This is a genomic window from Myxococcus sp. AB036A, from assembly GCF_006547355.1.
Lineage (GTDB): Bacteria > Myxococcota > Myxococcia > Myxococcales > Myxococcaceae > Myxococcus > Myxococcus virescens.
On record NZ_VHLC01000003.1, the window covers coordinates 1 to 57,671 of the forward strand.

Below are 57,671 nucleotides of genomic sequence, written 5' to 3' on the forward strand. Positions count from 1 at the left end.
GCGGCGCTTCGCCCGTCATGTGGTTATGGATGGCGACGACGTCGATGTTCGCCGCCCGCAGGGCCTTGAGCACGGGCTGCAGTTCGCTCTCCAGCATGGCGAAATCCCCATCCACGACGGCCTGCTGGGAGGTGCCAGCGAACGCCGCCCAGGTGTTGACGCCCATCGCCTTGCCCATTTCATGCCCATGAATGCGCACGGTGCGGCCCACGGTGACCTTATAGACGCCGTCCTTGTAGGCGCCCTTCTGGCCCAGCAGCGCATCGAGTTGCGCGGCATCGAGCTTCGAGCGGGCGGGGTCGATGGACGCGCGTGGCGCCCGGCCCTTGCCGCCCCGCGTTTCGCGCAGCCGGGCGAACACCTTGCCCACCGCGTCGGCGAGCTGGCCGGCCTCACCCATACCGCCCACGTGCATGAACATCACCTTGGGGCTCTCCCAGAAGAAGTGGTTGTGCAGGGCCGTGACCTCCAGGCCGCTCTTGAGCGCCACATCCATCACTGGAGTCACCTGGTCCTCGAGCAGGACGATGTCGCCCATCACCATGTTGGCGGCCCCCACGCGCTTGAAGGCGGCCCAGGCGGTCAGGCCGAGAGGCGGGGTGAGCTTCACGCCGGCCGCGCGCACCTTGAGGTCGGTGCGGGGCAGATTCACCTTGAAGACGCCCTCGTCGGCGCTCAGCTCGCCCTTGGCGCCGGTTCTCCGCTCGATGTCGGCGGTGTCAATACCCACGTCTTTGAGTGGGCCTCCCTTGCGCGGCTGGGCATGAGCCGCGCCGGTGAATAACAGGGCCACGACGAGCGCCAGGCACCTCCAGCGTTCGCTTCTCTGCATCATCATGAGTCCTCCAACTTCGGGCAGTGCTGGCCATTCGCACATGTCAGCGCACGGGCTTCTTGGTGAAGACGGCGTACAGGTCGAGCACGGTCGAGGCGCGTGCCAGCCGCTTCTCGTTGGCGCGGGAGTTGAGAGTGATGCCAGCCAACAGGCGCTCGATGCCGGCAGGCTTGATGCGACCAAGCTTCGAGTCCTTCAGGTCGACGTACGTGCACATGCCCCCCCCAATGCGACGAGCGCGCCATCGTCGAGGCCAAAGCACTGAAGGAGTATCTTGAAGGTGCACCGATACCACTCGTGTGGCTGCTCGCGGATGATGCGCGCAGCAGAACTGTTGGCCCCCGGATGCCCCCCGAGGCATTAGGTCCACGGTACCACTACAGCACCATGGACAACGTCATGGAGGCACCGATGTCACCTGCCCCTGGCGACGCGGGAGGGTAAGGCCACCGAGTTCATCGCTGTCGCCCCCTTGTGCCTCTCCCAAATTCGGTCGCTGCGTCATGGGGGGCGCCGCAGCGATGTTCGACAGGGCGCCAGAGGCTTACCTTGCGACCGGGCGCGATTCAGCCGGGCATAGGGGCAACGGCCGACAAGGTCGTCTCTGCGCTGGAAGCACGACTGCGCGACACGTGGACCAAGCCCCTGCTCAACAACATTGATGCAACTACGTTGCAAATGACTCGCTTGTGCGATACCTCAAGCACCTCTCTTGCCGTGGACTTCACATGCTGGAAAGTGCCCTGAGCCTCGGGTTGGTACTCGGGCTTCGCCACGCCTCGGACGCCGACCACGTCTGCGCCATCGCCTCATTACTGAGGACGGAGCAAGGCTTACGAGCGGCCGCTCGCACTGCCATCCTCTGGAGCCTGGGGCACTCGCTCACTTTCTTCGCCGTCGGGGCGGTGCTCGTTAGCGGAAGACTGACGGTGCCGGAGGCATGGAATCCGGTGATGGAGCTGCTGGTGGCGAGCCTGCTGGTGACGCTGGGGGCCGTGCAGTGGCGCCATGCGGATTGTCCGCTGCCCGAGAGCCCCGGGCCCGTGCGGCCCCAGTCGTTGCGCGTGATGCTGGTGGGAATCGTCCACGGCTTGGCGGGCTCTGCGGGCATCGCGCTCCTCGCGCTGGCCACCGTCAAGGAGCGGATGTCCGCCCTCCTGTTCCTCTTGCTGTTCGGACTGGGCGTCTCCGGGGGCATGGTGCTGCTCACCCTCCTGCTGTCTCTGCCCCTGAGCTTCGTCGTCCGGAACTCGGAGCGCTGGCGCTCTCGAATCCTCAAGGGGACGAGCGCGCTCAGCATCGCGCTCGGCACGTGGATGGGGCTGTCTGCGCTGCGGGAGTTCGTTGGATGAGCACAACGGGGGCACACATGAGTTCGAAGAAGGCGACCAGGTCATCCACGCAAGGAAAGCGATATGGAGTCCGCGGGCCTGTGCCGCTCTTCGACCGCGAGCTGCCGGAAGGACTGAGCGCGGTGGCCTTCTCCCCGGAGGGGAACCGTATCGCTGCGGCCACCTTCGGCGGCACGGTAGCGCTGGTCGACGCGAAGTCCGGCGCGCTGCTCCGGGAGCTTCCCGGGCACGCGGGGGGAACCCTCTCGGTGAGCTTCTCCCCTGACGGCGAGCATCTCGCCACTGGAGGACAGGACGGACACGTCCGCGTCTACGCGCTGGCCTCTGGAGAGGAGCTTCACGCGTGGGAGGCGGGCGGCGCCTGGGTGGAGCACGTCCTGTGGTCGCCCTCGGGCGGCCACCTTGCCGCGGCGGCGGGGCGCTCAGTGCGCATCTGGTCCCACCGGGGCACACCGAAGGGCGGCTACGAGCAGCACGCCGGCACCGTCACCTCCATCCAGTGGAGCGCGAGCGGCACCGGCATCATCTCCTCGTGCAATGGCGGGATTCACCGGTTGGAGGCGGGTCGGAAGCGGCCGCTAGAGACGCTGGACGCGGAGGGAGCAGTCCTCGCCGTGGCCATCAGCCCGGACCGGAAGTTCATCGCCGCGGGAAGGCAGGACTCCAGTATCCGGCTCTGGGCCGTGCGCGGCTCCAAGGCCGTCTCCTACGACATTCCCGGCTATCGCTCCAAGGTCCGCGCGCTGGCGTGGAACGCGGCCAGCAACCTCCTCGCCACCGGGGACGGTGCGGAGGTCGCCGTCTGGGAGCTGGGGACGCGGATGAGCGAGCGGCAACGCGCACAGGGCCTGACGGCCCACTCGGAGCGAGTAACGGGGCTCGCCGTCCGTCAGGACGGCCCGAACTCCGAGACGCTGCTGTCCACCGGGCACGACGGGCAACTCTGTGGCTGGAACCCCACCCAGGGGCGGCGCCCACTGTGGGCACTCCAGGCAGGTGTGGCGCTCGAAGGACTGACGCTCTCCCCGGACAAGTCCCTGCTGGCGGCAATTGGCGCCGGTGGGCACCTGCTGGCGTGGAGCTTCGCGCCGCCCGCGCAGCACTGAGCAGTCCCCATGATTCAAGGAGGCAACGCCTTGGCAACTTCAGAGAAGAAGATTCCCGTCACTGTCCTGACCGGCTTTCTGGGCTCGGGAAAGACGACACTCCTCAACCGCATCCTGACGGAGCATCACGGCAAGCGCATCGCCGTCATCGAGAACGAGTTCGGGGAAATCGGCATCGACCAGGCGCTCGTCATCAACGCGGACGAAGAAGTCTTCGAGATGAACAACGGCTGCATCTGCTGCACGGTGCGCGGCGACCTCATCCGCATCCTTGGCAGCCTCGTGCGCCGCAAGGACAAGTTCGACCATATTCTCGTGGAGACCACGGGCATGGCGGACCCGAGCCCGGTAGCCCAGACGTTCTTCGTCGACGACGAGATTGGCTCTCAGTTCCAGCTCGACGGCATCGTCACCATGGTGGACGCCAAGCACGTCGCCCTGCACATCGATGAGAGTGACGAGTGCAAGGAGCAGATTGCCTTCGGCGATGTCATCATCATCAACAAGACGGACCTGGTGGCGCCGGAGGAGGTCGAGCGCGTGGAGCGCCGCATCCGGAGCATGAACGCCCTGGCCCGCGTCCACCGCGCCGTAAAGGGTCAGGTTCCTGTTGAAAGCGTGCTCGACGTGGGCGGCTTCGACCTCGGACGGGCGCTGAAGCAGAAGCCGACATTCCTTGAGCCCGAATACCCCTTCGAGTGGGGCGGCGTGTACGCGCTCCAGCCCGGCCAGGCGAGCCTCGTGCTGGGGGAAGGCCCGGACGCGTCGATGGACGTCGCCCTGGTGCCGGTGGACTCCGTCGACGAGGCGGGGCTGAAGGATGGCGCGGAGAAGGCCGTGCGTTTCTGGTCGCGCTCACCCACGCGCCGCGTCTCCAGTCAGGCCCTCACTGCGGGCAACACCCACTTCCAGCTCGACTTCTCCCAGGAGAAGGGCCGCAAGGTATACCCGCTGACGGTGCCTCGTGAGGGGCTCTACGCCCTCTTCACGGAGCATGGTCCCGACGAATACGCGCTGCGCGTGGAAGATGCTGGGGGGAGCCCCATGGCGCATCGGGCGGAGCGGGCCTTCGGTGCCGGCCACACACACGACGAGACGGTATCGTCCGTTGGCATCCACCTGGAGGGCGAGGTCGACCAGCACCGCCTGAATGCGTGGCTGTCCAAGGTGCTGCAGGAGCAGGGGACGGACATCTTCCGGATGAAGGGAATCCTTGCCATCGCGGGCCAGAAGAATCGCTACGTCTTCCAGGGCGTGCACATGCTCTTCGACGGGCAGCCCGACAAGCCCTGGGGGAAGGCGCCGCGCGCGAACGACCTCGTCTTCATCGGCCGGAACCTGGACCGAGAGGCGCTCACGGAGGGGTTCCGCAAGTGCCTCAAGTGAAGAAGACGAAGAAGAGCGCCGGGCCTCGCCTCCACCTCGTAGATGTGTGGGCGCTCGAGGCCGCCGAATACCCTCGGGCGCTGGACTGGTCCGCCGATGGCGAGCGCCTCGCGCTGGGCACCGCGGACGGCACGCTGCGCGTCTTGGACGCCGCCAGCGGGACGCTCCTCCATACGAAGTCCTCCGGCGGCGCGCTCACCCGCGTGTGCTGGAGCCCACGCCAGCGGATGCTCGCAGCGGCCTCGGAGGACGGCACCTGCCGGGTGTGGCGAGACACGGGGGAGTTGGTGGCGGAGCTGCCGGGCAAAGGGGCGGGCTGGGTGGACCACGTCGCCTGGGCACCGGAGGGCGAGCGGCTCGCCATCGCCTCCGGCCGCATCGCCCGCGTCTTCACTGTCCGCGGAGAGCCCGTGCTGGAGACGGACGCGCATCCCAGCACAGTCACCGGCATGGAGTGGAGCCCCCAGGGCGACGCGCTGGCCACCATCTGCTACGGCGGCGTCCACCTGTGGTCCCTCCATAAGGGGAGCCCTGCGCGACACCTGCCCTGGAAGGGCTCGCTCATCGCACTGGCGTGGAGCCCGGATGGCGAGGTCATCGCCTGCGGCAGCCAGGACTGCTCGGTGCACTTCTGGCGGCTGCGCAGCGGCAAGGACTCGGAGATGACGGGCTACCCGGCGAAGCCGCGAGAGCTGGCGTGGTCAAGTGACTCCCGGCTGCTGGCGACGAGTGGCGAGGCGACCATCTGCGTGTGGCGATTCGAGGGGGATGGCCCCGAAGGAACGAAGCCCCTGTTGCTGAAGGGGCACGAGGACCTCCTCACAGCCCTCGATTTCAGCGGGGAGGACCACACGCTGGCTTCCGGTAGCAAGGATTCCGACGTGTTGCTCTGGCGGCCCGAGGTGACACCAAAGCCCGTAGGGCTGGCGCGAATGAAGGACGCCGTCGTCCTGCTTCGGTTCAGCCCGGATGGCCAGCGACTCGCCGCCGCGGATGAGACGGGGCACGTCGAGGTGTGGCGTGTCTCCGAGACGCGCGTGGAGTAAGCCGTGCCTTGTGCCCACCCGAAATCCGGGTGCTGCGTCATGCGTACATCAAGGCGAATGCGCGCGGCACGCACGGGACCGGCGAGTTCCTGTGGCGGCGAAGAGGGAGTGGAGCAATGGGGTGGCGGCCTCGGGGCGTACCAAGCTGGCGCTGCGCGCGGCCGGCTCGGCGCCCCCCGAAGCGGGGACGCAGACCGGACCCGCCGAGATGGGCCGCGGGGCCACCTGGGCAGTGCTTCGCCCCTGAGCCCGCGCGCGCATCGAAACCATGCGACCTTCACCTACCCCCTACTTCGCCAGCGAGCCCACGCCCGCCGCCACCACGCACTCTTTGTGAAGAGGGTGCCGAGAGGATCTGGACCATGGACGAGAGGTCACCCACGGTGTAGTTTGCGGACATTCATTCGGCCCCCGATTGAAGGGCTCGCCCAGCCCCCTCTTTGAAACCGCTGGATATTACTCGCCTTTCGGCCCTCAGAGAGTTTGAGTCCTCTCAGAGAAACGCCGAGAACGAGTTCGCCTAGGGCTTCATTCGGGGAGCTGAACGAAGGGCCCTACCAACCGGTAGGGCCCTTTTTGTTTAACACGGGCCTCGCGATGACATCGCGGGGCCTTCGTGCTTAAGCTGCTGAATCCCAAGGGATTTTGGCTCGCGGTGCTGACGAGAGCCTTCTCGGCTCTCCACCCCGCAGAGCGAGATGCCCCCTCTCCTCCACCGCCGACGGGCTCTCCGGACCGCTCTTTCGCCCGTTCTGGGGAGAGACAGGCCGAGAGCGGTTAACAGGTGCTGTTAACTTTTGGGGCGGCGGTTAACAACATTCCCCAGGAGACCCGCTCTTCCCGCTCTGAGGTTTCTGGGAGGGCGTCTCTCTCTGGTTTTTGGTCGCGTCTCTTACCTGCTTTGCTGGTTCCCGAAGGGGAAACGCAAGGCCTGCGGGGCCCCTCCAAACCCACACTCAGGGTGATGGCGCTTTCAGGGGTCTCTGATCCAGGCGCATCCGCCGCCGTTTCACGGGGGGCACTCGCCCTTCTCGCGAGGCGGCCGGCTCACCCGTCCAGAGCCTCCCGAGAGACTCCGAGAGCCCCAAGACTCCGCAGAGCACACGCCCCTCGCGCTGTAGTTGGTCGGCCGGCAGGGACGGTGGCGCATGCAACGACATGTCATCGAGAAGGTGGCCTCCGCAGCGCGAAATTCTCTCCCTTGGAGAGCCCGTCGAATTCCAAGTTGCCGCAGGTGGTGCACTGTTCGCCGCACGCCGCAGCCCTGATGTAGGCGCCGACTGTGTCTCGCTCGAAAACGTCCTCGGCGACATTCGCCGCCAGGTGCTGAAGGGCCACACGGAACCGTCCCAACGTGTGGACGCATCGAAATCAGATGAGTGCCACCACGTAGTCTTCCCTACTCATCATGGCCCCCTTTCCTAAAAACTGCGGCAGCACGTCCTGTCCCAAACGCCTCCCAGTGCAGACATGTACGTCTGGATAGCAGCCCCCCGCCGCGGCTCACCGACACCCCAGGTACAAAATTGACATTCTGCGGGAGCGGCTGGTTGATCCCTGGATGGACCTTGACTCGAAAAGTTCCAGCCTCCCGCTGACTGCCCAGCATCGTGGGGCGGTTATCCCACCCGACGGTAGCTGGGAGGTCAATTACGCAATAGGCGATTCTATCGGGCGAGGAGGTTATGGCGAGGTTTTCAAGGCCCGCGACAAGCGTGATGACTCAACAGTTGCGCTGAAGATTTCTCACGAATCGAGCGAGCAACTTCGACGGTTCCGCCGCGAGATTGAGGCATTACAAAGGCTCCGTCATAGGAACGTCATCGAGATTCTCGAATTCGGTGATGGCTGGTACACGATGCCCTTCGCAGAGGGCAGTTTAACGGACCTCGCGCCTGAACTAGGCGACGAAGAACTGATTGAAGTAGTCACTCACGCCGCGCAGGGCTTGGCTGCGGTCCATGCTGCCTATCCGGCTCATCGAGACGTAACGCCGAACAACATCCTTCGCATCGGCGACCGTTGGCTCATAAGCGACTTCGGATTAGTGCGGAAGCCGCAGGGGATGTCGAGCGATCCAAAGACCGAGGGCCACTTCGGCACTCGCGGTTACATTGCACCTGAGATCATGTCCGTGGGCGCTCACGAAGCCGATTCTCGGGCCGACGTGTATAGCTTGGGCCAAGTAGCCCGCTTCATCACAACAGCTAAGCCTCCTCAGGATCGGGCTCCAACTTCGGTGTCGCCGGTCTGGGGTGCATTCATAACGAAGATGACTATGACGGCAAGGAACGAGCGCTTCCAGACGATGGAGGAAGTTGTCGCAGCGCTCGATGACGTACGCCGTCGTCTCAAGGCACAGCGGAGGGCGGCCTGGGAAGTTGCCCAGAAGATGGAAATGGAAGTGGGAGTACCGCCGGACGAAGTCATGGTGCTCAAATTGATCCTCGAGGAATTCGACGAAGAATTCAGCGAGCAGAGCCTCATCCGCATAGCGCCACAGGGCAAGCGCGCCTTCTTTCGCCTTTCTCTCCGTGGCCTTCAGGGCCGCAGGTTTCTTGAAGCCGTCGTTGGTAATAATGGGGAACCCTGGGGATTGCGCCTGACACAAACCGCCTTCGACTGGTGCGTGGCAAACCGAGCACTGCTTGATGCCTGCCCCCTTCCTACGAACCCAATGCCGCAGGGCGTTAGCGACGACGATATTCCCTTCTGAGCGCGCCCGCCGTAGGCGCTCATGGCCCATCGTCCTGCTCCGCCGGCATTGATGCCCGGGTTCGTCCACCAGCGACTCGAATCTGACCAAGGGGCCGGCTGAGCTGAAGAAGCCGTCGGGTCGATTTCCAAGCCAGGGTTTAGGACGACTCGGTCACTTCCCCATGGGCGCTGCGGATCTCCGAGGAGAAATCCTCCTCGGAAGGCGCCCGAAGCGACCGAATGGCACTAGCGGCCCTTGTCCTCCTCGTCCGATTCGTCTCGCTCGTACTCCCCCTCGTCCGATTCGTCTCGCTCGTACTCCCCCTCGTCCGATTCGTCTCGCTCGTACTCCCCCTCGTCCGATTCGTCTCGCTCGTACTCCTCCTCGTCCGATTCGTCTCGCTCGTACTCCCCCTCGTCCGATTCGTCTCGCTCGTACTCCCCCTCGTCCGATTCGTCTCGCTCGTACTCCTCCTCGTCCGATTCGTCTCGCTCGTACTCCTCCTCGTCCGATTCGTCTCGCTCGTACTCCTCCTCGTCCGATTCGTCTCGCTCGTACTCCTCCTCGTCCGATTCGTCCCGCTCGTCCTCCTCCTCCTCGTCCGATTCGTCCTGCTCGTCCTCCTCCTGCTCATCCGATTCGTCCTTCTCGTCCTCCGAGCCAGTGCTGTAGCTCTGTGCAGGCCGCTTCTTTAGACGCTTGAGTGCATCAGCGCTGAGCGGGGCGCCTGTCACGGGCGAGTAGAAGCTCACTCCTGCTGAATTTAGGGCATGGAAAAATTGATTCTCCTTGATGTGCTGATGAGGTCCGCGCCCGCCCAACCATCCTCGACGTGGTGCCTCGTACGCGAGAAGCCAGCGCTCGCCATGCAGCTCGTCTGCTGCAAGAACCGATTCCCACGCGCTCACTTCCAGCCCGCCATCCACCAAGCCTTGGTGATTGGCGTCCAGAGCGAGTAGTGCAACAAAGACATCTTGGGAGCGCTCCAACGCCCGAGCTGCCTCGCCGTCGATCTTCAATCTCAAGGAGAGAAGGCCCCACAGCGCCCAGGTGGTTTCGCTCGCGTAACCCGACGGAGCACTTTCAGTGATGACGTAATTGAGGGTTCGCTGGATGGCCTGATTGTCGAGTTCGTACTCGCGCTGCTTTGCCTCAATCAAGACGGTGACGAACTGCTGAGCAGCACTCATCTCAACAGTCACCGCTTGCATCAGCAGGTCTTGCACTGTCGGCCAGTGTGCTGTTCCGCGCCAATCCGCGCCTGCAACACGGGAAATCGCATATGGCAGCACATATGAATCGCGATGCTCAGCATGGAGTTCAAATGCCCGGTCGAAGAATCGGATTATGCGCTGCAGCGAATAATGTGTTTTAGGGGCAAACCTGAAGTCTCGAAACTCGGTGAGCCAGGAACTCTCCAATCGCTGCGGCAGTTCGACTACGCGCGTCTTGAGGGGGTTCAGATGCAGGCTGTAGTCAGCAAGCACCTCCTGAAAGTGCTGCAGCGCCGCTTCCGCTTCGCCTCGGCGAGCGAACGAGAATTCGTAATCGTCGTAGTATCGAAATCCCCGGGCATCAGCCCCTAACCGCGCCCGCAGCTCGACATCGACAGCCGAAAGCAACAACTCGCCAATGACCAAGGACGCGTCCGGCCCGACGGGAATGCCGTTTGTCTGCCCATCCTGGCCAGCCATGATGGCATTGTCCAGACGGTTACCTAGAAGAGTTAAATCGCGGCGTCGTTGCTTGCCCACCTCCTTCGAATGGAGAGCCCACGGCACGCTGTGTGTGTATACACTGCGATAAAACTCCGCAACATCTCCGACGAGCACGTAACGCGCGTGACGGCGGTGCTTAATTCGCACAGCAGACAGGTCACCAAGCGGCAACTTTGGAAGGAAGGCCCGACCCTGTTCATTTCCTAGCACGGGAGAACTTTGACTGAGGTCACTCCTATCAAGCAGCGCTCCAATCTCCTTCCACCCACTGCCAATCTCTTTACACAGACGCAGGTACGGCTCCGGATGGGGAACAGAAAGCGTTCTGCGAACACCGCCCGCACGAGCAAGGCTATGAGTGACCGAGCGATAGCTCTGCTCTCCTGAACTTGGTACGATCCTCCGCGGCTTTGCCCAACTGGCGAAGCTTTCTGCGGAGAAGCACGGCGGGAGCTCCTTCGGAAAATAGCCCTTCGCCAACAGCATCTCTGTGATTAACTCCATATCACCACACGCCCTTGAGTACGCAAGCTCTCGACACCTTACTTCAACTCACTATTAAACCAGCAATAGTGCGCCCCCTAAATTCGGTCATCGTCAATGGGTGCGCTACGACACCGCCTGCAGTACCACGCCAATGCCGGAGAGCGCGGCGCGCACGGTCATCATTCTAATTGTGGCGGTACTGCAGGAGGTGGACTGAACCGCACTCGATAGGTTTTAACCCACGCGACAGCACACAACTGCGCACACGTGATTCTGATGCACCTAGAGCTGCCAACGCGGCCTGCACAGCTGACTGCAGCGCAGCTCCCCACGCCTTGTCCGGCAAAACCGCTACCGGTGTCGGTCCCCCGCTCCCGACACTCGCCCTGATCTTCCGCGAGTCCAGATTCAGAGCTTCGCGGACATGCCGAACGAGGTATGCTTCTCCGCTTACGGATAGACCATGCCAACATCCCCACCGGCTTTGAGGAAGGTTGTCGCTGCAGATGGCAGGGAGATGGATGCAACCTTCCATCTCGAGCCTGGGCCCACCGCTGAGTCTGTATCGCTCGTGTTCGAGTGCCGCGGAGCAAGCACGCGCAATACCGAGTACAAGGATGGGCTGATGGCGCTCCTCACGCGACTTCGCACAATGGGAGCGACTCTTGAGGATGCAGCCATCGACACTCGCGTCACCGCTTCGCTCTCACACTCAGAACGGCGACTCCGCCCCCGAGGGCGCAGCTACCCCATCTCGCTTGATGCCGAACGTGATGTTTCCCAACTACGCATCGCTCTTATGAACGCTCAAGCAGGCGTCGGTCGGGCGCCAGGCGCCAAAGGAGGCGGCAACCCGAACAAACGGATGCGGCTTACCCTCAGCCTTCCCGATTCCACGTATCCCTCCCTCGAGGTGCTCGAGGACGCACTCGCTCTGGGGCACAACCTCGAACAGCCTCAAGTCTTCCTCGCCCGGATCTGCTGGAACTCCGCTCAGTGGGTGCACCCAACAGGGGAGTCACGAACTCTTGAGACCGGAACGTATGTGACCGAATACGGCTTCGGACATGAGGAATGGCTCTTTAATTTGGGGTGGGTGCTCGACGACGGATTCCACTATGCCTACTTGCAGCCCCTTCGCTCGGCGTGGGAACGGCTCCGCGGGCAGACTATTCGCATACGACTCTTCACAATTGCTCCAGGCGGCGAGCGTCTCTACGTGGGCGAGTTGCGCTCGTGTCAGGTGCTGACCGAAGAACAGGCGGAGGCTGCAGCGGAGGAATATGAGGAGCGGGGTTGGAATGATGAGATGCGTGAGCAGGTGGAGGCTGCTGGCGGTAAGCCGAAAGGACTACTCGGCGACGCGATCAACCGCTTTAACCTCCGCTTTCGCCCATCTGATGCGACATACTTTGCTCCCCATCGGCGGGCCACGTCGTCTCTTTTGAAGGACGCCTACCTACGGTACCGACTCTACAAATGGACAAACGAACTCTCTGCCGACCTCCAAGATTCGTCCACGCCGCGCTTGGTGCCGCCGCCAAAGGGGATCAAAACTAAGTCGACGACCAAGGTCCACCGCCCTGGTACCGACCCTTCGTCCTATGACCCAGTCCACAACATCCTCCAGCAGGAACTGCGCGTTCTCCTGATTAAGCAATATGGCGCTGACGCTGTGACGATGGAGGAGAACCGCGTTGACATGAAGGTCCACCTCCCGAGGAAGACAGTCTTCCTCGAGCTGAAAACGGCGCCGAGTGCCCGCCTTGCTGTTAGAGCTGCCCTCGGACAGTTGCTCGAGTACGCCCACTTTCGGCAGTCTTCTGCGGCAAACCCCGTGGAACTCATCGTCGTGGCGCCTGCCGTCGCAGACAACGATGAGCTGATGTACGTTGACTTCCTCAGAACAGCCTTCAACATCCCGATCAGCTATCGAACATTCCATCGCGAGATGAAGGAGTTCCGCCTGTAGTGGCTGAGCCGCACGGGGGCACATCTTTTGGTTTAGGCAGCCGCCAATACCGCTTCGTGTGTTCCTGCGCCTACGGCAAATTCGGTCGCCGCGTCATGGGTGCGTCAAGGCAAGAGAGGCGCCGGTACGGCCATCACCACGACAAGAGCTGCCGTCATACACAAGAGGCTTGGGCACAATTCGGCAGACGCTGGCTGACTGGCGCCTGTGGCCATGTCCCAGCGCCTCGCCTCTCATTGGACTGCACGCCAGCAAATACCGCCTGGCGCGCGACAAGCAGCAGCCCCAGTCAGGGCTGGTACCGCTCCGCCTCCTTGAAGAACTGCGTGAGCGAGTAGTCCAGCAGCGACTGGCAGGACTGCATGTACCGGCGGGCGCGGAGGAAGGGCAGCCAGACGCGCTTGCCGACACGCACCTGGGACTCTTCCATCTTCTGCCGCAGAACCCACGTCCCTCCCAACCGCCGCACCAGCACGTCCCCTAGATAGGCTCCGAGCGCCGGTGCGGTGTGTCCATCGATGAGTTGCCGCTCGTACCTCTCGGGGAAGTCTTCCCTCCAGAAGAAGAAGTCGAGGTCCGTGAGCGACTCGACCGTCTCGTCCATGATGGACGGCACCTTCGTATGCAGCGCTCCCACGAGACCTTCGGACAGGTCTCCGTAGGATTCGAGGACGCGCTCCGGATCCGTCACGTCCGACGGAAGGGCGACCGGCAGCCACTCTTCCGGCACAGGAGGCCGGAAGGCGTTGAACTCGGCAATCTTCCGTTGACGCTCGCTGATGGCGAACTCGTCCGGCAGCCGAGAGAGAAACGGCGCCACGTCGGGGTGGAAGCGCGGCTCGACAGGTACGAGCGCGGCGCTGCGCTGCTTCAGCGTGCGTAGCACCGTGTCGAAGTCGAGGTCCGGCCGAAGGTGGACATGGGCGCGGGCTTGCGCCTCGCGCGCTTCCTCGCTGGAGAACTCGGCGGCAGTGGGCCACAGAACAAGGAGGATTGAGCCGTTGGGAAGCTCCTCCACGAGATGTGCCGGAGTCGAGAGCATCCGTTCTCTTCCCACGGACTCGACCAGCTTGGGGCCAAAGACATTCAGCCAGAACAACTCATAGACCTTGTCGAACCCGTCCCGTTTCCATGTCGCATCGTCACGACCGAATACGGGAGCGTCCGCCAACTGCAAATCTGCCAAACCATGAGCTACCGAATGATGCGCAGGGTATCGAGAAGCCCAGGCACGCACGGCAGCCACAAAATCGCGACAGGTCTCCACCGCAGCAAAGAATGAGAGCGGCTGTATATTGAGACTGACGCTCAGCTCGGACGCCCGCTGAGTGAGTCCGAGATTGAGTGCCATCGAAACAGCAGGGCTCTCCGCGCGAGACAGCCCAATGATTGAGCCATACTCATCGCGTCGCTCCTCTAGCGCACGCAGCACAGCGTCTCGGGAGTATTTACGTTTCCGGCTGCCTTTGACAGTCGTCGGCATCCAACTGCCGGCATGCCGCTCAAGAGCATCAAGGAAGGGAGCCACTCCGCGCTCCAATCCATCCTTCGGCTCGAAGGCCCCATCGAAGGTGAAGCGAAAGCTATCCGCCTTGTTCAGCTCATCCAGCTTCATTGGAACAACACCTCCACACCCTCGATCCGCCTCTGCGTCCTGGTCACCGCATTGTTCAGCATCGTGGGGTCACGGGGCAGCAGTTTTCCTCCCTCGTAGACAAGGCGAACTCTCTGCACCTTCGCCTGCTGTCGCAGTCCGTCCCGGACAATCTTCAACGTTCCACCGTAGTATTTCATCGCATTGCTCGCATCCGCATTCAACTGCACGCCTAGGTCCTCGAACTCGAAAGGCTTGAGGTCTCGACTCTTGAAGCTGAACGTCTCCACCCGAGGTGGCTGCCCCGGAGTGGGCCTCTTTTCGATGACGAGCACGTCCGCATAACGAAGGTCCACCTTCGAGACTCCGACATGGGTCTCGATGCGCGGCTGCTCGAAGTCGCCGAGCCAGCGCCGGCGCGCGCGAGGCAACGCCGCGTCCTCCTTCAGGATGGCGATCATGGTCCTCTCGAAAGCCATGCCCCGAGCATAGTAGGCGCGCATCCCTTCGTAGCCCTCCCACTTCAGGGGGCCCTTGACGGCGTCACCGTCCTGAATCTCCTTCAGCCGCCTCTTGCGGTAGGCGACGTACTCCTGCCACAGCGGCGCCCCCTTCTCGACTCCAGGCGGCGGCTCCTCCAGCTTCGGGGCCATCTGCTTCAGCAGCTTCATGTCCTTCGGGAGACGGGGCCCCTGGGACTCCAGCTCCGCGAGGAACAGCTTCGCCTTCGCGGCCTCCGCAGCGCCCACCTTCGCGTCCTGCGCGAAGAGGTCCAGGTTGACGTACCGCTTCCCTGCTGCGCCCCGTGTCGCCGCGGGCTGGGCGGACTCGCGACTCGCGCCCCCTCTCGCCCCTGCAGCCCCGGAAGACTCGCGGCTGGCCGCCTGCGCCTCCGCAGCTGACACCTCGGCGTTCTGCTCGAAGAGGTCCAGGTTGACGGGCCGCTTCCCTGCCGAGCCTCTGGTCGCCACGGACTGGGCGGACTCGCGGCTCGCCGCCTCCATCAGCACCGCCTGCGCCTTCGTAGGGTTTCCGCGCGCCTCGTACAGCGCCAACAGGCCCGCCTCACCCCACTCGGCAGCCACCAGCGCGCCCTCGCGGCTCGCCTGGAGGTAGCGCAGCAAGTCGCGCGCGGCGGTGATGCCGAGCTGCTCCTCCAGGCGCGCCATCAGCACCTTCTTGGCGTCCACGTCGAGCGCCGGCATCTGGAGCCGCCGTAACCCTCCGCGCGACTCAGCCAGGGCCCGAGCGCCATTGCCTCCGGCGTACAGCGTCACCACCAGCGCGGCCGGCGCCAGTTCGCGCGTGGCCTGCTCGTACTTGCCTTGCGCCAGCGAGTACGCCCCATGCCCCGTCCCGGCCACCAGGTGGTAGAAGCCGACCGGCACACCGAAGGTCAGGTGGTCGAAGGCTCCCGCCGAGACACTTCCCGGCGAGTAGTGCCTCTCCATCAGGGCCTTCTCCACCTCGTCGATGGCTGCCTGGTAGGGCGGGGGCATCTGCCCACGCATCGCCATGAGCTCCGTGTACCGGGCCTCACCACTCACCAAGCTGCTGGAGAGCATGTCCCTGCCCGCTCGCCCCAGCCCGCGCAGCACGTCGCCGGCCTTCTCTCCCCGCTCTGGGAAACCTTCCAGCTCCACACCCCGCCGCTTCAACTCCTCGCGGACAGCGGCCATGGCTCCCAGCGTGTCCCCCAGTTGCTTGTCGCGGGCCAGCCGCTGCACCACTTCACGCAGTTCGTCGTCGAAGGCCGAGTGGAGGACGAAGAGGGCGAACACCTCCGCATACGGCACGCCGTACTTCTCCACGGACGTGACGATGAATTCCGCGCGCTGGCGACTGAGGGCTTCCGAGGCGTCTTCGTCCATCGGCCCCAGGGCGCCCAGGCGGACAGCGTCCCAGGGATAGAGGGACTGCACCAGCACGCCCATGTCCCCCACCCCGCGCTGCATGGCCACGAACTCCGCGGGAGAGGCACACGCAAGGAAGGGCTCCACCTTGTCCCGGCTTTGGGTCAGGCGGGGCCAGCCCGAGGGCACGGCCTTGCCGCCACAGGCGAACGCGCCGCCCTCCCCGTCCGAGCCTCGCGTTCCCTTCTCGTTGACGGCATTGCCGATAGGCCCTCGCCGATAGCCCATCGGCGCCGGCTCTGACGTCCCATCCGCGGCACCTGACTCCGCTCCCCGATACACACCCGCCGCCGCACTCCTCGCCGCATGGGAGGGCGCGGAGAAGGGACTGAAGGCCAGGGCCGCCCCACGGCCCACCTGGTCCGGCCTCGCCGGCAACGAGGCGCACCCGGAGGCCAGAAGGGCCACCACCAACGCGAGGCCAAGCCCGCCGCGCCAAGGCCGCTCAGCGCGCATTGTCCACCCCCAGTCCCACCGAAGCGAAGGCGCCTGGCCGCAGCGCCCCTTCCGCCGTCGGGAAGAGCAGCGTGCCCCCCTGCCCCACCGCGTACAGCTTCCCACCCAGGAAGCGCCATCGCGCCTCGGCTGAGGCGAGGTAGCGCGCTCCCGGCTGACCTGCGCCCACCGCCACGCCGCCTACCCCCACCGAGAGGTTCCGGTGGAAGAGCTGCGTCTCCAGCCGGCCGTCCACGTCCACCCGGCCCCAGTTGAAAACCTCGGTGCCCATTGTCAGCCGGAAGTGGCGCTGCCCCAGCACGCTCAGGCTCTCCGCATCCCAGCTCAGAATCACCTCGCCGTAGGCCGAGTACCCCTCCGGAAAGGGCGCGTCCGCCTGCGGCAGGGCGTCCGGGCCCGCCACCTGAAAGCGCGCCAGCTCGTAGTCCGGGCCGAAGGCGCCCTGCCGGAAGCCTCCGCGTTGGAGGCGGCCCTCCAGGCGCGCTCGCAGGTCCATCCTCGAGGTCAGGTACTCCGCGCCCAGCCCCGCCACTGCGCCCCACGCGCCACCCTCGCCGGGACGTCCGCCCCAGCCCGCATTCGCCTGCAGTTCGAAGCCCCCCTCGGGGTTGCGGCGCCGCACGAGCATGGCCGTCCCATCCACGTGGGCCAGCGTCATCGACTCGGATGTCCCTCCGGCCCTGCCCCAGTCATGCACCGCGGACAGCGCCAGCGTGTACTGCATGGGGTATGGAGGGCGTCCAAAGAGGACGTGCTGCATGTCCAGGACGACTTCTGCCCCCATCAGACGCGCGCCCAACACGTCCGAGGCGAAGGCCTCGACGTACAAGGGCCTCAGCATCCCAGTCACCACCGCGCCGGCCGGGTGGTAGTCCGGGTTGCCCCTGTTGTTGTAGCGGCGCACCAGGTGCCCGGACAGCAGCGTGTAGGACTCCAATGCGCCCACCCACACGAAGTTCGGCGCGTCGCCTCCCACCATCAGGTTCTGCACCACCTGCCCCCAGTCGGAGAGCTCGTCCCAGTCCTCCTTCCGCACCAGACTGGCGCCCTCTTCCGCGCCCCACATGCGCAGGCGCACCGGAGCGCCCAGTTCGAGCTGGAGCAGGCCTGGTTTGACGACCTCCAGCCGCGGATGCACCTGCAGGAAGCCTTCGTCCCTTCCAGCTCCTCTGCGCGGCAGCAGAGCCCACGTCGTGGTCTCCAAGCTCAGCCGGTTCGCCCAGCCAGAGCCCGAGCCGGGCGTGGCCGGCTCCTCCTCGACCAGGGCATCCCCCTCGTCAACGGATGGCTCGAGCAGCGCATCCCCGTCCGCCTCAACGGGGTCAACTTCCTCCTCGGCCACGTAGTCTTCAGGATAGGCAATCTCCTCCGCCAACCCCGCTCCGGGTAACACCAACAGCAACACGACGGCCCAGCGAGTGAACATCGACGTCTCCTGTGAAGGCCCCAACGAAGGGGCAATGGACAGAGGCTTCCCGTTCAGTCCGGCGGGGCGCCGGTCCGTGGGGTAAATGCATTGCATTGCGGGAGTCGCCGACAGGCCGACTGCGCCAAGCAATAGGCAGACGTGTCACACCACGGCGCCAGGAATCCTGGCCCCGCCTGGAGCGGCAGGCAGACGTGTCACGTCGCGGCGCCCGGACAGTCCGGCACCGCTCACGACTCCAAACGTGCGAGTGGGGGGATTGAGGAAGGGCTCCTCAGCGCCCGTCAGGCATGCGGCCCAACGAAGCGCAGACGGCTTCTCGGCGCACGATGACCGTCCGCACGTGCCTCACATGGCAGTGCGGGAGGTCCTCTGCGCAGCGCGAGAGCCCAACGCCTACTTCGATGCGGAGCTAGGAAGGTGGATCAAGCGCGTCGCCCTCCGGGCGCTCTCCGCAGCCACCAAGGAAGCGCGCAGTCACGCGCATGCACTCCAGCACAGTGGGGAACACATCGCCCTCCAGGGCACGCCAGAATGAACTAGACCAATAGGTATAGTCCATTGGACCCCAGATTGACATTCGGCACAAGCCCCCAATGCCGGAAACCCACGAACGGGTTTGGAGGTAGTCCTCGCAGGGCTAAGGAAAGGTGACGTTGCCCAGGGTGACAGTGCGGCGCCCGTCCACATCCCAGAGCTTCAGCGTGAAGGATCCTTGAGGAGACTCGGATGCTGCCTCAGCCTCTACCACTACGCGCTGGGTATCCGCTCCCGGTGCGATGGGGCCCGACTGCCATACTTGAAGCACCTTCAGCTCCTCGTTGGCCTTGCCCCTGAGCATCGCCCCCACTGCTGTCCATGGTTGAGCATCCCCCCCATATTTGAGGGTGACCTCAACAGCTACCCTGCGAGCTGTGCGGTATGCGTAGACAACGCTTTTGCCTGCCGCTCCTCCTGGAGCGAGGGTTACCCCTTTGGACACGTCGCGGAATTCAATCCCGCGGCCGTTCAGGACTGATGTCGCGATGAGTCCCGTCACTCCATCGGGCGCACTTCGCTCCTCGCGCAGACGCTCATTCTCCTCTTTGCACAGCTCAGCCGCGAGGCGAGCCTGGCGGACTTCTTCCTGGTATGTCTCGACGCTCCTCTTGCGCCGATAGACTTCGACATGCGCTTCCGACCGTGCCGGGTGCGCGACCAGGACAAACGTTGCACTTGCCGGGGCCGCCCCATCCTGGAAACGCACCGTCAACTTGAGCCGCTCTCCCGCGGAGATCTTCTCGGACGGGACCAGGCGCAAGGTGGTGAGACCAGCGTCCACCACCGCGAAGCGCTCGCGTGCCTCAACCGTCAGCCCGTCTCGACCCACCTCCGAGTCGAAGATGAACACCGTCGAGAGCCCCGGGCTCACCGCCACTTCAACTGCTGGCTGAGCATCATCAGAGACCAGCTCGATTCGGCGAATACTCAGCCCCACGGAGGAGGATGAAGGCGACTGAGCCAGAGCCGGCCCCCCGCCTGAGAGCAGGAGGAAAAGAAGACCGGCCGACACTGAATGATGCACGCGACGTTTCTCCTGGACCAAGCCAGCGGAGACACCGCTGGCGACTCACGGGCGGCTGCCAAACAGCGACTTGTCATTCAAACTCGCTCACGGCCTTGACCCAAACGCCAGAGTACACGCGCGCCTTACCGGTATCCCCTCCGCCGCCCTCTATCTCCAGTCCGCGGTTGCGAGAGGTATCCAGCACCTCCAGGCACACGGGGAAGCTCTCTCCGCGAAATCGCGCTCGAGTCAGCCGGACATAGACGCGGTCGGCAATAATGAGCCGGCCAGACAAGGTGGCCTTGTCCGAGCCCAGGATGAGCTGCGCAGTGCCTTCCCTCACCGTTATGTACTTATCGTCCCCCCGGATGAAGCTCGCCCCCGCATCGTCCCCAATCTCCATGCCGAGCTTCTTCATGCCCTTGGTGGCGCCTGCCGGGCACGACTCAGGATCCGGAGCAGGTCGCACCTGAGGGCCCGAGCAGGCCAGCGCGCCGCACAAGGCTGTCGTCGCCAGGGCGGTGCGGACGCTCCTCGCGGCCTTCTTCGCAGGCGCTGGCGGGGAGGAAGCGGTGTCATTCTGGGGGGTCGTCACGGTTGCAGTCACCTCGGGAAGCGTCGCAGGGGGCGCGACGGCCGCAGGTGTTGCCTCCGGCCCGATGGGAGCTGCGGCCGGGGCAGCTTGAGGTTTCTTGGCATATGCCGCTACTTCTTGGCTGGGGACGGCCTGCGGCTGCGGTGAGGCCGTCCGCAGTGAGAAGTACGCCCCAGACGTGAGGGCCATAGCCAGCAGCCCCGCCCCCAGCACACGCCCCAACCTCAGTCGCGAGAGGAACGAGCGCCGCCCCACCTCGACGAAGGGGGCCACAGGCAGCGCAAGCGGCGCGGCGTCCGCCTCCATTGCGGCTTCCGCCCCCATCCCTGCCTCATGCGCCAAGCCTGGCAGCTCCGCCTCCAGGGGCCGCGTAGCAGCAGCTACCGGAGCGGCTTGGGACGGCAATGCCGCGGGCGGGCCCGCTCCCGGCAGCTCTGGCCCAGGCGCCTTGCCACGACGCATCTGGCGCAGGGGCCTCTTCGCCCACCGCTCCAACTTGTTCACCTTGCCCTCGTTCTCGGTGGTGGCCGAGTTCGGGCCATAGGCGTCAAACAGGGGCGTGTCCCACGCCTCCCCTTCCGCCCCGGACAGGAGCTCCTCCAGGGCCGCACAGACAGTGCTCGCGTCGGGACGCGCAGCAGGGTCCTTCTCCAGCAGCCGCATGCACAACATGCCCAGCCGCTCCGGAACGAAGCGGTTGACGTGGTGAGGGGGCACAGGCGTCCTGCCAATGACAGCCTGGACGTACTCCGCTTCCGACCCCGCGTCGAAGGGCAGCCTCGCCGTGAGGAGGCGGTAGAGGACAGTGCCCAGGGCCCACATGTCATCCGAGGGGGCGGACACGTAGCGGGCGCCCGTCTTCTGGCCGAGGTACTTCTTCTGCAGGAAGAGCCAGGCCTCGGGGGGCCGGTACTCCATCGTCCCCGGCGGCAGCATGGACTGGGTGACGCCGGAGGGGGCTCCCGCGTAGTCCCCAATGCCGTAATCCACCAGCACCGCCAGGCCGTCCGCGTCGCGCACCATGACGTTGGCGTCCTTCACGTCCCGGTGCACCACTCCCGCCTCATGCGAGGCCTCCAGCGCCCTCGCCATGTCGAGCGTCACCTTCGCAATTCGCCGGGCACAGGGGTTCTCATCCTTCACCCACGCGCTCAGCTTCCGGCCCTCCACGTACTCCATGGCGATGAGGGCGAAGTCGCGCTCCTCGGCATGCCAGTAGGTGAAGCCGCGAATGCCCACCACGTTCGGGTGCGTCAAGCGCAAGAGGATGGAGATTTCCTTCTCCACCCGCCCCTCCACGCGTTGCCGCTCCACGAGCTTCAGCGCACAGGGCTGCCCGCCGTTCGTCGCGAGGTACACGGTGCCGAAGCCACCTCGGTCCAGTTGCCTCACCACCGTGTAGCCCATCACCGAGTCCCCCGGGGACAGGACGGCCGGGGGGCCGTTGTCCCTCATGGCGACTTCCTCCTGGAGACTCTGTAGGACAGCAGGACTGCGGCCACGCGCATGCGACTCCCTCCCCGGCGCCGGCCCACGCTACCAGAAGCCCGGGGAAATCGCGCGAAGTCTTACCCTACCTCCAGCCACCAGCCGCAGAGGGTTTCAAGCCTATCCCAAGGTGAATCCAACTAGACTACCAGGTACAGTTGATTGGGAATGTACATCCACCCAGACGCCCGTGGCTTCGCTCTTCCGAAGGAGCCCTCCCGTCCCTTGCCCAGCATCGTCGGCGGCCCCCTGCGCGCAGCCCGCCTTCGCGCTGGCCTGAAGCAGACAGAGGTTGCCCAACTCATCGACATCTCCCCTATCGTCTACAGCCGAATCGAGCGCGGCCGAATGCTTCCCAGCGTCCAGACGCTGTACCGTCTGTGCTCCGCGCTCCGCACCACCCCCAACGAGTTACTGGACTACCCCGCCTCACTGCCACCGGACGTCGTCTCTGCCGCCAAGGAGGCCCTGCTCCGCCGTGTGCGCCAGTTGGATGCGCACCAGGCGCTCGCCCTCATCCAACTCCTGCCGGACGTGCGCTGATGGAATCGTACTCCCTTGACAACTCGCAACTCAGATATACTCCCCTGTACCTATGAACGAACAGCTTGCAGCGCACCTGGGTGCCATTGCCCGTCTCGCTCGGGAGCAGATGAGTCTGACGCAGGTCCAAGTCGCGGAGCGCGTGGGGATGGCCTCTGCCGTCTACAGCCGGATTGAGCGCGGGCACATGATTCCCAGCGTCGAGACGCTGAAGAAGTTGTGCATCGAGTTGATGGTCTCCCCGGAGGACATGATGGGCCTCACCGAGGCCTCCGACAGAGGGGCACGGACTCGGCCGGAGGATGACGTCACCTTGCGCCGCCTTCTCTTCCTCGCGCGGAAGCTCGATGCGGCGAAGCTGGACGCCCTCGTCCGCATCACCACGGAGCTGGCCCGCTGAAGCTGCGCCCCGTGGGCGCCCGCCCTTGCAGCGCCAAGGCTGCTTGCGGCCGGCGCTCCGGCGTCTCCGAGCAGAGAGCAGGCCTGGCGGGCAGAGCCCCATACCTCGGGGCTCTGCACCGGAGCACGCGCGCCCCCAACCGAGCGGACTTCGGCGATGACGGAGTGCCTCCCCGTCCGAAGGAGGAGGCACCCCGCTACGCCGCGCCGCGCTCCCGCAACTCCGCATCCACTTCAGCGAGTAACTTCTCCAGGCGCGTCTTCTGCAACTGAAGGCGGGAAACGTCGTCCAGCCCCGCCTCTGGGTCGCTGCGGCGCTCCTTCGGTGGGTCGGCTTCCAAATCCTCACGCACCTCCACGATGAGGACATCGCCCGCGCGGATGTTCGCGTCACACCACGTCAGGTGCTCGCGGTACTCTCTACCTTCAGAGCCGCCCACGTGGAGTGTGAATTCAGGGATGGCGCTGGTCTCGTCGTCAGGGCGGCGCACCCACGACAGGATGGTGTGGAGGACTCCGAAGTCCGGCAGCCCCGCGGTGGTGAGGTGCTCGCCATTGCGAAGGACGCGAAAGCAGAGCATCGGCGGCCTACTCCTTCTTCGGGAGACCCAACTCGTGCTTCTCCAGCCCATCCGGGTAGATGCCGGCCTCGCCGAACTCCACCTGGTCACGCAGCACCCCGCCCTCGGACACGACACGGGCGGCCTCCTTGGCGGCTTCCGCTCGCCCATAGGGCTCGCGAAGCTGGGCGTGGGCGACACCACGCAGCGCATCCCTCATGTCCGCCGCCGTCGCGAAGCGCTCCTCGGGGTTGCGGCGCAGCGCGGTGTGCAACACCGCCTTGATGTCCTGGCTGAGGTGGCCCACCGCCTTCTCGACGACGTCCGGGTTGAACGCCTCCATGAGGGCCTGCATCTGCTGCAGCGGCAACGAGGGCTGCGACTCCGCGACAAACCGGCTCTCTTTGGCCACCACTGGGACGTCGCGCACCTCGAAGAGGTGTTTGCTCGTCAAGGCTTCCACGAGCAACACCCCCAGGCTGAAGACGTCGGAGCGCGGCGTCAGCCCTTCCTTGCGCAGGTACTCCGGAGAGGCGTAGGCCACGTCCCCTCGCAGCAGATTCTCGGGCGACTCCTCCCGCCCCACCAGCAGCGAGAATGCCGAGCCGAAGTCCAGCACCTTCACCTCTCCATGGAGGCCCAAGGCGATGTGCCGGGGACTCACGTCACGGTGGACGATGCCCAGGGGCACGCCCTTCTCTGACGTCAGCGTGTGCGCGTAGTGCAGCGCGTCCGCCACCTCCGCCCCCACATACAAGCCAAAGCCCTCCGAGAGGGGCTGCCCTCGAACCAACGCCGCACACACCAGCGTCTCCAGCGAGGGCCCACCCACGTACTCCATGATGGCGTAGGGGGCGCCCTCCTCCTCATCCACCTGCATATGGAAGACGTGCGCAATGTTGGGGTGGTTGAGGCGAAAGGCCAGCTGCACCTCTTCAATCATCCGCTTGCGCATCATGTACGTGGATGGGCTGGCAATTCGGCGAACCAGGGAGAGGCCAGCCAAGACTCCATCCGCCACTCGCCGCTCCACCTTCAGGAGCTTCTCGCCATTCGACCGCACCTCGACCTCCCGCACCGCCTCGTAACGCACGCCCTCCACTTCGAAGAGGAAGCGCGGCGAGCTGGGGCTAGGCGGGGTGGAGAGTCTGGACGGAAACTCCTCCGTCGACACTTCATCTTCCGAACGCTTCGTCATGACTGTGAATCCTCCTGAAAGAGGGGGGCGCGGCCCCACGGACACCGAGACTCGCCGGCGCGGCGACTCTCCCGGGGCTTGCAAGGTCTAGTTGACTCGACCGTCGAATTAACATGACCTTTGGTAATCTGTGAAGCCCTCTACCACTCGTAGCGGACAGGCCACCCCAAGTGTGCCTATTCCTATCCAGGGTGAAAGAGACCCAGCCCCGGCCTCACGCGCTGGGCTGGGCAGCCCCGCTAAGGAAACATGCATCGTGAGTGAAGCCGTTGACTGGGGTCCGCTTCGCACACTGGAACGCCGCGTCTTCGCCAAAGGAGAGCGCCTGACCCTCACGACTGAGGTGAAGGCCCTGCTGAAGCGCACGGCCCCCGAGGTGGGCATCGGCGACGACGAAGCCCAGAGTACGCTCACCACGGAGGAGGCCGCGCTGGGCCTCTTGCGTGAGGAGTCTCGGCGCATCCGCGAGGGCTCCGACAGACTCATGGACGCGCTACACCGAATGTACCAGTACAAACGGGCAGGGGACTTCGACAGCGCCGGCCAGGAGGTGCGGAACGTGCTCGCCGTGGAAGTCGTGCCCCACCACCGCGCCATCGCCCAGGGGCAACTCGAGTGTCTGCTGGAGATGAATGGCTTCTGCGCCGGCCCGGAGTGCGGCTCATGAGCTACCCGTCAGCGTCCCTCACCTCCCACTCTGCCCCCGCCCGCTACGCCCAATAGGGCTCATGCTCCTCCCGCCCGCTACGCCCAATAGGGCTCCTGTCCTTCCTATGCTCTTCCAAGTCGAAGGCGGTGTGAGTCCCCGACGGTACGCCGAGCTCGGCGACATCTCCTCGTTCGCGGAGGTCACGCGAGGCTGGCGGGAGGATTCCGCCCTCGACCTCGTGCTAGGCGAGTGGACGGGGTGGCCTTCTCGATGAAGGTGCGCGGCAGGGCCTGGTTCGGTACTTCGAGCCAATTCCTCCCGAGGAGCCCGAGGGCCAGGATTGACGCGTCACGGCCGTGACGCTGACGCGTCAGCGAGGGCGCCTGACCGACGGCGGTGTCGATGCCTCCTCGCGGGGGCCACCCCTCTCCCGTGTTCGAGAGGGTGGCATACGAAGTGCAAAGGTTCCGGCCGTCCAACGACTCCACCGAGGATGGCCATCATGAGCGACACTTCAGACGGGCTGCGGTCGCAGCTCTGAGTCAAGGGGCACTCCAACACCCTGACCTTCCGTGGGATGATTGTTGTCCGGAAGATAGGTATTACATACTGTGCAGTGCCACGACTTCCCTCAGCCTCCTGGCTTTTTGATCAGATGGGTTGCGGAGAAAAAAGTCTCAGCGGGAGCCGCAGCAGATCAATATGGCACCGTGACCCGGTGAAGCCGGATTACAGTGCACACCGTTGTTGAGCGTGTAGCGGTGTCTCCATCGCAGAGTGAATTTGCGGAAAAGCCGGTGTAGTTGTCACCTGATAACGGGGGTTTCGATTGGCAGATGCCAGCCAGACTATCCAGGCATTTTAATTTGACAAAACAAAGCCCGTGCTAACAGTGAAGACTTCATAAAGGAATACTCTTTTTCCATCGACGCTTTGCCGGTTTTGACCGGCGTATATCAGGAGGCAAAATGAAATCACCCTTCAAGAAGAACGTCCTCAAAGTGGCGGTCATTGCTTTGACCACCATGGGCGCGAGCGCAACAGCCGTTGCTGAAGTGAGTGTGCCACCGTTTTATGCAGCCGTGATGCGCATGAAAGCGCAGGGCAAGCTCGGCCAGGTCATCAGCAAGGAGGAAATCTCTACGCCGATCAAAGGCGCTCGGGCATGGCGAATTGCCTATATTTCCTCGGACCTCAATGAGCTTAAAACGATTTCTACCGGCCTTCTGATCGCACCCACCGGTAAAGTGCCGAAGGAAGGTCGGCCGGTGGTTTCCTGGGCTCATGGCACGACGGGTACGGCGCAGAATTGCGGCCCGTCGCAAGTGAGCAATCCGGCGGTCCCGTTGAACCAGTATTTCGTCGTGGGGGGTAACTCATCGACGGATTATGGCATTCCTGCGGTTGAGGAGTTCATTAATGCGGGCTACGTCGTTGTTGCAACGGATTATCAGGGCCTGGGTGGCGGTGGTAAGCACCAATATGCTGTTTCAGCAACCAACGCCCGGGACGCCATCAACGCTATTCGTGCTGCTGGTTACATGAAGGAAGTTGGCGCTGGAAAGAAAGCCATTATATACGGCTGGTCGCAAGGGGGCGGAACGACCATTGCTGCGGCCAACTCTGGCGATTACATCAATAAAACAGGTACGGCTTTCGACGGCATTGAGTTGGTCGGATTTGTCGCTATGGCACCCCAGGATATGGCGGCACTGGCTCCTGAAGGCGAGACAACGGAGGCACAAAGCGAAGTCCTACTGAAGAACCTGGAGAGAACCTTCTCCGACAATGTGTTCAATTTCACGCACATGGCAGAGAACCTCTGGGCTACACAGGCGGCGTTTCCTGAAAAGCTTCAGCTCACAGATATCTTTACGTATGACGGTGCCCGGGTTGTCGATGACATCATGTCGAATAAATGTGTGCATGCGGCTTCAGATACGTTGAACTACACGTACGAAGATAAGTTTGGCTCTCTGATGAAAGCCAGGCCGACTAATGCCAAGGCATGGGTAGATGCCATAAAGGCGGGTAGCGTTCCGAATACCAGGCCGGTTGCCCCCGTTATCATTTACTGGGGCACGAAGGACACGGTCGTCCCCCCGGTCATGGGCGAACTCTACCGGGAGCAGATGTGCAAAAAGGGTGGTAACGTCGCGCGTGTGCAACTGGTGGGCAAGCAGGACCACTTCAGTACACCTGCCGCTTCACAGCCGCTGTATGTACCCTGGATTGCCAGTCGGTTTGCAGGTAAACCTGCTGCTAATGGCTGTGCCGCTGACGCATCCCGCTGACGCATCCCCTCATTTTGGGGATGCAAGTCCTTGATTGTGCTGGACTCCCGAGGGCAGGGGCCAGCACTTGAGGCCCTGCCTGGAGCGAGAAGGCCGCCGGCGCCCATGGCATGGGCTCTAAGTCGCTGAAATTACCTTGGTTTCCGGCTCAGGAATGAGGGGATGCGTCAGGGCCGGAGGGGCAGGCGCCCTTGAGCTGATTGCCGCAGGAGCGCCCTCCGGAGAGGCCGCTTCGCGGCGCAGACTCAGACGGGCGTCACCTTGTCGAAGGGGCGCACCACCTCTTTGCCATCGGAGACGCGTGTCACCACCACCGTCTTCGCCTTCGCGTCGACAGCCTTCACCTTCGCCGAGAAAGTGCCCCGCCCCTGCTTGTAGCGTACCTCCTGTCCCACCTCGTACGAGGTGGACATCTCGGAGCTCGGACTGGACCTGAGGGCTGCGTCCGTCGCGGTGCGCCCTGCTGCGCGCGGGCGCCCGCGGCTCTTCTTGGGCGCGGGCCCAGCCCGCGTCGGCTTCGCCTCGGCCTGCGGCCTCATCCACTTCCGCACAGGCACCGTGGGCGTGCGCTTCGGCGCGGGCGCAGGTGTGCGCTTCGGCGCGGACGCCGCCGGAGCCGGGCCAAGCTCAATACCCAGGAACCGAGCAATCCTCTCCAGCAGCTCCAACTGCCGGCCCATCACCTTCCCCACCTCCTCCGCCACCGCAGCCTGAATGGTGCTCTTCATGTCGTTCTGCATGTGCTCTCGCTCGCTTTCCTCGCGGGCTGGCTGGCCCGCGCAGTGTCCAACACGACAACAGTCAACGCTTCGCACTCACGCTACAACTAGGAATCCGAGTATTCCGACTACCTTCTCAGAATGACGCCTTCATCTCACTCCAGCGCTCGCGCTGCACCTCCCACGTCCCCGCTTGTGCAACCGCCCGAAGGTTTCGCTCGCTGAGGGGTTCCTTCCCGTCGACGGATTCGGGAAACAGCACCTCCTCCTGGATGTCAGGAGCCAGCAGTTGCAAGTCCAACAGGTGCGTCACGCGCGCCCAGGTGAAGCCCAGTTGGCGTGCGACGTCCGCTGCGCTCGCCACCAGCCCCCGCTCAATGGCGGCTTCCACATGGTTCGCCAGGGCCAGCATCCGCGCGACGTGCGCTGGCCGGCGCGACACCTCCCGCGGCGGGGGTGTCGCCCCCTCTCGGAAGCGCACCTCCGCCCGACGACGCACGCGGTGGAAGTGCGCACTAACGAGACTTGCCTCCGCTGCCTGGGACTCGGGGCTCGCGCTCACGCGGCCACCTCCTCGCGCCCGGGAGCCGCGACCTCACCGGCATGGGCAAGGTGCACGTCGACGCGGCCCGTCGCATCGTTCATCACCACCTGGCTGACGAGGGCCCGCAGCAGATAATTGATAGAGATGGTCGAGTAATTCAGGTACTTGGCTCAGATGCACGGCTAGATAGCGCTATCGCCCAGCTTCGCGCCTCAGAGTGGGGCGCGTCGCTATGGGGGGATCTTGAGAGGTCCCACGTCGTCTATCTGGTGTATCCAGACAAGCTCGGAATGAAGCGCGGCGAACCGCTACAGGGGCTATGTGGTGGCCCTGGATATGAGCAATGTTTCTCCGGAGCTTGTGCCATTCACATCCGTGTTGACTGGGACAATCAGGACTGGGCGACGCGAATTGCGGAGAGGCGTGGCGAGAAGCCGGATAGTGACCTATTCTTGATAGCAGATGAATTAGCCCACGGACTTGACTGGGTAACTGGCAAAGTCGAATATGGAGGTTTGGCCTTTGCTGACCATGTCGCAACACTGGTTGAGAGCTATCGGTAACACTCCTCGCCAACGTGCCGCAGTTCTCGCACTCACCTGCATATACGGATGCACGGCGCCCTCTGAGAGAGCCCCTGCCCCCATCGACATTCAGAACGAGGAGGACAGCATCGAATGCCAGAGGGCTCGCACCATCTTCAAAACCGATGCCGAGCGACATAACAACTGCGTAGAAGACGACGACTGCTACATAGAAGACCTCCGCGTGGTCCCCCAAGGATGTTGCTTTTCAACGTCATGGACTTGGCGCCAACGCAGGGAAACCCGTGCTCTTCTCAATACGACCTACATCCAATGCGGCGGTGTGGCGGACTATTACTGCCCCAGGTCATGTACTGCCGCATGCATCGAAGGGAGATGCGTTGGCAGGATTAAACCTCCAGTCGAAGCACCACCCGCCCCGTAGAGACTGCTCGCAGATCGTTTGTTCATGAGATGCGCCCACGAAAATTGACCATGTAATTTCTGGGCGCGCCTCCCGAAACAGCCACTTCCACCCAGTTCGGAAACCACATCTGGCGATTCACACGCCAGATGTGTTTTTTCTCCACCACAGGGCTCTATTGAGCACCTCTTTCACCGGCTGAAAAGTCCGGTTGCCCGCTACACCCACCCAAACCTGGTCGCCGCGTCACGCGCGTGGCAAGGCCAGCCCGCCAGTGCGTCAAGACGAGTGAGCGAGGCACACACTCACCCTCTTTCGCCCGGTCAAACCCAGTATTCTTCGGCCCCATCCGTAGGACTGTGCATGCAATGACGCGTTCGCCGACGCACGCTTCTCGCCGGCCTCGAATATCCCGTCGTCACAGCCAGGTCCTTCTTCCACAGCAGGCTGGAGAGGTGCTCGTTATACGTTGAAGTCAATCTGCAGGATGGGTGTGTCCGCTTCGATGTCGCGCCGGAACCGCCCCCACCGGTCGAGCGTGCTCTCGTCGAGTACGGCCGGATCGCGATACTGGTGGAACAGCGCGTAATTCATCGAGCGCTGGAGAGCGAGCAGGTCCGGCACGGCCGCGAGCCACTCGCGCTCCATCCGTCGGAGCTCCCGATACCCTTCGAGGAACGGCCCCAGGAACGAAGCGGCCGCTTCGTCGCGCGCCTCTCGAGCCTCGCCTCGCGCGATGTAGAAGAGGAGTACCGCGATGTCCTTGACGAACCACGAGTACTCGCAGTTGTCGAAGTCGAACGCGGTGATCTTCCCTTCGGCGAAGCAGAAATTGTGCATGTGGAGATCGGCGTGGATCAGCCCGTAGCTCTCCGGTGTTCGCGGTAGCCGGTTCAATCGCGCGATGATCGCCGCGGTGCGCTCGCGAACGAGCTTCTCCTCGGGGGGCGCGAACCGGTCGATGTCGACCACGTCGTACTCATGCCATTCCTGGCGCTTGAGCCTGGGGCTCGAAGGCGCGTAGGTCTCGGCGCGGTTGTGGAGCCGCGCGAACAGCCGGCCCAGCTCGCGGAACAGGGGGGGCTTCCAGTAGCGCTCCTTGAGCGGAGGCGCGTCGTCGAAGACGATGCCCGGCGCGCGCTCGAACGCGGTGGCGACGAAGTAGCTGCCGGGCTCGCGGTCTTCGATCCGCTCCACGAACTGCCCCGCCTCGGAGAGGAGCGGCGAGGCGATTGGAATGCGCGCGGCGGCCAGATAGCGAACGAACTCGACCTCACCCAGCGTGTAGTCGATCGTTCGCCGCGTACTGTGCGAGATGCGCAAGATAAGGCCTTCGCCGTCGTCGTTCTCCGCCTCGTAGACGAAGTTCTCGAAGGCCGTGAGCTCGGTGAGCTGCTCGGGCGACAGGCCATACCGGCGCGCAGCCTCATCGCGAATCGGCTCATGGAAGCGGCGGACAAGCTCTGGATGCATCGAACCCTCTAGTCCTTCAACGTGAGGCTGCTCTCACCGTAGCCCAGTACGGTCGAGGCAGAGTCGCTGGTGACCGAGACGCCCAGGCCGCGCGCGAGGGTCTCCGCCAACGGGGGGCCATTGCGCGGCCGCGTGAACACAGCCAGGTCTGTGCCGGTCAGGGGGTGATCCGGGCGCCGGAGCCGCTGGTTCAGCATCGCTTGCTCGCGCTCGACGACGCGCAGGCACCGGCGCTCGAGGGCGAACGCGCTGGCAGCGACGCCAGCGAGCTCACCGCAGAGAGGCTCCGCCACGACCTTGTCTCCCGGCAGCCCATGCGCGAAGAGCTCGGCCAGTCGCCGCTGGCTCGTGGCCTGCTCGGCGGGATCCAGCTTCGCCAGCTCGTCCAGCGAGGTGCCCTGTGGCGTGCCGGGGAACGCCTCGCCAATGCGCGCGAACAACCAGCGGCTGAGCTTGATCTCGCGCTGGTATGTCTCGGCGAGTGGGAAATCGTCCCGGAGCAACGGGTAATGCGCGACATCGATGGGCGCCTCCACGCACTCTTGCAGCGCGGTGCGCGGGAGGTGTCCGGCGAACGCCGCCCGGAGCCGTTCGTGGAGCAGCCCCTGGGTCGCACCGAGGAAGCGGACCACCGATTCGACGCGCTGCCCGAGCAGGCCGTAATCGAGCGCGGCGTCGAGATCGCCGAGGCGCGCTGCGATGTCGGGCTGGGCCTCGATGGGTGCCGGGGCCGCGCCGGTCAACACCTGCAAATATTCGTTGATCAGCGCCGGCGGCCCGGCGCACACGCCGTGCGGACCATGGAAGACCGCGTGACGCTCGGCATAGTCCACGATCGATTGCGCGGTGACGGGCTGCTCGGGGGCGTCGCGCACCAGGTCGTTGGTGACCAGGCGAACTCCGTCGATCAGCCGGAACATGGCCGCGAGCCCGCTGTCGAGCTCTCCGTTCGGCACCGGATGGGTGCCCCGCACCAGCACGTACCCGACCGACGCGAGCGTGCAGACGACCATCATGTGGAGCTCGCCCGCGGTGAGCACACCCGGGGTCCGGGGCGGCATGCGCGCGAGGAAGGCCTTGCGGAACTGCTCGGTCAGCGAGAGCAGGTCCGGCCACTGACGCGCCATGCCCTTCATCGCGGTCACGTTCATCGGGCGTTCGCTCTGGTACCGGCTCCCCGCGTAGTGGCACTGCTTGCGCACGGTGGGGAGGTCGAGGAACAAGGTGCGCGGTGCGACGTTGTTCTCGCCCACTTGCCGGCCGTCACCGTCGAGCGCCGGATGCGCCACGCGGTAGACCGGCACGACCACCTCGAGGTTCGAGAGCTCGAACGCCCGTCCGAACGCCTGTTCGGTCAGCACGGGGCAACGATTGTCGCGGGCGCTGAACGTGAGCGGCTCACGCCCGGCTGGCACCTCCCCCAACCGCTCAGGAAAGGACACCGCGGTGCGGCCCGTGGGCGCATCCGAGACCCGCCTCAACACCCGCTGTTCGATCAATGCTTCGAGCAGGTCCCGGATCTTGTCCCAGGAATGGGGCGCGCCGTCCGACCACGCCATGGCGTCGGAGGCTTGAAATTGCTCGACCTGGAGCAGCTTCTCGCCCAGGGGCGCGATGTCCGGCTCGTCGAAGATGAGCTCCACCTCGCCATAGAAGAGGTGCAGGACCTGCTGGCCATTTCCCGCGTCGAGCCGGTCGTGCGTGAGCCGCCTTCGATTGGGAATGTAGAGCATCTCATCCGCTTGCAGCTGTGCCATGGCTTCTCACTCCCGCTTCAGTGTGACGTCGCGCGACCAGGTGCCGCCGAGCGAGCGATAGACCTCGACGCGATGGTTGAGCAGCAGCCGTTGCGCTTGCAGACTTGCGCGCTCGAGCCCGACCAGATTCGTCAGGGCGGTGAGCACCGTCAGATAGTCCGAATGCCCCTGCTCGAAGAGCCGCCTCGCCTCGTCCAGGAGCTGCTGCCCGAGCTGGACCTGCGCACGCAGGCTGCGCAGGCTCGTCGCCTCGTTCTCCTCCCGAACCACGGCATCCTGCACCCGTCCGATCGCGGTGTGCAGCGCGAGCTGGTATTGGATTTCGCGACGCTGGAGCTGGATCGGCAGTCGCCTGTACTCGGTGACTCGCCTTCCATCGAACAGGGCCCAGGTCAGGTTCACCCCGACGACGGACTCGGCCAGGGCCGGCTCCGAGAGGCCGACCTTCAAAGCGCCCACGTTGCCCACCAGTTGAATCGTTGGAAGCCAGCTCGCCAGGTTCGCGTTGATGCGGTGCTCGACCTCGGCGACGCGAAGCTCCGCGAGCCGCATCTCGGGCGTGTTCACGTTCAGGTCGCCCGGCGTTCCGAGTTTCGGTGGGGGCGGGAGATCGGGAAGCTGTCGATCGAGTGGAATGACGTCGTCGGCGGGGGTGGGTACCCGGCCCAGCAGCGCCTTCAGCTCCGAATTCAAGAGCGCGTTCCGGGTGGCGATCAGCGGCACCTGCGATTCGAGGTTCACCAGCAACTGCTCCTGCTGCAGCACCACGAGCCGGGGCGTGAGGTGCTGCTCGAACCGCGCTCGAATCAGCCGGAGCAGTTCCTTGTTGTAGTCGATCTGCCGCAGCGTGAGGTCCCGGAGCGCGCGGGCCTCGAGGATGTCGAACCAGACCTGGGTGATCCGCACCGCGAGGTCCTGGATGCGGCCCTCGGTGAGCTGCCGCTGCTGCTCGGCGAAGTTCAATCCCGCGCGCCGCTGCGCACCGAGGGCTCCAAACAGGTCGACCTGGTAGGTCACGCCGAAACCAACGGTGGCGACGTTGTACTCGGCCCGGGTTGGCGGCGCAGGCGGAAGGTTGGCGTTGGCAACGACATGACTCAGCCCCGCCGGGTTCAGGATGCCGACCTGGAGCGGGTACCACCAACCTTGCGGCACGTTGGGGTCGAGCTGGTTCTCGTAGATCAGCTCCCGCACTTCGCGCAGGACCAGGTTGTCGCCGAAGCACTCCTGGATGGCCGTGTCGAGAGCCGGATCGGCGAACGCCGTCCACCAGACTGCGTCCTGGGTGATGCGCTCGGCTGGCTGCGCGGGCACCCCCTCCTTCGACGGCTGCGGGCTTGGAAGCCCGCCCTCGGGTGCGCTGGACGGTGGGGTCGGCTCGGTGCGCAGTTCGCTGGCGGTCGAGTAGCTGCTCGGCGTCGGAGGCGGTTTGACGACGACGGGACGGATCAGCTCGCAACCGGAGCAGGTCATCGCGAGGAGGGCGAGCGTCAATCGAAGTCTCATGGGTGGCTGACGACCACGAGGGCTTTCGCGTGGTTGAGGACGCAGCGCTGCGCGACCCGCATGGTCTCGGGATCGAGGGAGGCGAAGCTCTCGTCGAGGATGACCAGCTCGACCCCCTGCAGCAGCGTGCGCGCGATGTAGAGCCGGCTCTTCTCGCCGTGAGAGAGTTGCCAGCCGGTCTCGCCGATCATCTCCTCGAGGCCGGCGGGCATCTTGGCGACCAGCTCGTCCAGCCCGAGTTCCTTGCACAGCGCGGCGGCCTTGGTCCGCAGTTCGGGCGAGGTCGGCCACTCGCGCCCGAGCAGGAGATTGTACGCGAAGCTGCCGGACAGGACGTGGTTCTCGTGGAATTGCGGCGCGGCGGTGATGCGCTTGCGCCAGCCCGAGGAGCCGAACGTCGCGCGGTCCAACGCGTGCAGCAGCATCACACCCCCCTGCGGCGTCCTCAGGCCCGTCAACAGCGACACCAGCGTCGACTTGCCACCGCCCGATGGGCCCTCCAGCAGGATGCGGTCGCCCTGCGCGATCTGGAACGAGCAGTTCTCGAGCACCGGCCGGGTGCGCGCGTCGTGCCGGAAGGTCACGCCCCGCGCCTCGATGAGGGTTCCGTCGGCGGCGTCGGTGGGCTTGCCTCCCTCCATTTCGAGAGGGACTTTCGATTCGAGCTCGGGGCGGCCCACCGCGAGCAACAAGTCGCGGATCTGCTCGAACGACACCGCCGCCTGGGAGACCTGCTGGAAGTAGACGGCGACCTCGTCGAAGGCTCGCAGCGCGAGCAAGATTCCGCCCACGGACACCGCCAGCGCGCTGGCATTGGCCGTACCGCTGCTGAACGCCGGCAGCAAGGTCAGCAGGGCGAGCACCAACCAGCCGTCGCGCAGGAGCGCGGTCAGCTGCATGGTCCGGCGATCCATGACCTTCGAAATTTCGGAGTAGGAGCTCAAGCGGACGTCTTCGCCATCATGCCAGCGCTCGAGTGGAAGCTGCGCCAGCCGCGTTCGATGGCCGAGCATGCGCTCAAGCAGGTCGTGGGTGATCTCGACGCGCGCGCTCGACCACGCCCGCTGGACGCCGTAGTGGCGGCGCGCGAGGACGAACGCGACCACGACCCACAGGACCAGCACCATCGTTTGGGGCCACCCTCCCGCACCGAGCACGAGGATGACACCCGCCAGGATCAAGTCGACGAGCGACAACACCGCGAGCAGGGCGCCGCCGACCGCAAGCTGCTCGACGACCTCGGCCTCGGCGACGCGGCCGAAATGGCGGCCGATGCCGTCGAGCCGCACCTCGTCGGGGGTCAGCTTGAGGGTTCCCGCAAGGAGCTGCTGCTTCAGCAGCGTTCCGAGCCGGATCGAGAACACGCCCTGCCACCACACCTCGAGCATGCGTAGCGGAATCGCGCACGCGATCACGGCGATCCACCCCAGGAACCAGCCGGTCTCGAGGTGGGCCTGGAGCGCGGCGCGACCGAGCAACCAGAACGAGCCAGCCAGCACCAGCGAGAGGAGCGTGTGGCTCACGAGGATGCCGGCGACGAGCGAAGGGATGTCGCCGAGCAGCGTCCGCCGGCTCGCGGTGCGCCTGGGGCGCATGATCCAGCCGGTGCGCAGCTGCGCCTGGCCGAGCCGCTGCAGCAGCATCTGTGAGCGGGCGTGCTCGCGCGCACGGGGCGACATCTCCACGCCGCCGAGCAGCTGGTCCACCTCGGCGACGGTGGCTTCCTGCTCTTCGCGCAGGAGCGCGATCGCGCTCTTCGTCGGGACTGAAACCGCCGTGGCGTCGCGCGCGAGCAGGCGCAGCTTCCCACGCCGCGTACCCAGCAGCACCAGGTAGGACGGGACGCCGTCTCGCCGGACCTGGAGGATGCAGGGCGCGGCGCGTGCAAGGACGTCGGGCAGCTCGTGGTAGAGCGGCGTGATCGGCTCGAGCTCCACGCCGAGTCGATCTCCGAGCGCGAACATCCAGACCCGGCTCGGCTCCACGGCCGCTGCGGGCGGAGCGATTTCGCCCGCGGCCCTGCCATAACCTTGCCTCTGCGCCAGCTGCTCCAGCGCGTCGGGCAGTCGCTCGACCGGCCACAACAGGTCGGAGTGCGAGCGCGTCATCCCACCAGCTCCAAACCGCCTGCGGCGGGCTCCGCGACCGGCGTCTCCACCGGCTTCGGTGCCGGCCTCTCCACCAGTTGGCCGTCCGAAAGCCACCAATGGCGCCAGCGCCCACCGCCCCAGAGCAGCGTGCGATTCTCCTGGTCGGCGCGAAGGAGCACGGCGTACCGAGACTCTTTGTTCGCGAGCAGCTCCTTCGGCGGCCCGTTCTCGAGGATCCGACCGTTCTCGATCACGAGCACGCGATCGAACTCCTGGGTGTGCTCGACGTCGTGGGTGACACAGAGGAGCGTGATGTCTGCCCAGAGCCGCCGGGACTCGGCGAGGAGCCGCGCGCGCCGGTCGCGATCGAGACCGCGAAAGGGCTCGTCGAGGATGGCCAGGCGCACGCCGGAGCGAAGCATCGCGCGCGCCAGGCGCACGCGCTGACCTTGGCCGCCCGAGACCAGCCCTCCGCCTTCGCCCAACGACGTCTGCAGCCCGTCTGGAAGCGCCTCGAGGATGTCGAGCATCTCGGCGCCCTTGAGCGCCCCCGACAGTGACCAGCCGTGCGCGCCGTCGTTGCCATACCGGAGGTTGTCGATGAGGCTCTGGTTCCAGAGACTGATCGCCGGATCCACCCAGGCCGTGGTGCGCCGCAGCCGCTCGACAGCGGCCTGATCGAGCACCTGCCCATCGACCTTGATCTCGCCGCGCGCCGGCCGGAGCCAGCCGAGCAAAAGGCCGACCAGCGTCGACTTGCCTGCTCCGGAGACACCGACCACGGCCACGTGCTCGCCGGGGGCGATGTTCAAGGAAACCTTGTCGAGGATGGTGTGACCGCCGCCTTTCACGCGGACCTTCTCCATCACGATCGAAACGCCGCTCGCGGCGTCCGCGGGCACGACAGGCTCCTGCACTGGCGCCTCGGGCCGGGCCGGAGGCTCCTTGATGTCGCCGATGACGTCGAGGAGCCGGCGAACCCGGTTCATCGCATTCGGGAACGCGCGGCTCAGCATCATCAGCCGCTGGCCGAGGATGGGGAACCGCAGCGCCCAATAGACGACCAACAACACCAGCGAAGCCCGATCCGTGCCCGCGAGGTACGAATAGACGAGCAGCATGACGAGGCCGTAGCTCCCCAGCATCAGCCCGCCTTCGAACCCGACCGACAGCGTCTGGAGCCAATAGCGCGCCTTGCTCCAGCTGACGAGCAAGGTCTCCTGCGCGCGGCGCAGCGACCGCTCGGCGCCGTGGATCCGGATCGGCGTGAGCCCGACGAGCGCGTTCAGGGTGAATCCGCTGAGCGCGCCTGCGTGCATCTGCACGCGCAGGTCAGGCTCGAAGAGCAGCTTCTGCGCGACCAGGGGCACGAGCAGCGTGACCGCCGCGAGCGCGAGCACGATGTGCCATGCGTGCGGTGCGGCCCAGATGAGCGCGGCGGTGATGCTCGCGACTTCGAGCGACAGGACCAGGGCCTGCGCGAGCAGGGGCGGCAGTGACCGCATCGCCTGGATGTTGTGCGTGCGAGACGCCATGTCGGAGGCGAGCCGGCTCTGGAAATAGCGGTCCTCCATCTCGGGGAGCTTCTCGAAATACGCCTTCCGCAGCCGCACCTCGAGCCGGCGGCCGATGCCGAGCAATCCCAATGAAATGGGGATTTGGATGAGCATGAAGCAGAGCGCGACGCCCGCGAGAACGGCCATGCCCGTCGCACGCTGCGCGAACGTGCCGAGGTCGCGCCCCAGGTCGAGCACGCCACGGAGCATCAGCGCTTGCAGGATCCGCCCGAAGGTGGCGAACACCAGTCCCACCGCAATCAGGCCCGGAACGACCCACGAATCTTCGCCTCGCAGGCGGAGCAGCGTTCGCGCCGGGCTCACCTGCTTGGCGACGAGTTCGGTCGCCAGGTCGCTCGCGAGCACGGCTCTCGGCGCGTCTTCGCCTTCGCGCGGAGCCTCGCGCCAACCGCGAACCCGCATCAGCACCGCGCCGGTCATCGACACCTCGCCCTCCACCTCGGGGTTGGGGCGAACGGACCAATAGGCAGCGGGAATGGGCACATCGCCGGAATCGTCCTTCGCCATCATGGATTGCAGCAGACCCGCCGCCGTCCGGCCTCGCCGGACGGCGCCCGCGCGGATCATCGCTTCGGACGCCCGGCACGCGGCGTCGAGCCTGGCGATCGACAGATACCCGGGGTCCTCGAGCGCCCGGGCAACCAGCGCCCGCGCCTGCGTCGCACCCAGGTTCAGCAGGCGGCGCTCGAACGTCGCGACCGCCTCCTCGGACCCGGCCCATTCGCGCCAGCCCTCCGCCGGAACGGACGTGGTGTGCTGGTACAGGTGGCTCAGCACCGTCGAAATCCGGGTCCAGTGACGGCCCGCCGCCGGGTCCATGACCTGGATGAACGGGCCGACGCGATTCCACAGCACCACGAAGTGCGGCCGTCCACCCGCGCTGAGCGTGACGATGATGGCGGGAAGCGCCTTGGCTTCGGGGACCACCACGTGATCGAGCGGAAGCATCACCTGCTCGGCGTCGAGCCCGAGCTGGTTCGCGACTTCATCCAAGGTGACGATCGAGGTGCCATCGACGTCCGTCTGACACACTTCGCGAAGGACGCGATAGTTGAGCTCGGCGCCCATCCCCGCGAACAGGCTCTTGAGTGAAGCGGGGCCGCAATCCGTCGCCGAGATCTGGATCACCTCGGGAATGATTGAGCGCCGGCGCCTGGGAGGAGTCATGGTCAGCGGGCCTCGGCTTCGGGCCGGAACACGGTCACGGGCCGTTCTTCAGGCTGCGGATTCCATTCACCGACCGCCCGCATCAACAGCGCGACAGGCGATGCCCGCGCGACCTCGACCTCCACCGACAGGGTCATGCCGTGGCGCAGCTGGATGCGCGGATCGTCCGGCGGTGCGAACTTGAGCTCGACGCGCACCGTACCGGGGATGGCCTCGGGCGTGGCGGTCTGGCCGGGCTCGGTCCCGACGGCCGTCACCCGGGCGGGGACCGTCCCGTAGATGGTCATCGGGTAGCCGTCGAGCTTGAGGCGCGCCGTTTGACCGGGATGTATCAATCCGACGACCTCCTTCGGGAAACGGGCGCGCACCCGCACCTCGGCATTGCTCGCGACGATGGTGCCGACCCGCTGCCCGTCGGCGATGAACGCTCCCGAGCCGAGTTCCGCCACGTCGACCAGGTGGCCCGTGGCCGGCGCCCGATACAACTTCCGCTCGATCTGGTACTCGAGGCGGTCGATGGTCCCCTGGAGCTCCCGGATTCGCCCCTCGGCGCCCAGCGCCTCGCGCTCGAGTTCCAGCAGCTGCGCGGCGAGGGCTTGACGGCGCACGTTCTGCTCGCGCCGCAGCCGGATGAGCGCCAAACCCTGCGCCGTCTGCGCGAAGCGGAGCGCGTCGACATCGGTCGTGCGCTCCAGCTTCTCCATCTCCGAGACCGCGCCCGCCGGGCTCTTGAAGGCCAGCTCCGCGCGTTCCACCGCGAGCCGGTGCCTGGGCGCGAGCTCCTGTTCCCTCCCCAGCGCCTCCTTGACTGCGACCTCGTCCACCCGTGCCGTCAAAGCCGCCTCTTCGTGCTTGTTGGTGATCTGCTGGCGGATGATGGCGAGTTCCTTCTCGGTCGCGGCGAGCGTCGCCTTGCTCCGCTCGAGCTCGAGGCGCTCGGCCCGTGCGTCGAACTCGATGAGAAGGTCGCCTTCCTTGACCTCTTGGTCGAGTTTGAGCAGCGAGAGCACGACCCTGCCCGCGCTGGGCGGCTCGATGCGATGGACGGCGTTGTGTGGCTCGATCCGGGCCTGTGAGCTGGCCTTGACGAGCGGGACCTTGGCGAACAGCGACCATGCGATGAGCCCGCCGGCACACAACACCATCAGAGCGACGAACACGAGGCGCGTGTCCGACTCGTAGTTCAGGGAACGAAGGGTCCGCTCGAAGGGATATGCCATGGTCCGCCAACCAAAGTCGCCTTAATGGTCTTGCCCTGTCAACACCTCGGCCACTGCTTTGTGATTCACGCTCCCATTGAATGAATACAAGCACCTCGATGCGACGCGGGACTTCGTCCGCATCGCCGCAATGCGCCACACATTGTTTTTTGGTTCGATTTGACATCCAACTTCGATTTCACTTAGCGTTTAACTCGAAAGGAGGCACGACATGAAGATCAAGATCCACGTTCGCGGCGGCCCGAAGGCGCGTTAGTAGTCAGGTGTTTTGATGCCAGCTGTTAAGGCTGGTCGTTCCTCGTTTTCGATCACCAGAGGGGGGGGTGATGAGGATTCTCCATCAGCCCCTCCTCTTATTTCTGGTTCTGGCAACGTCTTGATCTTGCAGGTGCTCGTTCCTGCCAGGTTGCTCCAGAACCTCTCATGCGCTTGAACCGAATATGCGCTGCATGCGGGCGCCCCCCTCCCCTCCTGCGAAGGTAGGCAGGATGGCGCGGCAGCGACAGGTCTCTGAGGCCGTTGCTAGAGGGGCCGAGATTCTATGCCGCTCGGCGCTCGTACCGGCGGTGGAGCCCGAAGACTTCCCGCAGCTCTATCACCCTGGCTCCACGCTCCGGGCCCTGCACCTCACGCCTCTCGGGCGTATCCTTGCCGGGCGACAGGTGCGTCCGGCTCGCGTTGTAGTAGCGCTGGTACTCGCGAAGCAGGCGCCGAGCGTGGGCTTCGTTCAGGACGAGACGACATGGTCCAGCGACTTCAATCGATTGGGTGACGGACATCACGTACGTGCCCACGCGCGAGGGCTGATTGTACCTGGCTGCCGTGCTGGACCTCTTCAGTCGGCGCGTCATCGGCTGGGCCATGCCCCCCTGCATCGACCGACACCTGATGTTCTCGGCCCTCGACATGGCGCTGAAGGGTCACGGTCCCCCTGTTGTCCCTACCCGAACTTCGGCCTCTGCGTCATGGGTGCGTCGAGGCACGTTTGGAAGCGCGTCAATGCGAGTGAGCGAGGCGCGCGGCTACCGAACTCCTGTAACGGTAGGTTGTCGCATCTGCTGACGTGCCGAGCAGCTACTTCAACTTGACCTCGACACCACCCCCGAGACGCAATGCGAGGTTCGCGAGGATTCCACTGACGATGCCAACAGCAAACCCGGCGATGCCGTACAAGATGCAGGCGCCCGCCACCAGCAGGAGCATACCTCCCATGTCAAACTCACCGAGGTGCATGCTCTTGCCGAGAATGGAATTGGCGCCACGCGGTCCGAGCAGAAGCATCACCGTGCTCGTCAGCGCCCCCAGCACGACGCCGACCAATGCATAGAAGGTACCCAAGCACTTGCCGAGCGAGATGACGCCGACGCCGCGAACTATCGTCATTCCCAATCCTCTCCTCCGCCACAAACGGGCGGGCCTTTCACCGATTCATCCCTCTAAGCAGCGGACTGAGCGGGCGAAAATCGGAGGCTGCGCCTACTACCCATCATTCAGTCACTGCGTCATTAGGCCATCAAGGCCACCACCGGCAGTGCGTCAAGGCGAGTGAGCGAGGCGCGCACGGCAGAGGCAACATCTTTCCTGACGCAGGGGGCTACACCAGGGGCCTTGCTATTCTTGGAGAACCTCACGACTTCTGGTCTCGACTCACCCTCTTCGCACCGGGGGCTGCTCGGCGACGATGGGCTTCGGTGGACATGTCCACGAGTGGCCCCGTTTCGCGTGTGAGCGCGAGCAGCAGCTCTCGTTCTTCGTCGAGTTCGCGCTGACCGAGTTGTCGCTGGAAGAGCGAGGCCATCGTCGCGCCGTCGCAAGCTCGAGAGATAAGCACGACACGTTGAGCGTCGAGGCCATCGTGCGCAAGGCGCTGACTCCAGCGCTCGCCCGCTTCGCGGATTCGACACACCACCTCCGGGACTGTGCCGAGAATGCCCACGAGGGTGGCGCGCTCGTGCGCGAGCGTGCCGTCGGAGAGGTCCTCGAAAGTCGAGCGGATCCACGCGCGCGCAAAACTGCCGGGAGCCGTGTCCGCCGGGTCCAGCGCCCGGTCAACCGCAGCGTCGACTTCCTCCACCAGGTGCTCGACGAGGCCGAGCAGGAGCGCCTCACGGGTGGAGAAGTGGTGCAGCAGTCCGCCCTTGGAGACACCTGCCTCGCGCGCAACGAGGTCCAAGCTCACACCGGCGCCGCGCTCGGAGATGACACGCGCTGCGGTGCTCAGGAGCATGCGCCGGGTACGGGCCGCATCGCGTTGTGGTCCAGGCATGCGACTTTCTACCCTCTGAGAGCAACCTACCGCCCAGCCGGTTGATAGCCCGCCGTAAGAGACGTTGCTAACGAACCGTCTAGACGGTACGTTATATCATGAAGATTCGCGGTGCCCATGAAGTACCGCCCAAGGAGTGGGATGGGCCACGCCCCTTCCTGCCTGACACGGAGCGGCGAACGCCCTCCGAACCGAGGAGCGCGACAATGGGTTGGTTCTATCTCGTCCTTGCGGGACTGCTTGAGATTGGCTGGCCGTTCGGCCTGAAGGTGGCGCAGCATCCCGAAACCCGTTGGAGCGGCGTTGCCATCGCCGTCGCGTTCATGGGCTTCAGCGGTTTCATGCTCTGGCTCGCGCAGCGCCACATTCCCATCGGGACGGCGTACGCCGTTTGGACTGGCATCGGTGCCGCCGGAACGTTCCTGATCGGGGTGCTGTACTTTGGGGACCCTACGTCCTTCGCCCGGTATCTCGGCATCGCACTGATCGTCGCAGGGGTCGCGACGCTCAAGCTGGCGCACTGAGATCGGCCCCCGATTGAAGGGCCCCCCGCCCTCTCCTCCGCTGGGCCACCTGAGGACCTCTCGGGCACGACGCAGGTCCGACTCGTGCTCCAGTGGAGTGAGCGCCCCGGCGCGGGCCTCACCTGTTGGAGCAACCTCCAGGGGTGCTCGCGACGCGACCACGCCCCGCGGGGGGCTGACGCGGGGCCTGGGGGAGGCAGTCAGCGCCAGGAGGGCTGCGTTCTGGCATCGCCAGGCGAAGCTCCCGTTCCGCGACTCCGCGCTGGCGAAGGGATTCACGGCGGCGATGGAGTTCGTCGTCCCGGTGCCCCATCTGGCACCGCCACACGCACGACAGTGCCGTGGCCGGGCTCGTCGCGAAATGGGTTGATGAGGCGCTCGCGCGCAATCCGGACCTGGAGGCGCGGCTGCTGCCGCTGGCGGCCGTGCGCGCATCCAGGGCAACGCCGTCATCATGACGTCCACGACTTCGGCGCCGACCGAGCCGTCGTTCATGCGGGGAGAATGCGTCTGGAGGCCCGCACCTCGCGGCCCTGGAGCCGCGTTTTCGACGCCGTGGGGCCCTGAGAAAGGGCCCCCAATGGGGACAGCCACGGCATGCCGTCTGCAATCTCGCAAGGCATGAAGCTGAACCGAATGAATGCCCCACGCCGCGCGCCCCTTTCGCCGGGCCCACGAACGCTCCCGATGTCCAGACGTCGCGTTGTACTCGCCCTGGCGCTCTGTCTGGGACTCGGGAGCACCGCGGCCCTGGCGGCCTCTGACGAGCCCCCCGTCGCGAAGGGCACGGTCCTCGTCGAGGGCCCCATCGACACCGTGAACGGGTCGAGTACGGCGAAGCGAATCAACTGCCAAGGCCCCTTCTGTGTGTGGCTCGTGGTCGACGAGCTCGGGCCGTGTTTCTACGGGAGCTGCACGAACAAGTTCATGGTGCTGTCGGACCTCAAGGGGAAGTTCGTGGGGGCGTCGCGTTCGCTCGATTCCTGGTCAGCGAGCACCCCGCGACTCATCGACGCGGAGCATGTCGAGATCGTCACCCGGAGCAACCACGAGCCCTTCACTGTCGTCGACAATGGCCTGGATTCGACCCACGTGTCTCGGACTCTCCTGAAGGTGTCTCGGGATGGCACGCGTTTCAGCGAGGTTCCCAGCCAGACGCCGCAGTGGACGAAGACTGGTGTTCAGCACGTGGCCCCGTCCTCCGCCCCGAAGCCCCCCGAGCCACAAGTCGTGAGTGACGAGCTCCTCGCTCGGGCCCTTGCCCTGTGTCCCACGGGCGTGGACTTCAAGCCGGTGGACTACGCCTGTGGGGACGGAACGTGCATTCTCCTGCTCACGGGGTCCGAGTCTGAGCCCGACGCCGGGCACGAGGAGTCCACCGCGAAACCGGCGTCCGAAATCGAGGGTCCGCTCTGTGGCGTCATGGTGAAGGGAGAGGACGTCCAGTTGGCCTCTCTCGCCGGAGACGCGACCTCGGTCCGGTTGACGCCCAGGAGTTATGTGTTCTCTGGGCCCGTGGGCATGCGCGGCTCGACGGAAGAAATGGAATGGCTCTCCCGGACTCGGCCGGGATACATGTCCTTCACCGACACCGTGGGCGCGGTCGTCAATGGGAGCAATCCCTATCCCGTGAGGTTCGCGGAGTCCGCCGACGCCGCGCTCGCCCTGGCTCCCACGGTCCAGGCTTTCACCCTCGCTCACGTCACCTGGGGACTTGCTGACTGGAAGGGCTCAACCGACCTGGCGTTCGCGTGGCGCCTGGCCCGGGCAGGAGAGGCGTTCGCCCTCTTCGCCGAGGTGCACGATGACAAGGTGGTTCCCCTCGGGAAAGGCACAGGCCTGCATTCGGACCACCTGGAGCTCACCGTACCGCGGTATTCCGGCGCGACCTTCAAGGTGAGCGTCCTGCTCGCGGCGGGAGGAAAAATCGAGGCGCGTGACTGGACGGGAGAGGCGAACACGGTGATTCCTTCCATCCAGGGCACCTGGCGCAAGCGCCCGCGTGGCTACGAGGTGACGCTCGCCATTCCTGTGGCGGACCTCGGCATCGAGGAATCATTCGTGCCCTCCAACTTCTCGCTCGCGGTCTCGGACTCGGATGCACGAGGCAAGCAGGAGACGTTGATGGGGCACGACGGGACGCTGCGCTTCTGGACCGAGTACCCGCCGAGCATCACCGAGTACCGCAGCGCCCCCTGGAACTGACGCGAGCTTCCTTCTTCGACGGTGGGCTGGGACGCGTCCCGACAGTGGGCTTCGCGCTCCCTGGCGTCGCGCGAAGCCCTGGCGCCAGGCGAGGATGACGCCAGGTGTGCCTACCCCAAATCATGGCCGATACCGCTCCGCCTCCTTGAAGAACTGCGTGAGCGAGGAGTCCAGCAGCGACTGGCGGGACTGCATGTACCGGCGGGCACGGAGGAAGGGCAGCCAGACGCGCTTGCCAACACGCACCTGGGATTCTTCCATCTTCTCCCGCAGCACCGCCAGAAGTAGTAGCCCAGGTCCGTGAGGGACTCGGCCGTCTCGTCCATGATGGATGGCACCTGGGTGTGCAGTGCTGCCACGAGTCCTTCGATCTACCCCCGCCTGCATTGGGCTCTCAGCACTCTTGGGCCCATTCGAAGTACCGTGCATGAAATGACGCGTTCGCTGATGCGCGCGTGGCACGGCCCCAATTTCCGGTAGCCACAACTCTCACGAGAAGCTTGTTCCTGTCGCGACGGGGCACGGCTAAGACTTACTCGGAACACGCACACGTCTGGATTGGCGTGGAAGCGGAAGCATCTGGCGCCCGCGAGGAAGCCCCACGCCGGGTGGAAGTGTAGACACGCTGCGACTCTCCTGGACCGCTGGCCCGTGTCTTCTCACGGCGCCAGGGATACTCCGTTCCACTCGAGGTTCTCCATGCGTTCATTGCGCCGTCTCACTGCCCTGCTGCTCTTGCCGCTCGCCTTTGGCTGTGGTCAGGAAGGTCTCCCCGAAAACGAAGCCGAGTCGCTCTCCGCGCGAGCTGACCCGTTCACCACCAGCCGGGGGACGATCCAGAATGCGTGCGGCAACGCGGACACCACTCCGCAGATCTTCAGCAATACGCTGATGAGCCCCGCGGCCCTCAATGTCGGCGGCGGCGCACCCGCGAATTGGAATCCCGAGAGTGGCCGCATGAGCCGCGGTGGCATCGAATACGTCTCCGCCAATGGCCTCCGCTTCGAGCTCGTTACCGACAAGTGCACGTACATCAGAGAGGTCAAAGTCGGCTCGCGCGTCGTGACGCCGACGTATACCGATGGCTATTGGTATTCCGCCCAGGACGCCTCGTACCAACCCGCGGACCCCAGCCGTTATGGCTACAACTTGTGGATATTCTTCCCCTATCTGGGAGATGGCTCCACGAACCAGGTCACCATCACCGTGGGGCGCACCTTCGGCAGCGGCACCGCGACGTACAGCTTCCCGATGGTGCAAGTCGATAGCGTCGAGGCGAGCTTCGTCCCCGCCCCCATCGGTTTCTCTCGTGCCGATCTATGGAACATGTTCGGTAAGGCGCTCTACACGAAGTTCAATGGCGCTACGAATTCGGCCGTCATCAGGTCGTCGGACGGCTCCATGCGCCGCATTTACGGCTACGACCCGAATAGCCTCCAGCTCTCCGTCACCTCGAATGGCGTGGGCTTCTCGTTCAAATTCAAGACGGATCTCAACAATTGGTGCGACCCGACGATTCGCGCCTATGGCACCTTCAAGCTGAATGCGAACTCCTCCGGCATTTCGGTGCAATGGGTGAATGCGCCCCAGGCGAGCCTCGAATGGCCGCTCCGGTGTGTGGCGGTTCAGGTCGTTCCCATCCTCGGCCTCGTTCCTACCCTCATCTACGACATCATCGAGAGCGAGGCGGCGAACAGCATTACTTCCACCATCGAAAGTTCCATCATCGATTCGCTGCCGGAGACGACAAACGTGCAGCTGTTCCTTGATGGCTCGACGACGCGCAGCAACGAGCTGCTCGTCAATCTCAAGCTGCCGGCGCCCTCCATCAAGATCAACGTCCCGTACGACGCGTTCGACATGAACCGGAGCGCGACGCTCTTCCCCTCGGGCGAAAACCTGACGCTGCTCGCGAGCGGCTTGGGCGTGAATGACTACGTCGCCGGTGTGTCGCCCCAGACGACGCTCTACTCGGGCCCCAATGGCGTTCCGCGCTACGGCTCCACCACGTGGCCGAATGCACAGACGTTGAGCCGTGCGACCAACCCCGTTTGGAATGGCCTCCCCATCGCCCGCTTGCTGGCGCGCATGTCGCCGACGGTCCTCTCCACGTCGACGTACCAGTACACGCCGGGCTGCACGTTCAAGGCGAACAACATGTTCGGCCGAGCGTCCGTGCGCTTCGGTGTGAATGACACGGTCACGGATGCGCAGCGCCTTCGCGGAATCTTCGGCGCCGCCCCAGGCTACTCGCTGCGGGTCGTCTTCCTGAATGACCTCAGCACCTCGATCGCGGATAACGCTTCCCGCTGCGGTGTCACGACGTACGGCCCCATCAATGGCTCGGATTTGCCCGTCCTGGCGAATCCGTAGTTTCCCTGTTGGATGGGAGTGCCTGCGCGCGTGACGGCAGGTATTTCCGTGCACCTTTGTTGATGGTCGTGTGAGGCGCATGAGAGGGATGGGTGCCCTGTTGAGGCTGAGGGCACCCTTCATCTAGGGGCTGTCCCTGATTTCGTGTTCGCAAATCGACCTGGCGGGCCGGTTATCCGGCCCATCGGGGCTGGGTCTCCATCGGAGCTGCTGGCTGGCGCCAGGTATGATCAACGGGGGCTGTGCGCCGATATGAACTGAGCGATGCCGAGTGGAGCCGCATCGAGCCCCTGCAGTGCTCCAGGAGCGGCCCCCGCTCGAAGCGAGGGGACCGTGACTTCATCAACGGCGACCAGCGACCTCGCCGTCCTGTACGTCACATCCATGCTTCTTTCGCTGCCGTCATCAGGGACAGCCCCTAGTCCTTCTCCTCCTGCAGCTCGTTGAGGAACGCGACGATGGCGTCCACCTGCGCATCGCCGAGCATCTCATCGGTGAAGGCAGGCATGGCGCCCACCCCATGGCGTATCTGCGTACGCATGGCCACCGACGGCAGGGGCTTGTTGTTGATGGCCAGCCCCAGCCCGGCCGCGCCGCCGGGGTGACACTGGTTGCAGTGGCGCATGAAGAGGACTCGGCCCTCCTGCTCCTGCTCGGTGAACTGCCGGGGCGCGCCGAAGGGCGGGGCCCGGCGCGCGGGGCCACAGGCCAGGGTGGTGAAGGCGAGCACGGCGAGCATGGTTGTCCTCATGGCTTCGCCTCCGGGGTTGCGCGAGTCACGCGCCACAGCACGCCCGTCTGCTGGAAGGGACGGATATCTCCCTTGCCCTTCACCAGCATGACGCCGAAGTCGACGATGTAGAGCGCCCTGCCGCTGGGATCGAAGCGCGCGTCGATGGGGCGCTCCAGGCCCGCCTTCCGCAGCCGCGAGGCCGGCCCTCCGCTGCCCTTGTCCTTGTTGGCGACGAAGTCCTCGATGACGCCATTGGACACGTCCACCCGAACGACCTTGAAGCCCACGGGCGCTATCGTTTCGCCCGTGTCCGGGGCCTGGTCTCCGAACTGCGCGACAAAGGCCTCGCCCACGTGGCCGAAGTCCGGGTTGCGGGAGAAGTCGAAGCGGTTGGATGACGAGTGCACGCCGAAGGCGGCCACCGGCTGGGGCGGCGTCCCTGGGGGCTCTTGCAACACGCGCTTGGGCACCTCGCCACCCGGCACCTTGAACCACTCCTGATCCACGGGCTTGCCACCGGCGAAGTCCGGAAAGCCATACCAGCCGCCCGGCTCCACCTCCCACATCCAGTCCGCAACTCCGAAGAGCGGTCGGCTGCCGCGCACGTCGTAGCCGTTCTCGGTGACGTACAGCCGGCCGTTGGGCGCGAACGCCAGGCCGAACGGGTTGCGGAACCCCCAGGCCACCAGCTCCGGTGTGGTGGACCCGGAAGCGAGCCGGAACACCGCGCCACTGCACGGCATACCGCCCTTGATGACCTCCCCCGGCTTCGTCTCCGTGCCAAATGGGACGAAGGCACCCGTGAGCACCTGGCTCGACTGCGAGGCGAGCGGGTTGGCGCTGGGGTAGTTGACGCCGGCCAGCGTGACGTCGCGGCAGGGCACGTCGTGGAAGGCCGGGTTGCGTTTCAGCCACCCCATGCTCGCGTTGTCCGGGCCCACGACGCCGGAGTTCGTCGCCGTGCCCACCCCGAAGTAGAGCGCGCCGTCTGGTCCCACGGCGGGGCCGTTGGTGTGGTGGTCCCCCAGGCCGGGCAGGCTGGAGACGAGCGGCGTCATCAGGCCATCCGGGGTGACGCGGACGATGCGGCCACCGCCCTGTTCACCGCCCTGGGCGACATAGAACGCGCCCTGGTGCCAGGTGACGCCGGTCCACGGCTGATGCTCGCCCTTCGCCACCTCGGTGAGGCGGCCGTCCTTCTCCACCCGAAGCAGCCTGCCCGAGGCGAAGTCCTCGCCGTAGCTGTAGCCGGACTCGGTGACGTAGGGCGTGCCCTCTCCGTCGAAGGCGACGCCGGTGGGGTACGTCAGACCGGTGGCCACGACCTCGATGCGGTAGCCCTCCGGCACGGCCACGTCGAGCGGGTCCACGCGGCGGGGCGGCTTGAAGTCCGCCTTGCCGCCACCCCCGCCTCCGAAGAGGTGGAAGCAGCCGGAGAGCAGCAGCGGTGCGCACGCCACCAGCAGGGGACGCGCAAGGAGCGGGATTCGCATACGCGGCGAGGTGCCTCGGGTGGAGAACGGCGAGGCGCTCGACGCTACGAGCCACCTGCCCCGGCGACAACGCGGGGGCGTGGCAACGGTTGCTTTCGCGACGGCCTCGCGGAGCGGAGTGTCCGCGGTCCGCCATTCTCCCGGCGCGACAAGCCACTGCGGGCCAGCGCGGGGCCTGGAGCGACGTCTTCGCGAAGAGGCGCATCGCCACCAAGGCGGACCAGAAGCGGATTGAACTGCTCGCCACCACCATCGCCGTCTCCAAGGACGACGCCCTGAAGATGATTGACGGCGACCTCCTCGGCTTCGAGGAGGCGCTGGCCGAAGGCCGCGTGCGCGTCGACAACCCCATCGACTTTGGAGGTGGCTTTGGCCGCCCTGCGGGCATTCCATGCGGGGGCATCCACGGCGGAGGAGGCCTCCAAGGACGCCTCCCCCAACTATCGCATGGGAGCCAGCCGAAGATCTGCCTCCCGTCTCCGCTTCAACTCTTGCCTAGCGCCTTGACGAGCTGCTGAGCCGACTTGGGGTCGTCGCAGGAGTTGCCCAGCGGGAACCACCCGCACCCAGCCGGCGGCTGGCCCTGCGGGAACCATTCCTTGTCGCCATTGAACGCGCTGACGTAGGCATTGAGGTGCTGGTAGCCGAGCTGCGCCAGGAACGACGAATCGGCGGTCCACGCCACACCGGTGTTCTTGCTGTCGGTGTAGAGCGCCAGCGGGCCGTCGAACGCGGCGGTCTGCTCGAACTGCACGTAGTGTTGGTTCGCGGCGCTCGCCTGCCGAGCGCCAATCATCTTCCCGACAGGGTCATCGGCCAGGACGTTGAGGCCGTAGATGTTCGTCGGTTTCGTCAGCGCATTCATCGTGCCCGCGTTCCAGGCGTGTGGCACCACGTCCTTGGCATTCCAGATGAAGGTGGCATTGGCTTTGCCAGCCCCGAAAACGCTCTTGAAGTGGTCGAGGAACGCCTGGTTGCCGATCGACGGCCCCGCTGTCGCCAGCAGGTTCACGTGCTGCCAGTTGCTCAGGTTCGTGTCCTGCGTATTCAGCGCCGAATCTGGGTCCATGAGCGCGAGCATCAGCATCGGGGCGAGGGCTCCGCCGAGACTGTGCCCGGTGAACCAGAGCGTGACGGCCTGCTTATTCGGGATGTTCCCCAGGAACGTCCGGATGTCATTGAGAGGCCACTGCATGTTGATGCTGAAGAGGAGTCTCATGAGGCCCTCCCAATCACCCTTCGTCACCTGCATTGGCGAGGAATTGCCGCCCCCCTGCTTGAGCTTCCAGTCCGTCGGATTGATGTCGAGGTCCTCGATCACAAGATCGAAGAGCGACTCCGAGTTCGTCCCAGCCGTGGCCACCACGTAGACCGGGAGAGGATTGTTGCTAGCGTCCAGCTGCTGCGCGACGAACATCCCGTTACTCACCTGAGGGGGGAGCAGGTCATCCCACGTATAGCACGGGCCCCAGACCACCTTCCATTTCGAGTAGGGAGCATTCAGGCTGTTGATTTGACTCTGCAGGTCCTTCGTGGTCCAGGGACCAACCTTGTTGCCCACAGTGGCCTGGCTCGCCAACCACGAGAGGGCAAAGACCTGCTTCTGCATAGACGAGGGATTGAACATGCGGACTCCGGATGAGAAACGGGTTGAGGGCCAAAGCCAACCCTGTGGAGGAACTCCAAGAGATGGCGCCCACGAGACAGCCATGCATGCACTGTGCCTCTACCGTGGATGAGTGTTCTCTGGGAGGGCGCTACTCTGCGCAGCCCTGTCAGAACTCAAGCCTGCGCCGTCGCCCGACGTGTCAGTCCTCTTGTCTGACATGCCAATTCGCACCACTGACACGTCAGTCCTGAGCAGAAGGGAGGGTGGCCGTGGATGAGAACGAGCACCCACGCGAACGACGGATTCAACTGTCCGTCCGGGTCGCCGCGGTGTCTGCGATGGCTGCCTGGGTTGGTCAAGGGCTCCTGTCCGTCCTAACAGGTTGTTGAAACATCCCCTACCCCCTTTGGGCCGGGCTCTCCTCCTCCAGTCACGGCTCCGCCCCCGCTTGAGGGAACTAACGTCCTGCCGTCAGCGCTCCATGGCCGCCAGAAGACAGTCACTCCCGCCGCGCCCACAAGGGCACGCCTCTTCCGCCCCTCGCAGCCCTCCGTGCCCCCCTGCCCTGCACTCGCCGCACAGCGGGCCTCCTCTCCAGGGTTTCGCGCTGGGCCCATGTTGCCCGTCAGTACAGCCACGACCCGATGGGTAGCCCTCGCACTGGGACCAGCGGCAAGGCCTCGGCGGGCAGCCCAAGATGCCCAAGCACGTCCTTCACCCCAGTGCCCTTCGACACCACAATCACGCGCCGGAGCCCCCGCAGCCCGGACAGCGGAAGACGTCAAAGTCGAGGGCCCTTTCGAGAAGGCCTGCTCAGTCCAACCGCGGCACGCGCTGCTTCCTTGGCGCCGCGCCACGACGGAGCGCAGCGGGAGGGCACTCCCCTTCAGCGAGGGCGCTGCGCCTCGAGAAGCCGCTCACGGAAGGACGCGATGTGCTTCCTGGGGCCGCCCAGCTGCTCGGCCCGCTCCAGGAACGAGAGGGCGCGTGTGGGGTTGGGCGGCTCTCCCACCGCCTCGGCAATGTCGCCGTAGAAATACGGATGCCACGTCGTCGCCCCCAGCGCGATGGCCCTCTGTGCAGCGCGGTGGGTCGTGGGGATATCGTCCAGGTGGAAGGCGACGTAGGTGAGGTTCGACCAGATGTCCACGCGATCGCCGCCATAGCGCTTCAGCTCGCCATAGAGGCGCTGCATTTCGGCACGGCGGGGCGCGTCCAGCGTGCGCTCCTGGCGGACGAGGGCCTGCAGCAGCGCGAGTTGGTTGGTCGTGGTGACCTCCAGGGCGAGGGCCTTGCGGTAGTGTTCCTCCGCCTTGCGGAAGTCCCCCTTCTCGAAGAAGACCAGACCCATGCGCCGCTGGACGATGGGGACGGCCGGAGCGCAGCGGGAGAGGGCCGCCACTCCCAGGTGTGTGCCGGGCCCGGGCTGCCCGTCAGTGCACCCACCCCTCTTCAGGCGGGCCTCGCGCCGGGGGCATGTTCTCGCCAACCCTTACAAGGACAAGGTGAAGGTCACTTTCTTCCACGGAGCCAGGCTCCCAGACACCAAGGGGCTCTTCAACGCGGGGCTCGGAGGGGGCAAGTGGTGGGCGTTCGACCTTCGAGAGGGCTGGCATGGGGCCGTCTCGAATGAGGGTGTTCTGTCAGGGCGCGCCTCGAGGTTCATCGGGCTCCCTGGGGAACTGCTTGGCGCCATGCGGAAGAATGACGCCAGGAAGCATGCGGGAGGTCCAGATGTGGATGGCCTGGCCAAGATCGAGCGGTTCGTCGAGCGAGCCGCCCTTGATGTTGAGCGTACCGATGGCACCGCGGCGCTGATGCCAGAGCCTGGAGCCGCACTCGGGACAGAAGGCGCAGTCCAGCGTGTTCCCCGTATCTGTAACCCGGGACCAGAACCTGGGCGTTCCCCGCGTGAGATGCAATGCCGTTCGCGGCACCACGCAGGAGATGCCAAAGGCCGACGCGGACTGTTTGCGGCACTCGGCGCAATGGCAGACGTAGCACCGCAGCGGGCCATGCGACAGCTCGTAACGGATTGCACCGCACTGGCAGCCGCCGCGAAGGGGGTTCATTTCTGTCGACATGGTTTGCACGCCCGCGCACTCGACGACGTCTGCTGCCGCGTCCAGGCGGTGGCGACGTCGTAGGACCTCTCCACGTTATCCATGGCGCCGCCTCACCTCCACGACCGAACCCGCCACCAGTTCCTTGAGCACCCGCCTATCGAGGTCGGCGAGCCGCTTGAAGTACAGACAGGACTTGCCGATCTTGTGCGGCCCGAGTCGGGCCAGCAGGGACTGCTGCCGGTCCTGCTCTGCCGTCACGTAGATCACCAGCTCTCGGCCACGGATCGCGAAACCCACCAGGGGCGCCTCGCCGGAACGTCCGCTTTCGTAGGTGTACCGGTAAGCGCCGAAGCCCACGATGCTGGGGCCCCACATCCTTGGTGGCTCCTGCGTGACCTCCTCAAGCAGTGCGATCAACGCCCGGCAGTCGGCCCGTTGCTGCTCGCTGCCCCGTTCGGCGAGGTATTCGTCCACACTGGCGCCAGTGAACTTCGTCTTGTTCTCGGGCATCAGAGCAGTCCGTGTTCGTGAGCCGTGGCTTCGCTCAACATAGGTCGACGTACTCGGTAGCGGGAAGTCCGGATCCGCGAACGCGCCAATGGGAATCGCGACCTGGGGTGGCCCTCGTGCCGGGGCCCACCTCGCACACGCCGTGGGGGCAAGCCCAGGTACTCCAGAATCGCCCACACCCCGGGGGCCCCCTACACGTACGCCAAGACCTTGAGCCTGCCTCCACACCTCACGCTGGCGAACACGTCGAAGTCGAACGTCCTGCTGAGCAACTCAGCGAAAGTCCACTCGCGGGGCCCTCTCCTTCATCTGAAGTTGCCCCGGTTTCGTGGCTCTCCCGCACTTCGTGTGGTTCCCCTCGAAGGCGAAAGGGAGACACGGCGAGCTGCCGACCAGACTCATCCAGCAGGGAAGTCTGGTCGTGGGTCTGTCGTCATCCACGCCCCACTGACGCGCCCCTCGGTGAGCGAGCGGCAGAACGGCCATTCGCGCAGCTTCCTCCTCCGGACACCCTCCACACAAAGTGCGGGAGAGCCGCGGAACCGGGGCAACTTCAGCGGGCTGGAGAGCGTCTCTCCCTGCAGCTCCCGGCCGCCCAGACAGCGCGATGCCGAAGGCTGGTTTCGGAGCTACGGTCACTGAGTTCCATGCAACCGAGCCACGCGAGAATGGCGCCCTCCATGGGCTCAACGAAACTGAAGTAACACCACTGCGCGCTTCCTTCGCCGCCATTGAGCCCCCGGCACCATCAACCTGCCGAGAACCACGACTGCCCCCGCTGGCCGTCTGGTGCGCACTGGCCTGGTCAGCGATGCGCCGACTGGGGGCGCGACGAGCTCTTACGAGCAGCCCGGAAGAAGTGTTCGACGGAGCCATTCGTTCCGCAGCATCATCGGGCATGCCCCTCATCCCATCGTCCGCTTCCTACGCCTTACCCCGTCTGGCCTTGTTTCGCCGCGGCTGCAGCCTTGCCACCCTGCTCGTGTTGACTGCTTGTGGCTCCGAGAAGCCTTCGCCGCCCAGGTGCGCGGGGGCCAATCCGGACGCCTCTCCTTCCTCCTCCGAGTCGGGTGCTTCGCCGCTCTGCGAAAGCCCGCGCTGGGAGACCGTCGAGCAACAGGGAGACCTCCCGCCCGCGCGCTGGGAGGCAAGTGCCTCGTTCGCTCGCACGAGCGATGCATCGGCCATCATCTACCGCTTCGGCGGCCAGAGCGGGAACTTCCCGAACGACTTCACCGTCAACGACTTCCATGCCTTCGACATCGCCACGGCAACCTGGAGGAAACTGGCCTCGCCGCCGCCCCCCTCCGCACGCGCCGAGACCCTGATGATTCCCGGTCCGTGCGACGGTTGCGTGAGCATCGTGGGAGGGCGGGGCCGGTTCCGGACTGGCTCGGACTCGATGTTCCCCGAGATGTGGACCTACCACGTCCAGCGCCAGCACTGGGAGCAGGTCTCCTCCGAGAGCCTGGGAGACCCGTTCGCAGTGCGCCGCTCCTCCGCCCTGGTAGTGGAAGTGCCGCGGGCGGGCCAGCCCGGCAAGAAGACCTATTATGCGTTTGGCGGCTTGGGCAACACGCTTCCACGGTTCGCCACGACGTCCACCGGTCTTCGCAACGATGTCGCCGTCCATGACGAGGACACGGGCTGGAGGCTCGTCACAACAGCCGGTGAGAAGCCCGCGCCTCGCGCCTGGGCCGCCGGCGGGTACGATCCGGACAACCACTCGCTGCTCGTCTTCGGTGGCTACCGCCTCGGAGTGGATCAAGGCCCCGAGACGCCGGCCGAGGAACTCTTCGGTCCGACGAACTACGAGAACGACCTCTGGTCGCTGAGCCTCGAGACGCTCACGTGGACCCGGCTCCAGCCGGCGGGCCCCCTGCCTTCGCCGCGAGACAACGCGGTGGCGTTCTTCGACACCGCCCATGGCGGGCTGGTAGTCTTCGGTGGGCAGCGCTTCGACGGCCTCTCCAGCGAGCTGTGGTTCTACTCAGTGAAGGACAACCGATGGACTGAGGTGGCCCTCCACTCCGGCTCTCCCATCCCCCCGGGCCGCGTCGGAGGCATCTCCTTCGTGCGGGAGACGCCCACCGCCTACGAGCTGTACCTGAACGGAGGGGCCACGTCCGACGGCGGCGCGAGCGAGTTCCTCGACGATCTCTGGAAGCTGATCTGGCCGAAGAGCTGAGTGAGCGTCACCCTGTGCCTACCCAAAATTCGGTCGCTGCGTCATGAGTGCGTCAAGGCTGCGTCAAAACGCGCGTCATGACGGTGAGCGATGCGCACGACGAGCCGCCAGGCTCTCTCTCCTGCTTGATAGAGGTCGGAATTACGCCCGGACGAGACGTCGCAACGCCTCTCGGCCTGCGTGTGGGATAACACCACCCTGCCGTGCACCTCACACCTCTCGGGCGCATCCTTACCGAGCGACAGGTGCGTCCGGCTCGCATTTCTGCCACGAACACTGTGCCGCATTCGGCGCCTCGCGAATCCCCAAATGGGTAAGCGTGGCGCGAACGCCCTCGGAGTAGAGCTTGACCCTATCTCGGTGCAAGTACCTCGGAGCGCTGGCCCAGGGAGAGACCTCTCGCAACTGCTGCTTTGTCCATTCCTCCGTCGGGTGCGCTGTCACATGGAGGTGGAGGATTCGCCTGTTCCGGTGACTCACAACAACAAATCCCAACAGCACTCCAAACGTCGCAATCGGAATGACAAAGAAGTCCATCCCCGCGGACTCCGCCAGATGCAAGCGCAAGAAGTTCCGCCATGTTGGTGATGGCTTCGGCGCTCCCCTCCCTGGCCTGGGCATGTAACGAGCGACCGTTGTCTGGCCTACCTCCCTCCCCAGCTTCAGCAACTCTCCGTGAATGCGTGGGGCACCCCTTGTCGGGTTGGCTTCGGCCATGCGCCGAATCAACGCGCGCAGTTCCGGAGTTACCCGAGGCCGCCCCGCCCGACTCCGGGACTTCCAGCGCCAGAAGAGCCGAAAGCCCATCCGATGCCACTTCACGACTGTCGCCGGCTGCACCAGGCACATTGGCATCCGCCCCCCGGCCAGAGGCGTTGGAGAACAACCCAGAAGAGGCGGTCGCCCCGGGCAAGCCGCGGGGATGGACGCTTCTCACGGAAGACCGCGAGCTGCTGGCAAAGAGAGCCAGGTTCTCCAGCACCAACTCCGAACGGCTCCGCAGGGGCGAGCGTATCGCCTCAACAAGCGCCTTTACGGTCAGTGAGCGAGGCGCGCACGGCCGAGGCGACATCATCCCTGACACAGGGGGCGAGGCTGCACAGTCCTCAGATGAACGCCACGCGTGTCGGACGGGTGAACGCACGGCTTCGCGTTGTTGGACCCACGCAGCGAGTGTGAGAAACCTTGCCCCATGGCGGACCTGCGCAAGTCAGACGCGACCGTTTCCGAGGGGCTGGACCGCCGTCGATTCCTGACGTGGGTCATGGCCTCTCCCACGTTGATGATTGCCGCCCGGCTGGGGCTCGACGTGCCCGAGGCCGATGCGGCGGAGCGCCCGGAAGAGGCGACAACGGCGCTGAGCCTCTATCTCACTGTCCAGACCGATGGGCGCGTCGTCACCACCCTGCCTCGCACGGAGATGGGCCAGGGCATCACCACCGC

The 57,671-nt window shown here is 65.2% G+C and carries 43 protein-coding genes and 2 pseudogenes (1 of these 45 running past the window's edge); 17 read left to right on the top strand and 28 right to left on the bottom strand.

Features of this window, described 5'->3' with window-relative positions:
* Both FL344_RS01810 and FL344_RS01815 read right to left on the bottom strand, forming a co-directional pair.
* Nucleotides 1-730: LppY/LpqO family protein (locus tag FL344_RS01810; RefSeq protein WP_228564686.1), on the bottom strand; the 730-nt coding region annotated here is incomplete at its 3' end.
* A 148-nt stretch (nt 731-878) separates the two neighbouring features.
* Nucleotides 879-1,052, bottom strand: coding sequence for a chromate resistance protein (locus FL344_RS01815; RefSeq protein WP_141617268.1), 174 nt, complete (start codon nt 1,050-1,052; stop codon nt 879-881).
* A 511-nt stretch (nt 1,053-1,563) separates the two neighbouring features.
* Between FL344_RS01815 and FL344_RS01820 the strand changes: the two genes are divergently transcribed.
* From FL344_RS01820 to FL344_RS01840, 5 genes are all read left to right on the top strand, one after another.
* Nucleotides 1,564-2,187, top strand: a complete 624-nt coding sequence (locus tag FL344_RS01820) for a HupE/UreJ family protein (RefSeq protein WP_141617269.1) — start codon at nt 1,564-1,566, stop codon at nt 2,185-2,187.
* A gap of 80 nt (nt 2,188-2,267) precedes the next feature.
* Complete coding sequence (locus FL344_RS01825) at nt 2,268-3,293, top strand: WD40 repeat domain-containing protein (RefSeq protein WP_194862948.1); 1,026 nt, start codon at nt 2,268-2,270, stop codon at nt 3,291-3,293.
* 30 nt (nt 3,294-3,323) lie between these two features.
* Nucleotides 3,324-4,679, top strand: a complete 1,356-nt coding sequence (locus FL344_RS01830; protein WP_228564687.1) for a GTP-binding protein — start codon at nt 3,324-3,326, stop codon at nt 4,677-4,679.
* Entirely contained in the window at nt 4,667-5,725 is a 1,059-nt protein-coding gene (locus tag FL344_RS01835; protein WP_194862949.1) for a WD40 repeat domain-containing protein, read from the top strand. The genes FL344_RS01830 and FL344_RS01835 overlap by 13 nt, the downstream gene beginning before the upstream one ends.
* Nucleotides 5,726-7,286: 1,561 nt before the next feature.
* Nucleotides 7,287-8,441: a serine/threonine-protein kinase gene (locus tag FL344_RS01840; protein ID WP_141617273.1), complete on the top strand. Its 1,155-nt coding sequence runs from the start codon at nt 7,287-7,289 to the stop codon at nt 8,439-8,441.
* A gap of 227 nt (nt 8,442-8,668) precedes the next feature.
* On the opposite strand, the gene FL344_RS01845 is transcribed toward FL344_RS01840, so the two are convergent.
* Complete coding sequence (locus FL344_RS01845) at nt 8,669-10,645, bottom strand: reverse transcriptase domain-containing protein (protein ID WP_141617274.1); 1,977 nt, start codon at nt 10,643-10,645, stop codon at nt 8,669-8,671.
* Nucleotides 10,646-11,111: 466 nt separating this feature from the next.
* Here FL344_RS01845 and FL344_RS01850 point away from each other — a divergent pair, with 466 nt between their 5' ends.
* Entirely contained in the window at nt 11,112-12,599 is a 1,488-nt protein-coding gene (locus tag FL344_RS01850; RefSeq protein WP_194862951.1) for a hypothetical protein, read from the top strand.
* A gap of 289 nt (nt 12,600-12,888) precedes the next feature.
* Here the strand turns inward: FL344_RS01850 and FL344_RS01855 are convergent, their stop codons facing one another.
* From FL344_RS01855 to FL344_RS01875, 5 genes are all read right to left on the bottom strand, one after another.
* Complete coding sequence (locus tag FL344_RS01855) at nt 12,889-14,214, bottom strand: hypothetical protein (protein WP_141617276.1); 1,326 nt, start codon at nt 14,212-14,214, stop codon at nt 12,889-12,891.
* Nucleotides 14,211-16,562 (bottom strand): hypothetical protein, encoded by a 2,352-nt coding sequence (locus tag FL344_RS01860; RefSeq protein WP_194862952.1) that lies wholly within the window; start codon nt 16,560-16,562, stop codon nt 14,211-14,213. The genes FL344_RS01855 and FL344_RS01860 overlap by 4 nt, the downstream gene beginning before the upstream one ends.
* The gene (locus tag FL344_RS01865; protein ID WP_141617277.1) at nt 16,552-17,988 is read right to left on the bottom strand and encodes a hypothetical protein; all 1,437 of its coding nucleotides are present in this window, start codon (nt 17,986-17,988) and stop codon (nt 16,552-16,554) included. The genes FL344_RS01860 and FL344_RS01865 overlap by 11 nt, the downstream gene beginning before the upstream one ends.
* Before the next feature lie 640 nt (nt 17,989-18,628).
* On the bottom strand, nt 18,629-19,552 hold the full coding sequence (locus tag FL344_RS01870; RefSeq protein WP_141588619.1) for a DUF2381 family protein: 924 nt from the start codon (nt 19,550-19,552) through the stop codon (nt 18,629-18,631).
* 73 nt (nt 19,553-19,625) lie between these two features.
* Nucleotides 19,626-21,584, bottom strand: a complete 1,959-nt coding sequence (locus FL344_RS01875) for a serine/threonine-protein kinase (protein ID WP_141617278.1) — start codon at nt 21,582-21,584, stop codon at nt 19,626-19,628.
* A gap of 201 nt (nt 21,585-21,785) precedes the next feature.
* On the opposite strand from FL344_RS01875, the gene FL344_RS01880 reads away from it, so the two are divergent.
* Nucleotides 21,786-22,160, top strand: a complete 375-nt coding sequence (locus FL344_RS01880; RefSeq protein ID WP_141617279.1) for a helix-turn-helix domain-containing protein — start codon at nt 21,786-21,788, stop codon at nt 22,158-22,160.
* Nucleotides 22,161-22,212: 52 nt separating this feature from the next.
* Nucleotides 22,213-22,560 (top strand): helix-turn-helix domain-containing protein, encoded by a 348-nt coding sequence (locus FL344_RS01885; RefSeq protein ID WP_090491882.1) that lies wholly within the window; start codon nt 22,213-22,215, stop codon nt 22,558-22,560.
* A 196-nt stretch (nt 22,561-22,756) separates the two neighbouring features.
* On the opposite strand, the gene FL344_RS01890 is transcribed toward FL344_RS01885, so the two are convergent.
* Entirely contained in the window at nt 22,757-23,140 is a 384-nt protein-coding gene (locus tag FL344_RS01890; protein ID WP_141255347.1) for a hypothetical protein, read from the bottom strand.
* A 7-nt stretch (nt 23,141-23,147) separates the two neighbouring features.
* On the bottom strand, nt 23,148-24,317 hold the full coding sequence (locus tag FL344_RS01895; protein WP_141617280.1) for a serine/threonine-protein kinase: 1,170 nt from the start codon (nt 24,315-24,317) through the stop codon (nt 23,148-23,150).
* A gap of 256 nt (nt 24,318-24,573) precedes the next feature.
* On the opposite strand from FL344_RS01895, the gene FL344_RS01900 reads away from it, so the two are divergent.
* Entirely contained in the window at nt 24,574-24,984 is a 411-nt protein-coding gene (locus FL344_RS01900; protein WP_141617281.1) for a DUSAM domain-containing protein, read from the top strand.
* A 950-nt stretch (nt 24,985-25,934) separates the two neighbouring features.
* A complete protein-coding gene (locus tag FL344_RS01905) occupies nt 25,935-27,260 on the top strand; it encodes an alpha/beta fold hydrolase (RefSeq protein ID WP_141588625.1) in 1,326 nt (441 codons plus the stop codon).
* Between the two features lie 245 nt (nt 27,261-27,505).
* Here FL344_RS01905 and FL344_RS01910 read toward each other — a convergent pair whose 3' ends face one another.
* Together FL344_RS01910 and FL344_RS01915 are read right to left on the bottom strand one after the other, a co-directional pair.
* Complete coding sequence (locus FL344_RS01910; RefSeq protein WP_141588626.1) at nt 27,506-28,000, bottom strand: PspA; 495 nt, start codon at nt 27,998-28,000, stop codon at nt 27,506-27,508.
* 115 nt (nt 28,001-28,115) lie between these two features.
* Nucleotides 28,116-28,541 (bottom strand): hypothetical protein, encoded by a 426-nt coding sequence (locus tag FL344_RS01915; protein ID WP_141588627.1) that lies wholly within the window; start codon nt 28,539-28,541, stop codon nt 28,116-28,118.
* A 41-nt stretch (nt 28,542-28,582) separates the two neighbouring features.
* On the opposite strand from FL344_RS01915, the gene FL344_RS38370 reads away from it, so the two are divergent.
* Nucleotides 28,583-29,086 (top strand): hypothetical protein, encoded by a 504-nt coding sequence (locus tag FL344_RS38370; RefSeq protein WP_194862953.1) that lies wholly within the window; start codon nt 28,583-28,585, stop codon nt 29,084-29,086.
* A gap of 847 nt (nt 29,087-29,933) precedes the next feature.
* On the opposite strand, the gene FL344_RS01920 is transcribed toward FL344_RS38370, so the two are convergent.
* The 7 genes from FL344_RS01920 to FL344_RS01950 all read right to left on the bottom strand — a co-directional run bounded on the left by FL344_RS01920 (nt 29,934) and on the right by FL344_RS01950 (nt 41,055).
* Nucleotides 29,934-30,944, bottom strand: coding sequence for a phosphotransferase enzyme family protein (locus FL344_RS01920; protein ID WP_141617282.1), 1,011 nt, complete (start codon nt 30,942-30,944; stop codon nt 29,934-29,936).
* Nucleotides 30,945-30,952: 8 nt separating this feature from the next.
* Nucleotides 30,953-32,701: a hypothetical protein gene (locus FL344_RS01925; RefSeq protein WP_141617283.1), complete on the bottom strand. Its 1,749-nt coding sequence runs from the start codon at nt 32,699-32,701 to the stop codon at nt 30,953-30,955.
* Between the two features lie 6 nt (nt 32,702-32,707).
* On the bottom strand, nt 32,708-34,207 hold the full coding sequence (locus tag FL344_RS01930) for a TolC family protein (protein WP_141617284.1): 1,500 nt from the start codon (nt 34,205-34,207) through the stop codon (nt 32,708-32,710).
* Nucleotides 34,204-36,315 (bottom strand): ABC transporter ATP-binding protein, encoded by a 2,112-nt coding sequence (locus FL344_RS01935; protein WP_141588631.1) that lies wholly within the window; start codon nt 36,313-36,315, stop codon nt 34,204-34,206. Before FL344_RS01935 ends, FL344_RS01930 begins: the two co-directional genes overlap by 4 nt.
* Nucleotides 36,312-39,041 (bottom strand): ATP-binding cassette domain-containing protein, encoded by a 2,730-nt coding sequence (locus FL344_RS01940; RefSeq protein ID WP_141617285.1) that lies wholly within the window; start codon nt 39,039-39,041, stop codon nt 36,312-36,314. The genes FL344_RS01935 and FL344_RS01940 overlap by 4 nt, the downstream gene beginning before the upstream one ends.
* A 2-nt stretch (nt 39,042-39,043) precedes the next feature.
* A complete protein-coding gene (locus FL344_RS01945; protein ID WP_141617286.1) occupies nt 39,044-40,261 on the bottom strand; it encodes an HlyD family secretion protein in 1,218 nt (405 codons plus the stop codon).
* 539 nt (nt 40,262-40,800) lie between these two features.
* Entirely contained in the window at nt 40,801-41,055 is a 255-nt protein-coding gene (locus FL344_RS01950) for a hypothetical protein (RefSeq protein ID WP_228564690.1), read from the bottom strand.
* On the opposite strand from FL344_RS01950, the pseudogene FL344_RS38375 reads away from it, so the two are divergent.
* A pseudogene (locus FL344_RS38375) lies at nt 41,027-41,176 on the top strand (DDE-type integrase/transposase/recombinase); the annotation flags it as partial. The gene FL344_RS01950 and the pseudogene FL344_RS38375 overlap by 29 nt on opposite strands.
* Nucleotides 41,177-41,335: 159 nt before the next feature.
* On the opposite strand, the gene FL344_RS01955 reads toward FL344_RS38375, so the two are convergent.
* Together FL344_RS01955 and FL344_RS01960 are read right to left on the bottom strand one after the other, a co-directional pair.
* Nucleotides 41,336-41,644: a hypothetical protein gene (locus FL344_RS01955; RefSeq protein ID WP_141617287.1), complete on the bottom strand. Its 309-nt coding sequence runs from the start codon at nt 41,642-41,644 to the stop codon at nt 41,336-41,338.
* 244 nt (nt 41,645-41,888) lie between these two features.
* Nucleotides 41,889-42,488, bottom strand: a complete 600-nt coding sequence (locus tag FL344_RS01960; protein ID WP_194862954.1) for a TetR/AcrR family transcriptional regulator — start codon at nt 42,486-42,488, stop codon at nt 41,889-41,891.
* Nucleotides 42,489-42,733: 245 nt separating this feature from the next.
* On the opposite strand from FL344_RS01960, the gene FL344_RS01965 reads away from it, so the two are divergent.
* A complete protein-coding gene (locus FL344_RS01965; protein WP_141617289.1) occupies nt 42,734-43,051 on the top strand; it encodes a multidrug efflux SMR transporter in 318 nt (105 codons plus the stop codon).
* A 687-nt stretch (nt 43,052-43,738) separates the two neighbouring features.
* A complete protein-coding gene (locus FL344_RS01970; protein ID WP_141617290.1) occupies nt 43,739-45,256 on the top strand; it encodes a hypothetical protein in 1,518 nt (505 codons plus the stop codon).
* 120 nt (nt 45,257-45,376) lie between these two features.
* On the opposite strand, the pseudogene FL344_RS38380 reads toward FL344_RS01970, so the two are convergent.
* Nucleotides 45,377-45,624 (bottom strand): annotated as a pseudogene (locus FL344_RS38380) (hypothetical protein); the annotation flags it as partial.
* A 331-nt stretch (nt 45,625-45,955) separates the two neighbouring features.
* On the opposite strand from FL344_RS38380, the gene FL344_RS01975 reads away from it, so the two are divergent.
* Nucleotides 45,956-47,629 (top strand): hypothetical protein, encoded by a 1,674-nt coding sequence (locus tag FL344_RS01975; protein WP_141617291.1) that lies wholly within the window; start codon nt 45,956-45,958, stop codon nt 47,627-47,629.
* 418 nt (nt 47,630-48,047) lie between these two features.
* On the opposite strand, the gene FL344_RS01980 is transcribed toward FL344_RS01975, so the two are convergent.
* The 6 genes from FL344_RS01980 to FL344_RS02010 form a co-directional block, all read right to left on the bottom strand.
* Nucleotides 48,048-48,380, bottom strand: coding sequence for a cytochrome c (locus FL344_RS01980; protein ID WP_141617292.1), 333 nt, complete (start codon nt 48,378-48,380; stop codon nt 48,048-48,050).
* On the bottom strand, nt 48,377-49,855 hold the full coding sequence (locus FL344_RS01985) for a sorbosone dehydrogenase family protein (RefSeq protein ID WP_141617293.1): 1,479 nt from the start codon (nt 49,853-49,855) through the stop codon (nt 48,377-48,379). Before FL344_RS01985 ends, FL344_RS01980 begins: the two co-directional genes overlap by 4 nt.
* Nucleotides 49,856-50,339: 484 nt before the next feature.
* Nucleotides 50,340-51,464 carry a hypothetical protein gene (locus FL344_RS01995; RefSeq protein ID WP_194862955.1) on the bottom strand — a complete coding sequence of 375 codons (1,125 nt, stop codon included), beginning with the start codon at nt 51,462-51,464 and terminating at the stop codon, nt 50,340-50,342.
* Between the two features lie 886 nt (nt 51,465-52,350).
* Nucleotides 52,351-52,815, bottom strand: a complete 465-nt coding sequence (locus tag FL344_RS02000; RefSeq protein WP_141617296.1) for a tetratricopeptide repeat protein — start codon at nt 52,813-52,815, stop codon at nt 52,351-52,353.
* Nucleotides 52,816-53,107: 292 nt separating this feature from the next.
* A complete protein-coding gene (locus FL344_RS02005) occupies nt 53,108-53,536 on the bottom strand; it encodes a GFA family protein (protein ID WP_194862956.1) in 429 nt (142 codons plus the stop codon).
* Between the two features lie 87 nt (nt 53,537-53,623).
* Nucleotides 53,624-54,040, bottom strand: coding sequence for a DUF1801 domain-containing protein (locus FL344_RS02010; protein WP_141617297.1), 417 nt, complete (start codon nt 54,038-54,040; stop codon nt 53,624-53,626).
* Between the two features lie 982 nt (nt 54,041-55,022).
* On the opposite strand from FL344_RS02010, the gene FL344_RS02015 reads away from it, so the two are divergent.
* Nucleotides 55,023-56,228 (top strand): kelch repeat-containing protein, encoded by a 1,206-nt coding sequence (locus FL344_RS02015; protein ID WP_194862957.1) that lies wholly within the window; start codon nt 55,023-55,025, stop codon nt 56,226-56,228.
* 1,192 nt (nt 56,229-57,420) lie between these two features.
* Nucleotides 57,421-57,671, top strand: the 5' end (the start) of a protein-coding gene (locus FL344_RS02020; RefSeq protein WP_141617300.1) for a xanthine dehydrogenase family protein molybdopterin-binding subunit. Its footprint extends 1,906 nt past the window's final position; 251 of the gene's 2,157 nt are visible here — the first part of the coding sequence; its start codon is at nt 57,421-57,423; its stop codon lies off the right edge, out of view.

Excerpts from the sequence above, each read along its gene's own strand:
- FL344_RS01930 (WP_141617284.1), bottom strand. The coding sequence starts at position 34,207 with ATGAGACTTCGATTGACGCTCGCCCTCCTCGCGATGACCTGCTCCGGT.
- FL344_RS01905 (WP_141588625.1), top strand. The coding sequence starts at position 25,935 with ATGAAATCACCCTTCAAGAAGAACGTCCTCAAAGTGGCGGTCATTGCT.
- FL344_RS01945 (WP_141617286.1), bottom strand. The coding sequence starts at position 40,261 with ATGGCATATCCCTTCGAGCGGACCCTTCGTTCCCTGAACTACGAGTCG.
- FL344_RS01985 (WP_141617293.1), bottom strand. The coding sequence starts at position 49,855 with ATGCGAATCCCGCTCCTTGCGCGTCCCCTGCTGGTGGCGTGCGCACCG.
- FL344_RS01860 (WP_194862952.1), bottom strand. The coding sequence starts at position 16,562 with ATGCGCGCTGAGCGGCCTTGGCGCGGCGGGCTTGGCCTCGCGTTGGTG.
- FL344_RS01960 (WP_194862954.1), bottom strand. The coding sequence starts at position 42,488 with ATGCTCCTGAGCACCGCAGCGCGTGTCATCTCCGAGCGCGGCGCCGGT.
- FL344_RS01885 (WP_090491882.1), top strand. The coding sequence starts at position 22,213 with ATGAACGAACAGCTTGCAGCGCACCTGGGTGCCATTGCCCGTCTCGCT.
- FL344_RS01840 (WP_141617273.1), top strand. The coding sequence starts at position 7,287 with ATGGACCTTGACTCGAAAAGTTCCAGCCTCCCGCTGACTGCCCAGCAT.
- FL344_RS01965 (WP_141617289.1), top strand. The coding sequence starts at position 42,734 with ATGGGTTGGTTCTATCTCGTCCTTGCGGGACTGCTTGAGATTGGCTGG.
- FL344_RS01820 (WP_141617269.1), top strand. The coding sequence starts at position 1,564 with ATGCTGGAAAGTGCCCTGAGCCTCGGGTTGGTACTCGGGCTTCGCCAC.
- FL344_RS01995 (WP_194862955.1), bottom strand. The coding sequence starts at position 51,464 with ATGCAGAAGCAGGTCTTTGCCCTCTCGTGGTTGGCGAGCCAGGCCACT.
- FL344_RS01815 (WP_141617268.1), bottom strand. The coding sequence starts at position 1,052 with ATGTGCACGTACGTCGACCTGAAGGACTCGAAGCTTGGTCGCATCAAG.
- FL344_RS01955 (WP_141617287.1), bottom strand. The coding sequence starts at position 41,644 with ATGACGATAGTTCGCGGCGTCGGCGTCATCTCGCTCGGCAAGTGCTTG.
- FL344_RS02010 (WP_141617297.1), bottom strand. The coding sequence starts at position 54,040 with ATGCCCGAGAACAAGACGAAGTTCACTGGCGCCAGTGTGGACGAATAC.
- FL344_RS01980 (WP_141617292.1), bottom strand. The coding sequence starts at position 48,380 with ATGAGGACAACCATGCTCGCCGTGCTCGCCTTCACCACCCTGGCCTGT.
- FL344_RS01865 (WP_141617277.1), bottom strand. The coding sequence starts at position 17,988 with ATGTTCACTCGCTGGGCCGTCGTGTTGCTGTTGGTGTTACCCGGAGCG.
- FL344_RS01925 (WP_141617283.1), bottom strand. The coding sequence starts at position 32,701 with ATGGCACAGCTGCAAGCGGATGAGATGCTCTACATTCCCAATCGAAGG.
- FL344_RS01895 (WP_141617280.1), bottom strand. The coding sequence starts at position 24,317 with ATGACGAAGCGTTCGGAAGATGAAGTGTCGACGGAGGAGTTTCCGTCC.
- FL344_RS01845 (WP_141617274.1), bottom strand. The coding sequence starts at position 10,645 with ATGGAGTTAATCACAGAGATGCTGTTGGCGAAGGGCTATTTTCCGAAG.
- FL344_RS02000 (WP_141617296.1), bottom strand. The coding sequence starts at position 52,815 with ATGGGTCTGGTCTTCTTCGAGAAGGGGGACTTCCGCAAGGCGGAGGAA.
- FL344_RS01940 (WP_141617285.1), bottom strand. The coding sequence starts at position 39,041 with ATGACTCCTCCCAGGCGCCGGCGCTCAATCATTCCCGAGGTGATCCAG.
- FL344_RS02005 (WP_194862956.1), bottom strand. The coding sequence starts at position 53,536 with ATGAACCCCCTTCGCGGCGGCTGCCAGTGCGGTGCAATCCGTTACGAG.
- FL344_RS01855 (WP_141617276.1), bottom strand. The coding sequence starts at position 14,214 with ATGAAGCTGGATGAGCTGAACAAGGCGGATAGCTTTCGCTTCACCTTC.
- FL344_RS01910 (WP_141588626.1), bottom strand. The coding sequence starts at position 28,000 with ATGCAGAACGACATGAAGAGCACCATTCAGGCTGCGGTGGCGGAGGAG.
- FL344_RS01875 (WP_141617278.1), bottom strand. The coding sequence starts at position 21,584 with ATGAGGGACAACGGCCCCCCGGCCGTCCTGTCCCCGGGGGACTCGGTG.
- FL344_RS01890 (WP_141255347.1), bottom strand. The coding sequence starts at position 23,140 with ATGCTCTGCTTTCGCGTCCTTCGCAATGGCGAGCACCTCACCACCGCG.
- FL344_RS01880 (WP_141617279.1), top strand. The coding sequence starts at position 21,786 with ATGTACATCCACCCAGACGCCCGTGGCTTCGCTCTTCCGAAGGAGCCC.
- FL344_RS38370 (WP_194862953.1), top strand. The coding sequence starts at position 28,583 with ATGGGCAAGGTGCACGTCGACGCGGCCCGTCGCATCGTTCATCACCAC.
- FL344_RS01975 (WP_141617291.1), top strand. The coding sequence starts at position 45,956 with ATGCGTTCATTGCGCCGTCTCACTGCCCTGCTGCTCTTGCCGCTCGCC.
- FL344_RS01935 (WP_141588631.1), bottom strand. The coding sequence starts at position 36,315 with ATGACGCGCTCGCACTCCGACCTGTTGTGGCCGGTCGAGCGACTGCCC.
- FL344_RS01970 (WP_141617290.1), top strand. The coding sequence starts at position 43,739 with ATGTCCAGACGTCGCGTTGTACTCGCCCTGGCGCTCTGTCTGGGACTC.
- FL344_RS01920 (WP_141617282.1), bottom strand. The coding sequence starts at position 30,944 with ATGCATCCAGAGCTTGTCCGCCGCTTCCATGAGCCGATTCGCGATGAG.